At 61.3% G+C, this 56198-nt stretch carries 54 protein-coding genes (2 of these 54 only partly in view); 30 read left to right on the top strand and 24 right to left on the bottom strand.

Annotation, left to right across the window (positions count from 1 at the left end):
- Window positions 1–134, bottom strand: partial view of a MaoC family dehydratase gene (locus EIY72_RS22690; RefSeq protein ID WP_093229845.1) — the beginning only. The gene continues 322 nt to the left of window position 1, outside the view; the window shows 134 of its 456 coding nt (coding positions 1–134); the start codon lies at window positions 132–134; its stop codon lies off the left edge, out of view.
- A gap of 194 nt (window positions 135–328) precedes the next feature.
- Between EIY72_RS22690 and EIY72_RS22695 the strand changes: the two genes are divergently transcribed.
- The 3 genes from EIY72_RS22695 to EIY72_RS22705 are packed head-to-tail and all read left to right on the top strand — an operon-like array spanning window position 329 to window position 2006.
- A complete protein-coding gene (locus tag EIY72_RS22695) occupies window positions 329–691 on the top strand; it encodes a CidA/LrgA family protein (RefSeq protein ID WP_093229848.1) in 363 nt (120 codons plus the stop codon).
- On the top strand, window positions 688–1404 hold the full coding sequence (locus tag EIY72_RS22700) for an LrgB family protein (RefSeq protein WP_093229851.1): 717 nt from the start codon (window positions 688–690) through the stop codon (window positions 1402–1404). Before EIY72_RS22695 ends, EIY72_RS22700 begins: the two co-directional genes overlap by 4 nt.
- 11 nt (window positions 1405–1415) lie before the next feature.
- Entirely contained in the window at window positions 1416–2006 is a 591-nt protein-coding gene (locus EIY72_RS22705) for an LON peptidase substrate-binding domain-containing protein (protein ID WP_093229854.1), read from the top strand.
- 21 nt (window positions 2007–2027) lie between these two features.
- Here EIY72_RS22705 and EIY72_RS22710 read toward each other — a convergent pair whose 3' ends face one another.
- On the bottom strand, window positions 2028–3344 hold the full coding sequence (locus EIY72_RS22710) for a bifunctional DedA family/phosphatase PAP2 family protein (RefSeq protein ID WP_093229857.1): 1317 nt from the start codon (window positions 3342–3344) through the stop codon (window positions 2028–2030).
- A 168-nt stretch (window positions 3345–3512) separates the two neighbouring features.
- Window positions 3513–4211 carry a DNA-3-methyladenine glycosylase gene (locus EIY72_RS22715; RefSeq protein ID WP_093229859.1) on the bottom strand — a complete coding sequence of 233 codons (699 nt, stop codon included), beginning with the start codon at window positions 4209–4211 and terminating at the stop codon, window positions 3513–3515.
- A gap of 190 nt (window positions 4212–4401) precedes the next feature.
- On the opposite strand from EIY72_RS22715, the gene EIY72_RS22720 reads away from it, so the two are divergent.
- The 13 genes from EIY72_RS22720 to EIY72_RS22780 all read left to right on the top strand — a co-directional run bounded on the left by EIY72_RS22720 (window position 4402) and on the right by EIY72_RS22780 (window position 16997).
- Window positions 4402–5673: a glutamate-5-semialdehyde dehydrogenase gene (locus tag EIY72_RS22720; protein WP_093229862.1), complete on the top strand. Its 1272-nt coding sequence runs from the start codon at window positions 4402–4404 to the stop codon at window positions 5671–5673.
- Complete coding sequence (gene nadD, locus EIY72_RS22725) at window positions 5642–6364, top strand: nicotinate-nucleotide adenylyltransferase (protein ID WP_093229865.1); 723 nt, start codon at window positions 5642–5644, stop codon at window positions 6362–6364. Before EIY72_RS22720 ends, nadD begins: the two co-directional genes overlap by 32 nt.
- 72 nt (window positions 6365–6436) lie before the next feature.
- Window positions 6437–6931 carry a ribosome silencing factor gene (rsfS, locus tag EIY72_RS22730; RefSeq protein ID WP_007975896.1) on the top strand — a complete coding sequence of 165 codons (495 nt, stop codon included), beginning with the start codon at window positions 6437–6439 and terminating at the stop codon, window positions 6929–6931.
- A gap of 9 nt (window positions 6932–6940) precedes the next feature.
- Window positions 6941–7408 (top strand): 23S rRNA (pseudouridine(1915)-N(3))-methyltransferase RlmH, encoded by a 468-nt coding sequence (rlmH, locus tag EIY72_RS22735; RefSeq protein WP_003185785.1) that lies wholly within the window; start codon window positions 6941–6943, stop codon window positions 7406–7408.
- Between the two features lie 10 nt (window positions 7409–7418).
- Window positions 7419–9314, top strand: a complete 1896-nt coding sequence (mrdA, locus tag EIY72_RS22740) for a penicillin-binding protein 2 (protein WP_093229868.1) — start codon at window positions 7419–7421, stop codon at window positions 9312–9314.
- A 31-nt stretch (window positions 9315–9345) separates the two neighbouring features.
- Complete coding sequence (gene rodA / locus EIY72_RS22745; protein ID WP_093230810.1) at window positions 9346–10449, top strand: rod shape-determining protein RodA; 1104 nt, start codon at window positions 9346–9348, stop codon at window positions 10447–10449.
- A 17-nt stretch (window positions 10450–10466) separates the two neighbouring features.
- Window positions 10467–11477 carry a lytic murein transglycosylase B gene (gene mltB / locus EIY72_RS22750; RefSeq protein ID WP_093229870.1) on the top strand — a complete coding sequence of 337 codons (1011 nt, stop codon included), beginning with the start codon at window positions 10467–10469 and terminating at the stop codon, window positions 11475–11477.
- A complete protein-coding gene (locus EIY72_RS22755; RefSeq protein ID WP_093229873.1) occupies window positions 11477–12487 on the top strand; it encodes a septal ring lytic transglycosylase RlpA family protein in 1011 nt (336 codons plus the stop codon). The genes mltB and EIY72_RS22755 overlap by 1 nt, the downstream gene beginning before the upstream one ends.
- A gap of 197 nt (window positions 12488–12684) precedes the next feature.
- Window positions 12685–13842 carry a D-alanyl-D-alanine carboxypeptidase family protein gene (locus EIY72_RS22760; protein WP_093229876.1) on the top strand — a complete coding sequence of 386 codons (1158 nt, stop codon included), beginning with the start codon at window positions 12685–12687 and terminating at the stop codon, window positions 13840–13842.
- Between the two features lie 86 nt (window positions 13843–13928).
- Complete coding sequence (locus EIY72_RS22765) at window positions 13929–14204, top strand: DUF493 domain-containing protein (RefSeq protein WP_093229879.1); 276 nt, start codon at window positions 13929–13931, stop codon at window positions 14202–14204.
- On the top strand, window positions 14204–14851 hold the full coding sequence (lipB, locus tag EIY72_RS22770; protein WP_093229882.1) for a lipoyl(octanoyl) transferase LipB: 648 nt from the start codon (window positions 14204–14206) through the stop codon (window positions 14849–14851). Before EIY72_RS22765 ends, lipB begins: the two co-directional genes overlap by 1 nt.
- Before the next feature lies 1 nt (window position 14852).
- Window positions 14853–15875 carry a lipoyl synthase gene (gene lipA, locus EIY72_RS22775; protein WP_093229885.1) on the top strand — a complete coding sequence of 341 codons (1023 nt, stop codon included), beginning with the start codon at window positions 14853–14855 and terminating at the stop codon, window positions 15873–15875.
- Window positions 15876–16046: 171 nt separating this feature from the next.
- Entirely contained in the window at window positions 16047–16997 is a 951-nt protein-coding gene (locus EIY72_RS22780) for a S66 peptidase family protein (protein ID WP_093229888.1), read from the top strand.
- 130 nt (window positions 16998–17127) lie between these two features.
- On the opposite strand, the gene EIY72_RS22785 is transcribed toward EIY72_RS22780, so the two are convergent.
- The 5 genes from EIY72_RS22785 to leuS form a co-directional block, all read right to left on the bottom strand.
- Window positions 17128–18450, bottom strand: a complete 1323-nt coding sequence (locus EIY72_RS22785) for a lytic murein transglycosylase (protein WP_093229891.1) — start codon at window positions 18448–18450, stop codon at window positions 17128–17130.
- A 61-nt stretch (window positions 18451–18511) separates the two neighbouring features.
- Window positions 18512–18676 (bottom strand): alternative ribosome rescue factor ArfA, encoded by a 165-nt coding sequence (arfA, locus tag EIY72_RS22790; protein WP_093229894.1) that lies wholly within the window; start codon window positions 18674–18676, stop codon window positions 18512–18514.
- A 103-nt stretch (window positions 18677–18779) separates the two neighbouring features.
- Window positions 18780–19817 (bottom strand): DNA polymerase III subunit delta, encoded by a 1038-nt coding sequence (gene holA, locus EIY72_RS22795; protein WP_093229897.1) that lies wholly within the window; start codon window positions 19815–19817, stop codon window positions 18780–18782.
- Window positions 19818–19856: 39 nt separating this feature from the next.
- Window positions 19857–20462, bottom strand: coding sequence for an LPS-assembly lipoprotein LptE (locus tag EIY72_RS22800; protein ID WP_093229900.1), 606 nt, complete (start codon window positions 20460–20462; stop codon window positions 19857–19859).
- 87 nt (window positions 20463–20549) lie between these two features.
- On the bottom strand, window positions 20550–23156 hold the full coding sequence (gene leuS, locus EIY72_RS22805; protein ID WP_093229903.1) for a leucine--tRNA ligase: 2607 nt from the start codon (window positions 23154–23156) through the stop codon (window positions 20550–20552).
- A gap of 281 nt (window positions 23157–23437) precedes the next feature.
- Here leuS and EIY72_RS22810 point away from each other — a divergent pair, with 281 nt between their 5' ends.
- Window positions 23438–23758, top strand: a complete 321-nt coding sequence (locus EIY72_RS22810; RefSeq protein WP_093229906.1) for a hypothetical protein — start codon at window positions 23438–23440, stop codon at window positions 23756–23758.
- A gap of 104 nt (window positions 23759–23862) precedes the next feature.
- A complete protein-coding gene (locus EIY72_RS22815; protein WP_093229909.1) occupies window positions 23863–24624 on the top strand; it encodes a YdcF family protein in 762 nt (253 codons plus the stop codon).
- Between the two features lie 124 nt (window positions 24625–24748).
- On the opposite strand, the gene lnt is transcribed toward EIY72_RS22815, so the two are convergent.
- The 5 genes from lnt to miaB all read right to left on the bottom strand — a co-directional run bounded on the left by lnt (window position 24749) and on the right by miaB (window position 30156).
- Window positions 24749–26272, bottom strand: coding sequence for an apolipoprotein N-acyltransferase (lnt, locus tag EIY72_RS22820; RefSeq protein ID WP_093229912.1), 1524 nt, complete (start codon window positions 26270–26272; stop codon window positions 24749–24751).
- Between the two features lie 8 nt (window positions 26273–26280).
- A complete protein-coding gene (locus EIY72_RS22825) occupies window positions 26281–27120 on the bottom strand; it encodes an HlyC/CorC family transporter (protein WP_093229915.1) in 840 nt (279 codons plus the stop codon).
- Between the two features lie 5 nt (window positions 27121–27125).
- Entirely contained in the window at window positions 27126–27620 is a 495-nt protein-coding gene (gene ybeY, locus EIY72_RS22830; protein WP_093229918.1) for an rRNA maturation RNase YbeY, read from the bottom strand.
- Entirely contained in the window at window positions 27613–28620 is a 1008-nt protein-coding gene (locus tag EIY72_RS22835) for a PhoH family protein (protein ID WP_093229921.1), read from the bottom strand. The genes ybeY and EIY72_RS22835 overlap by 8 nt, the downstream gene beginning before the upstream one ends.
- Before the next feature lie 207 nt (window positions 28621–28827).
- Window positions 28828–30156 carry a tRNA (N6-isopentenyl adenosine(37)-C2)-methylthiotransferase MiaB gene (miaB, locus tag EIY72_RS22840; protein WP_108589990.1) on the bottom strand — a complete coding sequence of 443 codons (1329 nt, stop codon included), beginning with the start codon at window positions 30154–30156 and terminating at the stop codon, window positions 28828–28830.
- A gap of 133 nt (window positions 30157–30289) precedes the next feature.
- Between miaB and EIY72_RS22845 the strand changes: the two genes are divergently transcribed.
- A complete protein-coding gene (locus tag EIY72_RS22845; RefSeq protein WP_003185742.1) occupies window positions 30290–30619 on the top strand; it encodes a DUF1820 family protein in 330 nt (109 codons plus the stop codon).
- 136 nt (window positions 30620–30755) lie between these two features.
- On the opposite strand, the gene EIY72_RS22850 is transcribed toward EIY72_RS22845, so the two are convergent.
- From EIY72_RS22850 to EIY72_RS22865, 4 genes are all read right to left on the bottom strand, one after another.
- On the bottom strand, window positions 30756–31310 hold the full coding sequence (locus EIY72_RS22850; protein WP_093229927.1) for a tetratricopeptide repeat protein: 555 nt from the start codon (window positions 31308–31310) through the stop codon (window positions 30756–30758).
- A 225-nt stretch (window positions 31311–31535) separates the two neighbouring features.
- Window positions 31536–32819, bottom strand: a complete 1284-nt coding sequence (gene hemL, locus EIY72_RS22855; RefSeq protein WP_093229930.1) for a glutamate-1-semialdehyde 2,1-aminomutase — start codon at window positions 32817–32819, stop codon at window positions 31536–31538.
- Window positions 32820–32851: 32 nt separating this feature from the next.
- On the bottom strand, window positions 32852–33475 hold the full coding sequence (gene thiE / locus EIY72_RS22860) for a thiamine phosphate synthase (protein WP_093229933.1): 624 nt from the start codon (window positions 33473–33475) through the stop codon (window positions 32852–32854).
- Between the two features lie 32 nt (window positions 33476–33507).
- Window positions 33508–34305 carry a hydroxymethylpyrimidine/phosphomethylpyrimidine kinase gene (locus EIY72_RS22865; protein ID WP_046815827.1) on the bottom strand — a complete coding sequence of 266 codons (798 nt, stop codon included), beginning with the start codon at window positions 34303–34305 and terminating at the stop codon, window positions 33508–33510.
- Between the two features lie 314 nt (window positions 34306–34619).
- Between EIY72_RS22865 and EIY72_RS22870 the strand changes: the two genes are divergently transcribed.
- The 4 genes from EIY72_RS22870 (at window position 34620) to EIY72_RS22885 (ending at window position 41043) form a co-directional block, all read left to right on the top strand.
- Window positions 34620–37004, top strand: a complete 2385-nt coding sequence (locus EIY72_RS22870) for a hybrid sensor histidine kinase/response regulator (protein ID WP_093229936.1) — start codon at window positions 34620–34622, stop codon at window positions 37002–37004.
- Between the two features lie 74 nt (window positions 37005–37078).
- A complete protein-coding gene (locus tag EIY72_RS22875; protein WP_093229938.1) occupies window positions 37079–38728 on the top strand; it encodes an acyl-CoA dehydrogenase family protein in 1650 nt (549 codons plus the stop codon).
- A gap of 109 nt (window positions 38729–38837) precedes the next feature.
- Window positions 38838–40337 carry an AMP nucleosidase gene (gene amn / locus EIY72_RS22880; RefSeq protein ID WP_197678813.1) on the top strand — a complete coding sequence of 500 codons (1500 nt, stop codon included), beginning with the start codon at window positions 38838–38840 and terminating at the stop codon, window positions 40335–40337.
- A gap of 70 nt (window positions 40338–40407) precedes the next feature.
- Entirely contained in the window at window positions 40408–41043 is a 636-nt protein-coding gene (locus EIY72_RS22885) for a pseudouridine synthase (protein WP_093229940.1), read from the top strand.
- On the opposite strand, the gene EIY72_RS22890 is transcribed toward EIY72_RS22885, so the two are convergent.
- Together EIY72_RS22890 and EIY72_RS22895 are read right to left on the bottom strand one after the other, a co-directional pair.
- Window positions 41038–41247: a DUF2788 domain-containing protein gene (locus tag EIY72_RS22890; protein WP_093229943.1), complete on the bottom strand. Its 210-nt coding sequence runs from the start codon at window positions 41245–41247 to the stop codon at window positions 41038–41040. The two genes, EIY72_RS22885 and EIY72_RS22890, sit on opposite strands and share 6 nt — an antisense overlap.
- A gap of 183 nt (window positions 41248–41430) precedes the next feature.
- Entirely contained in the window at window positions 41431–41910 is a 480-nt protein-coding gene (locus tag EIY72_RS22895; RefSeq protein ID WP_056855781.1) for an Lrp/AsnC family transcriptional regulator, read from the bottom strand.
- A 436-nt stretch (window positions 41911–42346) separates the two neighbouring features.
- Here EIY72_RS22895 and EIY72_RS22900 point away from each other — a divergent pair, with 436 nt between their 5' ends.
- Complete coding sequence (locus tag EIY72_RS22900; protein ID WP_093229946.1) at window positions 42347–43441, top strand: DUF6515 family protein; 1095 nt, start codon at window positions 42347–42349, stop codon at window positions 43439–43441.
- On the opposite strand, the gene EIY72_RS22905 is transcribed toward EIY72_RS22900, so the two are convergent.
- The gene (locus tag EIY72_RS22905; RefSeq protein WP_093229949.1) at window positions 43435–44331 is read right to left on the bottom strand and encodes a cation diffusion facilitator family transporter; all 897 of its coding nucleotides are present in this window, start codon (window positions 44329–44331) and stop codon (window positions 43435–43437) included. The genes EIY72_RS22900 and EIY72_RS22905 overlap by 7 nt on opposite strands.
- Before the next feature lie 39 nt (window positions 44332–44370).
- Window positions 44371–44790 (bottom strand): polyribonucleotide nucleotidyltransferase, encoded by a 420-nt coding sequence (locus tag EIY72_RS22910; protein ID WP_093229952.1) that lies wholly within the window; start codon window positions 44788–44790, stop codon window positions 44371–44373.
- 100 nt (window positions 44791–44890) lie between these two features.
- Here EIY72_RS22910 and hrpB point away from each other — a divergent pair, with 100 nt between their 5' ends.
- On the top strand, window positions 44891–47407 hold the full coding sequence (gene hrpB, locus EIY72_RS22915) for an ATP-dependent helicase HrpB (protein ID WP_093229955.1): 2517 nt from the start codon (window positions 44891–44893) through the stop codon (window positions 47405–47407).
- 213 nt (window positions 47408–47620) lie between these two features.
- Here the strand turns inward: hrpB and EIY72_RS22925 are convergent, their stop codons facing one another.
- Window positions 47621–48541: a LysR family transcriptional regulator gene (locus tag EIY72_RS22925; protein ID WP_093229958.1), complete on the bottom strand. Its 921-nt coding sequence runs from the start codon at window positions 48539–48541 to the stop codon at window positions 47621–47623.
- A gap of 228 nt (window positions 48542–48769) precedes the next feature.
- On the opposite strand from EIY72_RS22925, the gene EIY72_RS22930 reads away from it, so the two are divergent.
- The 5 genes from EIY72_RS22930 to EIY72_RS22950 all read left to right on the top strand — a co-directional run bounded on the left by EIY72_RS22930 (window position 48770) and on the right by EIY72_RS22950 (window position 54678).
- Entirely contained in the window at window positions 48770–50260 is a 1491-nt protein-coding gene (locus EIY72_RS22930) for an aldehyde dehydrogenase (protein ID WP_093229960.1), read from the top strand.
- Window positions 50261–50281: 21 nt separating this feature from the next.
- Window positions 50282–51652 carry an aspartate aminotransferase family protein gene (locus EIY72_RS22935; RefSeq protein WP_093229963.1) on the top strand — a complete coding sequence of 457 codons (1371 nt, stop codon included), beginning with the start codon at window positions 50282–50284 and terminating at the stop codon, window positions 51650–51652.
- Between the two features lie 406 nt (window positions 51653–52058).
- The gene (locus EIY72_RS22940) at window positions 52059–53045 is read left to right on the top strand and encodes an ABC transporter substrate-binding protein (RefSeq protein WP_093229966.1); all 987 of its coding nucleotides are present in this window, start codon (window positions 52059–52061) and stop codon (window positions 53043–53045) included.
- Between the two features lie 8 nt (window positions 53046–53053).
- Window positions 53054–53857: an ABC transporter permease gene (locus EIY72_RS22945; protein ID WP_093229969.1), complete on the top strand. Its 804-nt coding sequence runs from the start codon at window positions 53054–53056 to the stop codon at window positions 53855–53857.
- A complete protein-coding gene (locus EIY72_RS22950) occupies window positions 53845–54678 on the top strand; it encodes an ABC transporter ATP-binding protein (RefSeq protein WP_093229972.1) in 834 nt (277 codons plus the stop codon). The genes EIY72_RS22945 and EIY72_RS22950 overlap by 13 nt, the downstream gene beginning before the upstream one ends.
- 136 nt (window positions 54679–54814) lie before the next feature.
- On the opposite strand, the gene EIY72_RS22955 is transcribed toward EIY72_RS22950, so the two are convergent.
- Window positions 54815–55894 carry an endonuclease/exonuclease/phosphatase family protein gene (locus EIY72_RS22955; protein ID WP_093229975.1) on the bottom strand — a complete coding sequence of 360 codons (1080 nt, stop codon included), beginning with the start codon at window positions 55892–55894 and terminating at the stop codon, window positions 54815–54817.
- Window positions 55895–55969: 75 nt separating this feature from the next.
- Window positions 55970–56198, bottom strand: partial view of a YciC family protein gene (locus EIY72_RS22960; RefSeq protein ID WP_093229977.1) — the final stretch only. The gene runs 446 nt beyond the window's last position; the window shows 229 of its 675 coding nt (coding positions 447–675); the start codon falls outside the window, past its right edge; the stop codon is at window positions 55970–55972.

The raw sequence follows: 56198 nt of genomic DNA on the forward strand, positions 1-56198 counted from the left end.
ACATGGATGAACTGAAAATCCCCGGTGGCTTCAGCGAACAGGTTGATGCGGTCCTGATCGATGGTGAGCCATTCGGAACGTCCAAGTTCCTTGCCGACATAATCATTGAGCTCTGCAACTGGAACAAAGGGCATTGAGACTCTCCTTGGGTTCATCGGTTTTATAGTTTTAGGTTGGGGGGATGCGACCTCCCGGCTTACCACTTTAGATCACCATGGCAAAACGGCGCGGTCAACTGACCATGCTTTTGGCGAATGCCGATCCATAGCCCAAGCATGCTTATAATGCCCGGGCCAATGCGGGTGACGGATTTTGCAAGGGGACAAGAATGTTGTTACGGGGCCTGACATGGCTGGTGCTGTTCCAATTGCTCGGCACGGCGCTCAATCATTTGTTTTTGCCGGTGCTGCCGGGCCCTATCGTTGGCCTACTGTTGTTGCTGATTTATCTGATTTGCCGTGGCCAGGTCGGTGAACCCCTGAGTCAGGCTGCCGGCAGCCTGTTGCGTTACCTGCCATTGTTGCTGGTGCCGCCGGCCGTGGGTGTGATGGTGTATGCCAAGGACATCGCCGCGGATTTCTGGGCCATCGTCGGTGCGCTGGTGTTGTCGCTGCTGCTGTCGATGGCGTTTGCCGGGGTGCTGATGCAGCGCATGGTCAAGCGTCACGTTCAGCCGGAGGACGGCCAATGATGTTCGACTGGCAGGGTGCCTGGACTTCAGTCATTCACCATCCCTTGTTCGGGATCGGCATTACGTTAGGCGCTTATCAACTGGTGCTGGCGGCCTTCGAGAAAACCCGCTGGATCTTTTTGCAGCCGGTGCTGGTCTCCATGCTGCTGGTGATCGGGGTGCTGGTGGGCTGTGGCCTGACTTACGCCGAGTACCGCAAGAGCACCGAGATCCTCAGTATCCTGCTCGGCCCGGCCACTGTCGCGCTGGCGGTGCCGCTGTACCTCAACCTGCGGCGGATTCGGCAGTTGTTCTGGCCGATATTTACTACGCTGGTGATAGGCGGTGTAGTGGCCACGGGCATGGGCGTATTGCTGGGCTGGTCGTTCGGTGCCGAACACATGATCCTGATGACCATGGCACCCAAGTCGGTAACCTCGCCGATCGCGATGCTGGTGGCTGAGCAGATCGGTGGCGTGGCGGCCCTGGCGGCGGTGTTTGTACTGATCACCGGGGTCATCGGCGCGATTTTCGGGCCAGCGCTGTTGACCCGGCTCGGCGTACACAGTCCCGAAGCCCGAGGCATGGCCCTGGGCATGACTGCGCACGCGGTGGGCACCTCGGTGGCCTTGCAGGAAAGTGAAGAGTGCGGTGCCTTCGCGGCGCTGGCGATGAGTCTGATGGGCGTGGCCACGGCAGTGTTTCTGCCGTTGGCGGTGTCGATGGTGGTGTGAAGGAAATGTCTATGAGCCTGCCGCTTTTTCCGCTGAATACGGTGCTGTTTCCTGGCTGCATCCTCGACTTGCAGATCTTCGAAGCGCGCTACCTGGACATGATCGGTCGCTGCATGAAACAGGGCGGTGGCTTCGGCGTGGTGTGCATTCTCGACGGCGAAGAAGTCGGTATCGCTCCGGCCGGTTATGCGCTGGTCGGCTGTGAAGCGCTGATCACCGATTTCAAGCAACAGGACAATGGCCTGCTGGGGATTCGGGTGCAGGGCGGACGGCGCTTTCACGTGCTACGCACCGAAGTCCAGCGCGATCAGTTGACCCTCGCCGAAGTCGAGTGGCTCGAGGACGAACCCGAGCAACCCTTGCAGGACGAGGACGCCGATCTGGTGGCCCTGCTCAAGGCGTTGGCGGAACATCCGATGGTCGAAGCCCTGAACATGGGCACCGAAGCCACCGGGCAACAGTCGCTGGCCAATCAACTGGCGTACCTGTTGCCGTTCGCCGAGCTGGACAAGATCGACCTGCTGCAACTCGACGACCCGCAGCAACGCCTGGATGCGATTCAGGCGCTGCTGGATGAGTTGCAGGGTGAGTTGTTTGCCTGAGGTTTCGGGAAAGCCTTCCGCTTAATAGGCGTAGCGCATCATCGTGTGCGGTAAATGACGCATCACGAAAAAGCTGAACAGCGCCACCAGCGCCGGCAATATCAGCCACCAGACCTTGGGTGGCAGAGCTTGCAGCGGCTCCTTGCGTTGTACCAGCCAGAGACTCGCCGCACAGATGCACGCCGCCAACATGGTGCCGGCGAGGATGTCGGTCGGCCAGTGCGCGCCGAGGTACACGCGAGATAGCGCGATAGCCAAGGCCGGTATGCTGCCGAGCAGCAGCCAGGTCAGACGCATCCTTGGCGGTTGCCCGCGACCGGCCAGTACCGCGAGGGTCAGGAACAAGGCGAGCGCGCCAGACGCATGGCCGCTGGGCATGCTGTAGCTGGTCAGCGGATCGCTCAGGACTTCCGGGCGTACCCGGGCAAAAAAGTGTTTGGTGGTGGTATTGGCCAGTGCCGTGAACAGTAACGTGCCGATGGCGAAGATCGCCTGGCGCCATTGCCGGGTAATCAGCAGCAACCCCACTAGCAGCGCACTGAACAGCAACATGTTGCGGAACTCGCCAATCAGCGTGAAAACCACTGCCACTTCGTCGAGCATCGGACTGCGGTGTTCCTGCACCAGGGTCATCACACCCTGGTCGAGGGCGCTCAGGTAGGGATAGCCGATAAACAGTCCCAGCAGAATCAACAAACTCATGCCGGTAATGAACAGGGTGGCCCTGCGGTGCTGGCGCATGCTGCTGGTGGCGCTGAGCCCCACCATCACCGCGATGCTGCCGGCGACGATACCGGCCTGAAGCCAGAAGCCTTCGGGTAATGGCAAGCGAATCGCCGCGCCGGTGGCCCAACCGGGCAGCAGATAGGCCACCGACCAGCCCGCCGCCGCCAGCAGGCTGACGGCGAAAAAACGCGGGAAGGGCATGTCACACATGCCCGCGACCATCGGCAGCATGGGGCGCAGTGGCCCGATAAAACGGCCGACCAGCAAGCTGGCAATGCCGTAGCGCGCAAAATAGGTTTCGGCCCCGGCGATCCATTCAGGGTGATGACGCAGGCCGGGCAGGCGCCGGATATTCTGGTGGAAGTGGCGGCCGAGAAAATACGAAACAACGTCACCCAACACGCCCGCCAGAAAGCCCAGCAGCAAGGTTTCGCTCAGCGACAGCGCGCCGCTGCCTGCCAGCACGGCGACGGCGAACAGCAATACTGTACCGGGAACAATCAGCCCGGCAATCGCCAGGCACTCGACAAACGCAATGATGAACACTGCCGCTGCCAGCCATTGCGGGTTGACCGCCAGCCAGCCGGTCACGCTATCGAGCCATGGGCCCATACATACCACTCCATTGAATGTTCAAACTGATTCCGGGAAAAAACGCATTTCAGGCGCTACTGATCATTGTAGGGGCGAGTCTGCGCGCGAAAGCGCTGTGTCAGGCGCATCTGTTTCGCCTGGGCTGGCCCTTCGCGAGCACGCTCGCTCCTGCAGGTTTGGCTGTGTTCAGGCGAGCAGCAGGTAGTCGCGACCTTCGACCTGCCCCCGGCGCAACGGGTTCCGGGTGCAGTACGCTGCGTAGGCCGCGTCGACGAAGCGGTACATCAGGTGCTCATCGCGCCCGTGGGGAATGCCTAGCCGGGTGGTCTGGATGATTTGTGCCGGCACCAGTCCCACGTCTTCCACCAGCATCATCTCGGGGTCGAAGCGCTTTGCGTCCCAGACCGGGACTTTCAGGCCCATGGCCTTGCAGAGCAGTGTCTGCCCGGCGCAGAGCTTTTGCGACGGGCGCGGACGACCCTCGGCATCGGGGTTGTTCAGGAGCATCTGCGCCAGGCTGGCCGGGCCGCTGACTTCATCGACCCACGGATAGGCGGACTTTATGAGCACGGCATTGCCGGGGCCCTGAGCGCTGAAGTTGAGGGAATCGCCACCTCGGGCGTAGTACATATAGATGTGGCCGCCATCCAGAAACAAAGCCTTACGCTTTTCTGTGTAGCCGAGGGAGGCGTGGCTGCCCTTTTCTGCGCAGTAATAGGCCTCGGTTTCGATGATCCGGGCGCTGAGCCACAGGTCGCCGACCCGGTGACGGATGACCTTGCCCAGGAGCTCCCGGGCAAGAATCTGCGCATCGCGATCGAAAAAATCGTCTGCAAGTGCAGTGGGCAGGCGCGTTGCCGGCGTGCCAACAGTCAGGTTGGACATGGTGAGCGGCGTTAATCGAGGCTGAATGAGGCCTGATGATAACAATTCGCAGCTTAATTCCAGCTGAACGTCGGCAAATCGTTGTCCATTTCGACCATCCGCCCGTCACCGCTGTTAGTCGGTGGGCGCGACAGCTATAATCTGCCGCTTTACTCTTTACCAAGACCTTGAGCAAAGACCACGGCAGACCATGACTGAGCCCGTTCTTGACTATATGACCCGCCTGGGTCGCGCCGCCCGTGAAGCTTCTCGCGTCATCGGCCGTGCCAGCACTGCGCAGAAAAACCGTGCCCTGCAGGCTGCCGCCAATGCGCTGGACGCTGCGCGCGCCGAGCTGACGGCCGCAAACGAGCAGGATCTGGCGGCGGGCCGTGCCAATGGTCTGGAGCCTGCGCTGCTCGAGCGTCTGGCGCTGACGCCTGCGCGTATCGACGGCATGATCGTCGGTCTGCGTCAGGTGGCGGCATTGCCGGACCCGGTCGGAGCGATCCGTGACATGAGTTTCCGCCCGTCGGGTATTCAGGTCGGCAAGATGCGCGTGCCTTTGGGCGTGATCGGGATCATCTACGAGTCGCGGCCAAATGTGACCATCGATGCCGCCAGCCTGTGCCTGAAGTCGGGCAACGCAACTATCCTGCGTGGCGGTTCCGAGGCGATTCATTCCAATCGCGCCATCGCCGCCTGCATTCAGCGCGGTCTGGCCGAGGCCGGCTTGCCGGCGGCCGTGGTGCAAGTGGTCGAAACCACGGATCGGGCGGCAGTCGGTGCACTGATCAGCATGCCCGAGTATGTCGACGTCATCGTGCCCCGTGGCGGCCGTGGCCTGATCGAGCGGGTCAGTCGTGATGCCCGCGTTCCGGTGATCAAGCATCTGGACGGCATCTGCCACGTTTATGTCAGCGAGCACGCCGATCTGGCCAAGGCCCAGCGTATCGCTTTCAATGCCAAGACCTATCGTTATGGCATCTGCGGTGCCATGGAGACGTTGCTGATCGAGCAAAGTGTTGCCAAGGATTTCCTGCCGGCGATGGCCGCCCAGTTCCGCGAGAAAGGCGTCGAGCTGCGTGGCTGCGAGCGCACCCGGGCGATCATCGATGCCGTGCCGGCCACCGAAGAAGACTGGAGCACCGAGTACCTGGCGCCGATTCTGTCGATCCGCGTGGTCGACGGGCTGGACCAGGCCATCGAGCACATCAACCATTACGGCTCTCACCACACTGATTCGATCGTCAGCGAACACCAGGGCGACACCCGGCGTTTCGTGGCTGAGGTCGACTCATCGTCGGTGATGATCAACACGCCGACCTGCTTTGCCGATGGCTTCGAATACGGATTGGGTGCCGAGATTGGCATTTCTACTGATAAGCTGCACGCCCGTGGCCCGGTAGGGCTCGAAGGGCTGACCTGCGAGAAGTACATCGTGGTCGGTGATGGCCAGTTGCGCGGACAGGAGCCGGCCTGACTTGGGCGACCACGACCCGTCAGCCCCGGTCACTGCCAGCGAGCCGGCGCCCCGGCGCATTGGCGTACTGGGTGGAACCTTCGACCCGGTGCACATCGGCCATTTGCGCGGTGCACTGGAAGTCGCCGAAACCCTGGCGCTCGATGAGCTGCGTCTGACACCCAGTGCCAGACCGCCTCACCGGGATACGCCACAGGTGTCGGCGCAAGACCGTCTGGCGATGGTCGAGTGCGCGGTGGCCGGTGTGGCACCGTTGGTGGTGGACGCCCGTGAATTGCAGCGGGACAAACCGTCCTACACCATCGATACCCTGGAACTGATGCGCGCCGAACTGGCCGCGTCCGACCAGGTTTTTCTGCTTTTGGGCTGGGACGCTTTTTGCGGCCTGCCCACTTGGCACCGCTGGGAAGAGTTGCTCCAGCATTGCCATATCCTGGTGTTGCAACGCCCGGATGCCGACAGCGAACCGCCGGATGCCTTGCGCAACCTGCTGGCAGCGCGCTCGGTGAGCGACCCGCTGGCCCTCAAGGGGCCGAGCGGACAGATTGCATTCGTCTGGCAGACACCGCTCGCGGTATCTGCCACCCAGATCCGTCAACTGCTGGCCAGCGGTAAGTCGGTACGTTTCCTGGTGCCCGACGCGGTCCTGGCCTACATCGATGCGCACGGTCTGTACCGTGCGTCGAACTGAATAGGAGTGCTTCAAGGCACGTGGCAACAACGTGTACCGAAGCCCCGAACATACGAGCAAAACGAGTTTTATATGACGAGCAACAACGAAAGCAAAGTAAAACGCAAAGGCACATTCAAGAGTGCGCCGCTGCCGGAAAAGGTCCTCGCCGCCGAGCCGCCTAAAGGTGACGAGCTGGTCAAGATCGCCGTAGCCGCCCTGGAAGACGTCAAGGCCCAGGACGTGCTGGTCATCGATGTTCGCGACAAGCAGAGCATCACTGACTACATGATCATCGCCACCGGTACTTCCAACCGCCAGATCGGCGCGATGCTGGACAAGGTCCGTGAAGCCGTCAAAGCCCTGGGCATCAAGCCGTTGGGTGAAGAAGGCAAGGGCGACAGCGACTGGGTACTGCTGGACATGGACGACGTCATCGTTCACATGATGACCTCCAACGCCCGTCAGTTCTACGACCTGGAGCGCCTGTGGAAAGGTGCCGAGCAGAGCCGTGCCGCTGACGGCAAACACCACAGCCCTGAAGTTGGTCACGAGCATTTCAACAAGCTCAACAAAGACCAGGAATAAGGAACGGCTGTGCGACTGCGACTGATCGCCGTCGGTTCACGCATGCCCAAGTGGGTGGAAGAAGGCTGGCATGAATATGCCAAGCGTCTTCCGTCCGAGCTGGCGCTGGAACTGGTGGAAATTCCGCTCAATACCCGCGGCAAGAATGCCGACGTGGCCCGTTTCATCCGCCAGGAAGGCGAAGCGATGCTGGCCAAGGTCGGGCCGAACGAGCGGATTGTCACACTCGAAGTGCACGGTAAGCCCTGGAGCACCGAGCAGCTGGCGGTCGAACTTGATCGCTGGCGCCTGGACTCGCGCACGGTCAACTTCATGGTCGGCGGCCCGGAAGGGCTGGCTCCGGAAGTCTGTGCCCGCGCTGATCAGCGCTGGTCGTTGTCGCCGCTGACATTGCCGCACCCACTGGTGCGGATTCTGATCGGCGAACAGCTGTACCGTGCCTGGACCGTGCTGTCCGGTCACCCTTACCACAAGTAGTTCGGCCCTCATGTCTCAACCGATCCGCATCAAGGACCACGAAAAAGACGCCCGTCTGGTGCGTGGCCGCGTCGTGTTCGGGGCAATTGCCGTCATGGTGCTGATTGGCGTGCTGATCGCGCGGCTGTATTTCCTTCAGGTGATCCAGTACGAGTACCACTCGACCCTGTCGGAAAACAACCGCGTCCATGTGCAGCCGATTCCGCCGCCCCGTGGGTTGATTTACGACCGTAACGGTGTGGTGATTGCCGACAACCGGCCCAGCTTCAGCCTGAGCATGACCCGCGAGCGTTCTGGCGATTGGCAGCAAATACTCGATGTGATCGTGCAGGTGCTCGAGCTGACGCCCGAGGATCGGGTGATTTTCGAGAAGCGCATGCGCCAGGGGCGGCGGCCGTTCGAGCCGGTGCCGATCATGTTCGAGTTGACCGAAGAACAGATCGCGCGGATCGCCGTGAACCAGTTCCGCCTGCCCGGGGTGGAAGTGGTCGCGCAGTTGGTGCGTCACTACCCGCAGGGCGCGCATTTTGCGCACTCGGTGGGTTACATGGGGCGGATCAACGAGAAAGAGCTCAAGACGCTGGATCCGGTGAGTTACAGCGGCACCCATCAAATTGGCAAAACCGGTATCGAGCGCTTCTACGAGCCGGAATTGCACGGTCAGGTCGGCTACGAAGAAGTCGAGACCAACGCTCGTGGCCGCGTCTTGCGCGTGCTCAAGCGTACCGATCCGGTTCCCGGCAAGGACATTGTCCTGAGCCTGGACATCAAATTGCAGGAAGCCGCCGAACTCGCACTCGGTGGTCGTCGTGGTGCCGTGGTTGCACTGGACCCCAATACCGGTGAGGTTTTGGCGATGGTCAGCCAACCGAGCTTCGACCCGAACCTGTTCGTCACCGGCATCAGCTTCAAGGCCTATTCCGAACTGCGCGATTCGATCGACCGGCCGTTGTTCAACCGGGTTCTGCGTGGCCTGTATCCGCCGGGTTCGACCATCAAGCCGGCCGTGGCCATTGCCGGTCTGGATTCCGGCGTGGTGACCGCGTCGACCCGGGTGTTCGACCCCGGCTACTACATGCTGCCCAACTACGATCACAAGTACCGTAACTGGAACCGCACCGGTGACGGTTACGTGGACCTCGATACGGCGATCATGCGTTCCAACGACACCTACTTCTATGACCTGGCACACAAGCTGGGCATTGATCGGTTGTCGTCTTACCTGAGCAAGTTCGGTATCGGTCAGAAAGTCTCCCTGGACATGTTCGAAGAGTCGCCGGGGCTGATGCCGTCCCGCGAGTGGAAGCGCGCGACCCGTCGTCAGGCGTGGTTCCCGGGCGAAACGCTGATTCTGGGGATCGGTCAGGGCTACATGCAGTCGACTCCGTTGCAACTGGCCCAGGCCACGGCCCTGGTGGCCAACAAGGGTGTCTGGAACCGTCCGCACCTGGCCAAGACCATCGAAGGCCAGAAGCCGGTGGACCACAACCCGATGCCGGACATCGTCCTGCGCGATCCGTCGGACTGGACCAAGGTCAACCACGGCATGCAGCAGGTGATGCACGGTGCCCGGGGTACGGCGCGCAAGGCTTCCATCGGCGCGCAATACCGGATTGCCGGCAAGAGCGGTACGGCCCAAGTGGTCGCAATCAAGCAAGGCGAGAAGTACGACCGTTCCAAGGTTCAGGAGCGCCATCGTGACCACGCCTTGTTCGTCGGCTTTGCACCGGCAGACAACCCGAAAATCGTAGTGGCGGTGATGGTCGAGAACGGCGAGTCCGGCTCCGGCGTCGCCGCGCCCGTCGTGCGTCAAGTCATGGATGCCTGGCTTCTGGACCCCGAAGGTCGCCTGAAGCCTGAATACGCAAGCCCCATCAGTGCAGAGGCTACCGCCCGTGATGAATAACTTTGATCGCATGCTCTCCAGCGAGGATGTGATGCGTCGTCGTGCGACGCTGCTGCAACGCCTGCACATCGACGGCCCGTTGCTGATCCTGTTGCTGACCCTCGCGGCCGGCAGCCTGTTCGTCCTCTATTCCGCCAGCGGCAAGAGCTGGGACTTGCTGGCCAAACAGGCCACTTCGTTCGGTATCGGCCTGGTGTCGATGATCGTCATTGCCCAGTTCGAGCCGCGGTTCATGGCCCGCTGGGTACCGCTGGGCTACGTGATAGGCGTGGTCCTGCTGGTGGTGGTGGACATCATGGGCCACAACGCCATGGGTGCGACCCGCTGGATCAACATTCCCGGGGTGATCCGCTTCCAGCCTTCGGAGTTCATGAAGATCCTGATGCCGGCGACCATTGCCTGGTACTTGTCCAAGCGCACGCTGCCGCCGCAGCTCAAGCATGTCGGCGTCAGCCTGATGCTGATTGGCGTGCCGTTCATCCTCATCGTGCGCCAGCCGGATCTTGGCACCTCGCTGCTGATTCTGGCCGGCGGCGCGTTCGTGCTGTTCATGGGTGGCTTGCGCTGGCGCTGGATTCTCAGCGTGCTGGCCGCTGCGATCCCGGTGGCGATTGCCATGTGGTTCTTCATCATGCACGACTACCAGAAGCAGCGAATCCTGACCTTCCTCGATCCGGAGAGCGATCCGCTCGGTACCGGCTGGAACATCATCCAGTCCAAGGCGGCCATCGGTTCCGGCGGTGTTTTCGGCAAGGGTTGGCTGCTCGGTACCCAGTCGCACCTGGACTTCCTGCCGGAAAGCCACACCGACTTCATCATTGCGGTGATGGGCGAAGAGTTCGGCCTGGTGGGCATTTGCGCGCTGTTGCTGATTTACCTGTTGTTGATTGGTCGTGGCCTGGTGATCACCGCCCAGGCCCAAACGTTGTTCGGCAAATTGCTCGCCGGCAGCCTGACCATGACGTTTTTTGTTTATGTTTTCGTCAACATCGGTATGGTCAGTGGCCTGTTGCCGGTGGTGGGGGTGCCGTTGCCATTCATTAGCTACGGAGGAACTTCGCTGGTGACGCTGCTGTCAGCGTTTGGGGTTTTGATGTCGATCCATACCCATCGTAAGTGGATCGCACAGGTTTGAATAAGGTGAAGAGTTCAATGCAAGTAATGCGTGGCTGGGCGACTCGATACGCGCCATGGGTCGGCCTGGTAAGCATCCTTGGCACAGTGCAGGAAGCATTGGCCGGCGATTACGAAGGTTCACCCCAGGTGGCCGAATTCGTCGGTGAAATGACCCGCGATTATGGCTTCGCCGGTGAACAGTTGATGGGGGTGTTCCGCGAAGCCGAACGCAAACAGGCGATTCTGGACGCCATCTCCAGGCCCGCCGAGCGGGTCAAGCAGTGGAACGAATATCGACCGATGTTCATCACCGACGCGCGCATCGCTCGCGGTGTCGACTTCTGGCGCCAACATGAGGCGGTGCTGGCCCGTGCCGAACAGGAATACGGTGTACCGGCCCAGGTGATTGTCTCGATCATCGGCGTGGAAACCTTTTTCGGACGTAATACCGGCAATTACCGGGTAATCGATGCTTTATCGACCTTGGGTTTCGACTATCCTCCCCGTGCCGAATTTTTCCGCAAGGAACTGCGTGAGTTCCTGCTGCTGGCCCGTGAAGAACAGATCGACCCGTTGACGCTCAAGGGCTCCTACGCTGGCGCGATGGGTTTGCCGCAGTTCATGCCGAGCAGTTTTCGCGCGTATGCGGTGGATTTTGACGGTGACGGTCATATCAACATCTGGACCAACCCGGACGATGCAATCGGCAGCGTCGCCAGTTATTTCAAGCGCCATGGCTGGGTCGCCGGCGAACCGGTGGTCAGTCGCGCCGACGTCCGCGGCGATCAGGTCGACAGCGGTTTGACCACCGGCATCGAACCGACGAAAACCGTTGGGGAGTTGCGAGCCTTGGGGTGGTCAAGTCATGATGCGCTGCGCGATGATATGCCGGTGACCGCTTTCCGCCTGGAAGGCGACAATGGCCCCGAGTACTGGATGGGCCTGAAGAATTTTTACGCGATCACGCGTTATAACCGCAGCGTGATGTACGCCATGGCCGTACATCAGTTGTCTGAACAGCTGGTCCAAGCACGGGGCGTCAAGTAATGCGGGCATTGCCTAAGAGTAAACCCCTGAAGCTGATGGCATTCGCCGCGCTGGCGGTGCTGGTCGCCAGTTGTTCGACCAGCCGTTCGCCATCGCAGAAAAGCTCATCGACCGCCGTGCGTTCGCAGCCGGGCCTGGACATCAACCGGGCCCACAAGGATGGCGCGCCGTGGTGGGACGTCGATGTCTCGCGTATCCCTGACGCCACGCCGACCCTGCACACGGGCCCCTACAAGGCCAACCCGTACACCGTGCTGGGCAAGACCTACTTCCCGCTGCAAGAGTCCAAGACTTATGTGGCTTCGGGTACCGCGTCCTGGTATGGCACCAAGTTTCACGGGCAGAACACTGCCAACGGCGAGGTCTATGACCTGTACGGCATGAGTGCCGCACACAAGACGCTACCACTGCCAAGTTACGTTCGGGTGACCAACCTGGACAACAACAAGAGCGTGATCCTGCGGGTCAACGATCGCGGGCCGTTCTACTCGGACCGGATCATCGACCTGTCCTACGCTGCCGCCAAGAAGCTCGGTTACGCCGAAATCGGCACCGCGCGGGTCAAGGTCGAGGGTATCGATCCGCAGGCTTATTGGGCGGCCAAAGGCCGTCCGGCGCCTTTGATGCTCAACGAGCCGCAAGTCGCGCAGAATAGCGCCCCGGTGATCACGGCTTCGGCCGGCACCGTTGAACAATGGACGCCACCGCCGCAGCAACACGCGGCTGCGGTCGTGCCTGTGCAGCTTGATGCAAAAAAAAACGCTTCTGTACCAGCCTCTGGCCAGTATCTGCAGGTGGGCGCGTTCGCCAACCCGGACGCTGCAGAGCTCCTGAGATCGAAGCTCAGCGGGATGGTGAGCGCTCCGGTGTTCATCAGCTCGATCGTGCGCAACCAGCAGACTCTGCATCGGGTTCGACTGGGGCCGATCGGATCGCCGGGTGAAATCCAGCAAGTGCAGAACAGTGTGCGCATGGCCAACCTCGGTTCGCCGAGCGTTGTCACCGAGTAAGGCACTGCGCAGTACGTAGAACTTGATTGATGGTTCGCTTGCAGTTGGGGGGCGAACCAGGTTGTTGACTCGTTGAAGAACAAAAACCCGGCAAAGGGTGACTGGAGTGAGCAACTGAACACGCGATAACCCGTTAGAAGGTTATTTGATTAGTTTTGTCCGCAAGGACAGTTTCCATTAGCGATTTCGAGAGACGGATGAACATCACCACCTTTGCCAAACGCCTGTTCCTGTTAGTCCCGCTGCTTCTCTCACCTGCCGCGTTCGCGGCCGAGATGATGCCTTCGCCACCGCAACTGGCCGCCAAGGCCTACGTGCTCATGGATGCCAGCAGCGGCAACGTGCTGGTCGAGAACAACGGTGACCAGCGTCTGCCGCCAGCGAGCCTGACCAAGCTGATGACCGCGTACATCGCGACCCTGGAAATCCGTCGTGGCCAGATCGGCGAGAACGACCCAGTGACCGTCAGCGAAAACGCCTGGCGTACCGGCGGTTCGCGGATGTTCATCAAGGTCGGTTCGCAGGTGACTGTCAGCGACCTGCTGCACGGCATCATCATCCAGTCGGGTAACGACGCTTCCGTTGCGCTGTCCGAGCACATCGCCGGCAGCGAAGACGCGTTCGCCGACCTGATGAACAAGACTGTCGCCGATCTGGGCATGACCAACTCGCACTTCATGAACCCGACCGGTCTGCCGAACCCTGAGCACTATTCGTCGGCTCATGACATGGCGGTCCTGGCTCGCGCGATCATCCACGAAGACCCGGCTCACTACGCGATCTACTCGCAGAAAGAGTTCTTCTGGAACGGTATCAAGCAACCTAACCGCAACCTGCTGCTGTGGCGTGACAAGACCGTTGACGGTCTGAAAACCGGTCACACCGACGAAGCCGGTTACTGCATGGTGTCTTCGGCCGTTCGTGACGGCATGCGCCTGATCGCCGTGGTGTTCGGCACCAACAGCGAAGTGGCTCGTGCTGCCGAAACCCAGAAGCTGCTGACTTACGGTTTCCGCTTCTTCGAAACCCAGACCTTCTACCAGAAGGGCACTGAACTGGCCCAGGCGCCTGTCTGGAAAGGTGCGACCAACCAGGTCAAAGCCGGCCTGGCTGAAGACCTGACCATGACCCTGCCGAAAGGTCAGCTGAAGAAGCTGGCTGCCAGCATGACCATGAACCCGCAACTGGTTGCGCCAATCGCCAAAGGCGACGTGATCGGCAAGGTCGAAGTGAAGCTGGACGACAAAGTGGTGCACAGCGCTGATCTGATCGCTCTGGACGCCGTCGAGGAAGGTGGTATCTTCCGCCGCATGTGGGATAGCATCCGTCTATTCTTCTACGGCTTGTTCAACTGATTGAGTGTTGACCTGCATGGCCCCGTTCCAGTCCGGATCGGGGCCGTGTGCGTTACCACGGCTTACGCATACGAGGCCGTTACGCCATGACCGATACCGAAGTAAAGGCGCCAAAGATCGAATTCCCCCAGACTGATTATCCGGTTAAGGTGATCTGCGATACGGGCGCAGGCAACAAAGACAAGATCATCGAAATCGTCAAGAAGTACGCGACGATCAACGATACACGTGTCGATGAACGTCAAAGCAGCAACGGCAAGTACACCACCATTCAGTTGCACATCGTCGCGACCGACCAGGACCAGCTGTACAACATCAACAGCTTTCTGCGCGCTACCGGTTTTGTGCACATGGTGCTGTGATGTCCGGCACGCTGGGCTTTCGTGAGCTCGGCCAGATGGCTTACGAGCCGGTCTGGCATGCCATGCAACGCTTCACCAACGAACGGGGCAGCACTGCGCCGGACGAGATCTGGCTGGTGGAACATCCTCCGGTGTTCACCCAGGGCCAGGCCGGCAAGGCCGAACACCTGCTGCTTCCCGGGGATATCCCGGTGGTGCAGGTCGACCGTGGTGGTCAGGTGACTTACCACGGCCCTGGTCAACTGGTGGCTTATCTGCTGCTGGATGTGCGCAAGCTGGGGTTTGGCGTGCGCGACCTGGTGACCCGGATGGAGCAATGCCTGATCGAGCTGCTCGCCAGTTATGGCGTCACGGCAGCGGCCAAGCCCGATGCACCGGGTGTCTACGTCGACGGGGCAAAAATTGCTTCGCTGGGCCTGCGGATCCGCCACGGTTGTTCCTTTCACGGCCTGGCCCTGAACGTGGACATGAACCTGGAGCCGTTTCGACGGATTAATCCCTGCGGCTACGCCGGGCTGGCAATGACCCAGCTGAGCGATCACGCAGGATCGATTGAATTTGCCGAGGTAAGTGCCCGGCTGCGCGCGCAGCTCGTCAAACACCTCGACTATGCTGAGCAGACGACCCTAACGGGCGGAATCGACTGATATGACTACTGATGCAGTGCAAACCATGATCCCGACGCTTGATGTCACCGAGCGTCCGGCCCCGCGTGCCAAGGTTGAAGCCGGCGTCAAGCTGCGCGGCGCCGAGAAGGTTGCACGCATCCCGGTGAAGATCATTCCGACCACCGAACTGCCCAAGAAGCCTGACTGGATTCGTGTGCGCATTCCGGTTTCCCCGGAAGTCGACCGCATCAAGGCCCTGCTGCGCAAGCACAAGCTGCACAGCGTCTGCGAAGAAGCCTCCTGCCCGAACCTGGGCGAATGCTTCTCCGGTGGCACCGCGACTTTCATGATCATGGGTGACATCTGCACCCGTCGTTGCCCGTTCTGCGACGTTGGCCACGGCCGTCCGAAGCCACTGGACGTCAACGAGCCGGAAAGCCTGGCCATCGCCATCGCCGACCTGAAACTCAAATACGTGGTGATCACCTCGGTGGACCGCGACGACCTGCGTGACGGTGGTGCCCAGCACTTTGCCGACTGCATCCGCGAAATCCGCAAGCTGTCGCCGAACGTGCAGCTCGAGACCCTGGTCCCGGACTACCGTGGCCGTATGGACATCGCCCTGGAAATCACCGCTGCCGAGCCGCCGGATGTGTTCAACCACAACCTGGAAACCGTACCGCGCCTGTACAAGGCCGCGCGTCCGGGTTCGGACTATCAGTGGTCGCTGACCCTGCTGCAGCGCTTCAAGCAGATGATGCCGCACATTCCGACCAAATCCGGCTTGATGCTGGGCCTGGGCGAAACCGACGAAGAAGTCATCGAAGTCATGAAGCGCATGCGCGAACACGACATCGACATGCTGACCCTCGGCCAATACCTGCAGCCGTCCCGCAGCCACTTGCCGGTCCAGCGTTTCGTGCACCCGGACACCTTCGCCTGGTTCGCCGAGGAAGGTTACAAGATGGGCTTCAAGAACGTCGCTTCCGGCCCGTTGGTGCGTTCTTCGTACCACGCGGACGAGCAGGCGAAGCTGGTCAAGGCCGAACTGCTCGGCGCCTGATCGGTTGTGAACACAAGCGCCCGCCAGGTTGCAAAACCTTGCGGGCGTTTTTATGCCTGGCCTACGGCAACGGCCGATCTTTCCTTCAACCTGCGAGGCAACTGACCCACTTCAGTTTGTCCTCATTCCTGACTACTGTGTGCTGAAGCATTTACACAGGGAGATTCACGGATGACCGTTCGACCGACCCACACCCTTTGTCCTCACACCCCGGTTCCGGCGCTGCCGTCGGAAGGTTTGATCGGGGTTATCGCGCCCGCGGGGCCTGCGCCCCTGGACACCGACAAAGCCGTGCAATGGATGCGCGCCCGGGGTTATGCATTGAAAGTGTTTCCCGGGGTGTATGAAAAGGATGGTTACCTGGCTGGCAGCGATGAGGTGCGCCTTGGCGACCTGCACGCGGCGTTCGCCGACAAGGAGGTCGACGCGATTATCTGCCTGCGCGGCGGTTACGGCACGCCAAGGCTGCTGGATCGCATCGATTTCCAGTTGCTGCGCGACAATGCCAAGCCGTTCATCGGCTACAGCGACATCACCGCCGTGCATCTGGCCATCAGCCGCTATGCAGGCTTCGTCACCTTTCATGGGCCATTGCTCAATGCCGACATTCTTGGCGACAGGCAGCCGCCAACCGAAGCGTCCTTTTTCAATATGCTGAGGGGGCAGGTGAGGGCGGGTACAGCACTGCCCCATCCGGTGGCCTATCCACTGACCACGATCGAGCCTGGCATTGCCCATGGGCGCTTGCTGGGGGGCAATCTGTCGATGATTGCCGCGACCATGGGTACGCCTTACGAGATCGAGGCCGAGGGCGGCATTCTGTTTATCGAAGACATCAACGAACCGCTGTATCGGATTGATCGCCTGCTGACGCATCTACGCCTGGCAGGCACGCTGAACAAGCTGCGCGGTGTCTTGGTGGGTGATGTGGCAGGGGTTGAGAAGACAGCGCTGGAGCGCTTGCTCAAGCAGACGTTCGCACCGTTGCGGATTCCGGTGCTGTCCGGCTGGCGCAGTGGTCACTGCGATCCGAACCTGACGCTGCCGCTGGGGGCACTGGTCAGGCTGGATGCGGGGAACAAGGAGTTGTTGCTGGAGCAGGATGTGGTGGTCAGGCGTTAGATCTTCATCGCTTGAGAGTCCGTCATCGCGAGCTGGCCCGCTTCCACACTGGATGTGTGTACGACACACAGTCAGCGTGGAAGCGGGCCAGCTCCGAGGGACGATCCGACGGCATTAGCCCTGCATCGGCTTAACGGCTACGCAATCCTTCCAGCAGCTTGTGCGTCGGATAGCCATCCGCCGGCCAGCCAAACGACTGCTGGGCACTGCGAATCGCCTTGCGGGTGTTGGCGCCGATGATGCCATCGGGGTTGCCGGCATCGTAGTTCTGCGCACTCAACAGGTTCTGCAGCTCAATACGCTCACTGCGACTCAGCGGCAGGTCATCTTTCGGCCAGGTACCACTGATCAGGCCGGCACCGTCGAAACGTTCCGACAGCAGGGCCACTGCCAGTGCATAGGACGAAGAGTTGTTGTACTTGAGGATCGCACGGAAGTTGTCGAGCACCAGGAAGGCCGGGCCACGATAACCGGCTGGCAGCAACAATGCCGCCGACAACTGGTCGGCCCCGGCCGGCACCTGGCGGTTGTTCGGCAAGGTGATCCCCAGCTGTCGCCATTCGGCGACAGTCTTGCGAATCGTGCCATCGGCCAACACGTAGTTGAAGTTGCCCGGTAGCTGGACCTCGAACCCCCATGGCTGGCCTTTCTGCCAGCCCGAGCTTTGCAGGTAGTGCGCGGTCGAGGCCAGGGCATCGGTGGCGCTGCCCCAGATGTCGCGGCGTCCGTCGCCGTCGAAATCCACCGCGTGAGTATTGTAGGTGGTCGGAATGAACTGGGTCTGGCCCATGGCTCCGGCCCAGGAGCCGAGCATTTTTTCCGGTTCGATATCGCCTTGCTGCAGGATCTGCAGGGCAGCAATCAACTGCGCATGGGCGAACGCCGGGCGACGTCCTTCATACGCCAGGGTGGCCAGTGAGTTGATCACCGACTTGTTGCCCTGGAACTGGCCGAAATTGCTTTCCATGCCCCACACCGCGACCAGCGCCTGGCGATCAACGCCATAACGCTGCTCGATGCTTTGCAGGATGCCGTCGTACTGACTGATCAGCGACTGACCCTTGCGTACCCGCAGTGGTGACAGCGCACCATCGAGGTATTCCCACACCGGGCGCGAGAATTCAGGTTGGCTGCGATCGGCACGGATCACGCTGGGATCGAAACTGACATTGGCGAACGCGCGATCGAACACGTCGGCACGGATACCAGCGGCCAGTGCGTCCTTGCGAAAACCGGCCTGCCATTCAGTGAACGTCTGAGTGGGCTGGATATCGAGGGACTCGCCGTCTGGAACGACAGGCGGGATGACGGCCGGTGCGGTGGCCAGAGGAGGCGTCTGAAGCGGCTGGGCGTCTGCGGCGGTAGGTTTCTCCGCGCAAGCGACAAGCAAAATGAGGCTGGAGGCAGCGATCAATTGGCGCAGGTGCCAACGACGGGGAAGACAAAAGGGCATGCACGGGTCCAGGAAATTCAAATCAGATGCAGACCTTAACATGTAGAAGGGGTGTTTCGCTTTACGCGACCAGAAAGTAAGAAGCCTCCCAGTTGTCAGACTGGAAGGCTTCGCGGCGGTAGCTGCCTTTGCCCTTGCCGGGACGCTCCTGGCGGCTGCGGAACAATGGCTGGGCGATGATGGATTTGGCCTTGTTGGGGCCGCGTTTGGACGGCTTTTTGCTCATGATGATCTCTCGCAGGTGGGGAGTTTTTGCGAGGCAGATCATCGGCCGAAGTTGTGCGCCTGTCCATAGGACGAATGGGCGAAAGTGTTGCCGGACGCCGGACTTATTCAGCGGGCAACGTCAATCGCTGGCCGGCCATCAACAATGACAGGCGACTCAGACTCATCCACGGTGAACCGGCAGCCTGGCCTTTGATCTGTGCGTCGATGCGTTGTGCTTCGAGCAACAGTTGCGCCCAGCGTTGCGCCGAGTAGCGCTGCAGGGCTTTGCTCATCAGCGGTTTGCGTTTGTCCCAGACGGGTGGCTTGGCCTGGCTGAAGGCTTTGTCCAGCGGCGTGCCCTGGCTGTATTGCAGGGAAATATTGGCCAGCAGTCGCAGCTCCCGGGCCAGTGCCCAGAGGATGACCGGTGGTTCGACACCTTCGCCACGCAGACCTTCGAGCATGCGCAGGGCATGGGCCGCTTCGCCGTTGAGGATCGCATCGGTCAAACCGAAAACGTCAAAGCGCGCACTGTCAGCCACCGCGGCCTGCACGGTTTCAACGGTAATCTGGCCACCTTCGGCCATCAGCTTGAGCTTTTCGATTTCCTGGGCGGCGGCGAGCAGGTTGCCTTCGACGCGAGCTGCAATCAGTTCAACCGCGTCCTGGCTGGCGGACAGTCCGGCCTGGGACAGGCGCTGACGGATCCAGCTCGGCAACTGGCTGGCATCCACCGGCCAGATCTGCACGAACTGGGTCTGGGCCCCTTCGACCAGCGCCTTGCCCCACTTGGTTTTCTGCGCGCTGCCATCGAGCTTCGGCAGGCTGATCAGCAATACCGTGTCTTCGGCGGGGCGAGAACAGTACTCAATCAATGCGGCGGCGCCCTTATCCCCAGGTTTACCGGAGGGCAGGCGCAGCTCAAGAAGGCGTTTTTCGGCGAACAGTGACATGCTGGCGCCGGCTTGCAACAAGGTCCCCCAGTCGAAACTGGCATCGGCGGCAAAGACCTGGCGCTCATCGAAACCCTGTTGGCGGGCGGCGGCGCGAACAGCGTCGGCGGCCTCCTGGCACAGCAGCGGGTCGTCACCACTGATGATGTAGACCGGCGCAAGCGTACCTTGCAGGTGTTTGGCGAGTTGGGCGGGGGCGAGTTTCATAAGAGAGGGCAAACGGGGCGCCTGGGCGCCCCATCAGTCTTACTGCTGCTGCAGTTCGACAGGCGACTGACGCGGAGTGTTCGCTTCAGCCTTCTGCGCCGCTTCCAGTGCCGCAGCGTCAGCCTTGGCTTTGGCTTCGGCGGTCTGCTGCAACTGATCCAGCTGGGCCGGAGTCAGTTGTTGCAGGCGCAGGACCATGCGCTGGATCAGCTCACGACGGGTTTCCACGCGAGCAGTGGCGGCTTCCTGGTCAGAACCCACCAGGTTGTTGCCGTCGTGAATGAAGATTTTCTGCACTTCAAGCTTGTCGCTCATCAGTGGCAGGTCGCCACGACCGCGGATGTCGTAGTTCAGTACGGTGGTCACCTGGTACTCGCCAGTACGACCGGCACCGGCGTAGCTGAGGATGCGTTGGTTCTCTTGCTCATCGGTCAGCACCAGTTTGTAAGGTGCACCGCTGTAGACCTTGACGCCGCTGCCTTCGAGCACCTGGCGCATTTGCGTCACGGTTTCGCCGTAAGCGTTACGGGCGCTCAGGTCGAGCTCCTTGATCGCCAGTTCGGTGGTACCGGTACCGCGCAGCTGGAAACCGCAGGCACTCAGCAGAACAGCGAGGCCCATCACCAGCAGATTGCGTTTGATCATCTTGTTGCTCCCCTTGAAACCATGTGGGCCGATCGAACGGCCCGAAAGGTTTTACATGGCGCCGGGCTCACCCGGCGCCCGATCCAATTAGCTGGCGACGATATTGACCAGTTTCCCGGGCACTACGATCACTTTGCGAATGGTCAGACCGTCAACAAAACGCAGGACGTTTTCGTTGGCGCGGGCGGCCGCTTCGACTTCTTCGCGGCTGGCGGTGGCTGGCATGTCGATGTGTCCACGCAGCTTGCCGTTGACCTGAATCACCAGTTGCAGGCTGTCCTGTACCAGTGCGCTTTCATCCACTGCAGGCCAGCCGGCGTCGATCACCGGATCAACGTGGCCCAATTGCTTCCACAGCTCGTGGCTGATGTGCGGAGTGATAGGCGCCAGCAGCAAGGTCACGGCTTCCAGACCTTCCTGAACCAGTGCGCGATCCTGTTCGCTGGCTTGCGCGGCTTTTTCCAGCACGTTCATCAGCGTCATCACCTGGGCGATGGCCGTGTTGAATTTGTGGTTCTGGCCGACGTCGTGGCTGGCTTGCTTGATCGCCAGGTGAATCGAGCGACGCACGGCTTTCTGTTCGTCGTTCAGGCCGGCAATGTCGAGTTGGCCCGGCAGGCCCTGGGTGACGTGAGCCTGGGCCAGGCGCCAGACGCGCTTGAGGAAACGGTGCGAACCTTCGACGCCGGAGTCGGACCATTCCGCGCTCATGTCGGGTGGCGAGGCGAACATCATGAACAGGCGGCAGGTGTCGGCGCCGAACTGATCGATCATCGACTGTGGGTCGACGCCGTTGTTCTTCGACTTGGCCATCTTCTCGGTGCCACCGATTTCCACCGGCAGGCCGTCGGATTTCAACTTGGCGCTGATGACCTTGGCTTTGCTGTCGCGCTCGAGCTCGACGTCCGCCGGGTTGAACCAGGTGTAGGCACCGTTGGCTTCGCGACGGTAGTAGGTCTCGGCGATCACCATGCCCTGGGTCAGCAGGTTCTTGAACGGTTCGTCGGAGCTCACCAGGCCTTCGTCACGCATCAGCTTGTGGAAGAAGCGCGCGTAGAGCAGGTGAAGGATGGCGTGCTCGATGCCGCCGATGTACTGATCCACCGGCAACCAGTGATCGGCCGCGGATTTTTCCACCAGACCGCCTTCGAAGTGCGGCGAGGCGTAGCGGGCGTAGTACCACGAGGACTCGACGAAGGTGTCCATGGTGTCGGTTTCGCGCTTGGCCGGCTGACCGCATTTCGGGCAGATGCACTCGTAGAACTCGGGCATGCGCGCCAGAGGCGAACCGGCGCCATCGGGCACCACGTCTTCCGGCAGAACCACTGGCAATTGATCTTCCGGAACCGGTACATCACCGCAGGTTTTGCAGTGGATGATCGGGATCGGGCAGCCCCAGTAGCGCTGGCGGCTGATGCCCCAGTCGCGCAGGCGGAACTGGGTGCGCGAAGCGCCAAGGTTTTTCTTGATCAGCGCGACTTCCATCGCATCGAAGGCGCCGGCGAAGTCCAGGCCATCGAACTCACCGGAGTTGATCAGCGTGCCGTGCTCGCCATAGGCGTCTTGCCATGGCGCCGGGTTGGTCTCGCCGGAGCTGGTGCGCACCACCGATTTGATCGGCAGGTTGTACTTGTGGGCGAACTCGAAATCGCGCTCGTCGTGAGCAGGGACCGCCATCACCGCGCCGTCGCCGTAGTGCATCAGCACGTAGTTGGCGACCCACACCGGCAGTTTTTCACCGGTCAGCGGGTGCTCGACGAACAGACCGGTTGGCAGGCCTTTTTTCTCCTGGGTGGCGACATCGGCTTCGGCGACGCTGCCGCCCTTGCATTCGGCGATGAACGCCTGCAGCTCAGGATTGTTCTTGGCAGCGAGGGCCGCCAGGTGGTGTTCGGCGGCCACGGCGACATAAGTCGCGCCCATCAGGGTGTCCGGACGGGTGGTGAAGACTTTCAGGGTGCCCGCTTCGCCGATGGAGTCGACGTTGTACGGGAACTGCACTTCCATGCCACGGGACTTGCCGATCCAGTTGCGCTGCATGGTCTTGACCTGTTCAGGCCAGCCCGGCAGGTTGTCGAGGCTCTCCAGCAGCTCATCCGCGTAGGCGGTGATCTTGAAGTAGTACATCGGGATTTCGCGCTTTTCGATCAGCGCGCCGGAACGCCAGCCGCGACCGTCGATCACTTGTTCGTTGGCCAGAACGGTCTGGTCAACCGGGTCCCAGTTCACGGTGCCGCTTTTCTTGTAGATCACACCTTTTTCGAACAGGCGAGTGAACAGCCATTGTTCCCAGCGGTAGTAATCAGGCTTGCAGGTGGTCACTTCACGCGACCAGTCCACCGCCAGGCCCAGGCTGCGCAGCTGGGACTTCATGTAGGCGATGTTTTCGTAGGTCCACTTGGCGGGCGCTACGTTGTTCTTCATCGCGGCGTTTTCCGCCGGCATGCCGAAGGCGTCCCAACCCATGGGTTGCAGAACGTTCTTGCCTTGCATGCGCTGGTAGCGGGAGATCACGTCGCCGATGGTGTAGTTGCGCACGTGCCCCATGTGTAGCTTGCCGCTTGGGTATGGGAACATCGACAGGCAGTAGTAAGTCTCCTTGCCTGGCTGTTCACTGACTTCAAAGGACTTTTGCTCGTCCCAGAACGACTGGGCGGCGGCTTCGATTTCACGGGGCTGATATTGTTCGTGCATGGCTACTTTTGAACTGAATAGGGGTGGCCTAATCCTCTTCAATGCAACGCTGGACGCTGATCACGCCGTGTTGGCGATTTCGATGCCCAGCCGAGCTGGAAGTGGAGTTACAGGAAGCGCCGTAGCATACATGACCGCACTCTATCGAGGGAAACCCTGATTGCGCCCGCGCGTCTTGTGAAAAACGCTGGAAGGGCCGTTGGTCGCGGCGTTCAGCCGGTTTGTCGATGGAAGCTAAGCTCTAACTGGGGAGTAGGTCTTATCTTCCAATGAGGTGAGGGATGGTTGAGTCACGGCAAAAAGCAACAAAACCGGAGCTGTACGAAAGGCTGATCGATCGTTTGGGCATGGCCTTGGAAGCGGCAAAAACCGCTGGCCGGTTACGCGACGAACGTCCTCTGGAACTGGAACTGCGTGGCCTGAGCCCCGCAGAGTTTGCGTTGGTCAAGGCGTATCTGGATCGCAGTGAACGCGAGACCCATGGATGCCTGTCAGAAGCGGTAAAACAACTGGAGGCACCCCGTTCGGCCAAGATCATCTGGCTCAAGGACAAGGTCCCCGGCAGAGACGCGGTAAAGGTCCGGTCTTTGCAGTTCAAGTAGGGCGCAGAGCCGTGCTCCATGGTTTTTTGAAGCATAGTCCTTTCGTATTTATTGTCGCATCGCGCCAACCCACATAGGCTTCGGGCATCTTCTGGAGATGCTCGATGCCTTTTCGTTACTTCTTAAAACAATTGCTGCTGCCTCCCGGCATTCTATTGCTGCTGCTTTTGTGTGCCTGGTGGTTGCGCCGTTCAAGGCCGAGACTGGCCGGTGTGTGTTTTGCCCTGGGGTTGGGTGGGCTCTGGCTGACCAGTCTGCCAATTGTGGTGCAGTGGAGTGCCAGGCTACTGGAGAGTGAACCGGCGTTGCCACGGCAGGAATGGGCCACCCTGAGCCAGCGCGCCGATGCCATCGTGGTACTGGGCTCGGGTCGAGAGCGAGGCGATTCGGCCTGGGGCACGGACCAGCCGACCGGGATCGGCCTGCAGCGCGAACGCTATGCGGCACGCCTGGCCAAAGCCTCAGGCCTGCCGGTACTGACCAGCGGTGGACTGCATTACGGTACGCCGCCCAGTGAAGCGCAGTTGATGGCTGACTCCCTGCGCGATGACTTTGGCGTGACCGTACGCTGGCAGGAAGGCGAGAGCCGTACCACCTGGGAGAATGCTCAATTCACCGCAAAGATGTTGTTGCCCCAAGGCATCAAACGGGTGGTCGTGGTCACTCAGGCCGCGCACATGCCGCGCTCGGTCTGGAGTTTTCGTCAGGCCGGATTTGAAGTGGTGCCCGCGCCGGTAGGGTTTCTCGGCGGCGACAACGCCAGGCCGCTGGGCGGCTGGATGCCGGAGTTCAAGTCGATCTGGGAGAGTGGGCAGTTGATGAATGAAGCAGTGGGTCAGATCGGCTATTCGCTTTTCTATCGCTGAACATCTATTCCTGTGGCGAGGGAGCTTGCTCCCGCTGGCCTGCGAAGCAGGCCCATAGCGTTTGCGACTGCTGCGCAGCCGAACGGCAGCAAGCGCCCTCGCCACAAGTGTCCGATATCGACTGTCAGACCGTCTTGGCCATGCGGCTGGCAATCAGTGCCCAACCGAACAACAGCACACAGAGTACGATCAGCGGCCACGAACGCCATTGCAGATACGGCGTCAGGTTGTGCATCGGCACCACCTCGCCATACAGAATGCCGCGCTCGAACTGCGGGATCTGTGCAGTGATCTGACCGAACGGGTTGATCAGGCCGGAAACACCGTTGTTGGTGGCACGGATCATCCAGCGGCCGGCTTCCAGTGCGCGCATCTGCGCCATCTGCAAGTGTTGCAGCGGCCCGATGGAAGTGCCGAACCAGGTGTCGTTGCTGATGGTCAGCAACAGGTCGCTGCGAGCGGAAAGGCCTGCGGCGAAATCCGGATACACCACTTCGTAGCAGATGAACGGCGCAATCTGGTAGCCCTTGGCTTGCAGCAATGGCTGGTCGGCCGGGCCGCGGGCGAAGTCCGACATCGGCAGATCGAAGAAGGCGATCAGCCCGCGCAGTACGTCCTGCAACGGCACGTATTCACCGAAGGGCACCAGTTTCTGCTTCAGGTAGGTGCCGTCGCCTTCACCGACTACCGTGATGCCGTTGAAGAAGCGCTTTTCGTGGCGGACTTCCTGGCGAATCGGTACGCCGGTAATCAACGCGGATTTACGCTCGGCAGCGAAGTTACCCATCATGTTCAGGTAGCCCTCGGCGGACTCCTTGAGCACGGGGACTGCCGTTTCCGGCCAGATCAGCAAGTCGACCGGTTTGGAGGTGAAACTCATGTCGCGGTACAACGCCAGCTGCGCATTGAGCTGTGCCGGGTCCCATTTCATGCTTTGTTCGACGTTGCCCTGGATCGCAGCGACGCTCAAGGGCGCGCCTGAAGGGCTGGTCCAGGCGTGATGCTTGAGCGCCATGCCGGCAACCCACGGGCCAACCAGCAGCACTGCACCGGCGGCGATGAAACCTTTGCGTCCGCCGCGAATCAGGCGCAAGCCGTTGTAGATCAGCGCTGCCGTCAGAGCCAGGGTGAAGGAAATCAGCCACATGCCGCCTACAGGCGCCAGTCCGGTCAACGGACCGTCGAGTTGGCTGTAGCCGGAATAGAGCCACGGGAAACCGGTGAGAAACCAGCCGCGAAACGCTTCCTGGCCAACCCACAGCGCTGCAAACGCTAGAGCATCGGCCAGCGGCGCTTCATTGCGCCGCAGCCAACGCGCCCAGACCCAGGCGGGCAGGGCAAAAAACCAGGCAATCGCCGCCGTGAACAGCAGCATCAGGAAGCCGGCCAGCAGCACCGACGCACCGCCGAAGTGGTGAATGCTGTAGTAGATCCAGCTGGTGCCGGCGCCGAACAGGCCGAAGCCGAAACACCAGCCGCGACCCAGGGCCTGACGGGGGCTCAGCTCGCGCAAGCCGGCATAGAACAGGCCGACGGCAAGCAACGCCAATGGCCAGATATCGAACGGCGCCAGGGCCAGGGTGGTGATTGCACCGGCCGCCACGGCCAGCAGGTTACCGGGCCAGCCGGGGCGGTTTATCCAGCGCATTTCAATCCTTAGCGAGCAATGGGCGTCAGGCGCAACAAGTGAATACGCCGGCTGTCGGCGTTGAGGATGCGGAAGCGGTACGGGCCGATTTCCGTGATTTCATTGCGTTTTGGCAGGTGGCCGAACGCACTCATCACCAGGCCGCCGACAGTATCGAATTCGTCGTCGGAAAACTCGCTGTCGAAGAACTCGTTGAAGTTTTCGATGGGTGTCAGGGCCTTGATCAGGAAGTCACCGCTGGGCAGCGGCTTGATGTAGCTGTCTTCCTCGACGTCATGCTCGTCTTCGATGTCGCCAACGATCTGCTCCAGCACGTCTTCGATGGTCACAAGGCCAGCCACGCCGCCGTACTCGTCGATGACGATGGCCATGTGGTTGTGGTTGGCGCGGAACTCCCGCAGCAACACGTTCAGGCGCTTGGACTCCGGAACGAAGGTGGCCGGGCGCAGCAGGTCCTTGATGTTGAAGCTGTCGCCGTTCTCCTTGAGGATCAACGGCAGCAAGTCCTTGGCCAGTAACACGCCCATCACGTCATCGTGGCTTTCGCCGATCACCGGGTAGCGGGAGTGGGCCGAGTCGAGCACGGCAGGCAGGAACTCGCGAGGTGTCTGGGTCGCCTTGATGCTGACCATCTGCGAGCGCGGGACCATGATGTCGCGTACTTGCAGGTCAGCCACCTGGATGGCGCCTTCGACGATGGCCAGCGCTTCGCTGTCCAACAGTTTGTTCTGGTGTGCGTCGCGCAGCAGCTCCAGCAGCTCCTGGCGGTTCTTCGGCTCGTGGGCAAAAGCCTGGGTGAGCTTACCCAGCCATGACTTCTGCCCGTTGCTCGATCGATCTTCGCTCATAGCGATTACTCTGAATCCTTTGTTGTTTTGGTAAGGGGGACATCTGCTTCGTCGTCCGCGTACGGATCGGGAAAGCCCAGTTCAGCAAGCAACGTTCGTTCCAGTGCTTCCATCTCTTCGGCTTCGTCGTCATCAATATGGTCGTAACCCAGTAGATGCAAGCAGCCGTGAATCACCAGGTGGGCCCAATGAGCGTTCAGTGCCTTGCCTTGTTCGGCGGCTTCGCGTTCGACCACGGCCACGCAGATCACCAGATCGCCCAGCAGCGGAATGTCGAGAAACTCGTCAGGCACGTCCGCCGGGAATGACAAGACGTTAGTTGCGTAATCCTTTTGCCGCCAGGTGTGGTTCAGCTCACGGCCTTCGGCTTCGTCGACCAGGCGAATGGTCATCTCGGAGTCGGCGGTACGCTGGCGCAGGGCCAGTTCGCACCATTGGCGGAACTCGGCTTCGCTGGGGGCGGACGCCTGGGTCGCGATTTGCAGGTCAAGCTCAAGCATCGCGGCGGCTATCCTTGGCGGCTGCATCATCGGCCGCTTTGGTTTCGAAGCGCTCGTAGGCTTCGACAATCCTCTGCACCAGTGGATGGCGCACGACGTCCTTGGGCTGGAAGTGGGTGAAGCTGATGCCCGGTACGTCCTTGAGCACTTCAATCACGTGATGCAAACCGGACTTGGTACCACGCGGCAGGTCGACCTGGGTGATGTCGCCGGTGATGACCGCCGTTGAGCCGAAGCCGATCCGGGTGAGGAACATTTTCATCTGTTCGACCGTGGTGTTCTGGCTTTCGTCGAGGATGATGAAGCTGTTATTCAGCGTCCGGCCACGCATGTAGGCCAGTGGTGCGACTTCGATGACCTGACGCTCGATCAGCTTGGCCACGTATTCGAAGCCGAGCATTTCGTAGAGTGCGTCATAGAGCGGGCGCAGGTACGGGTCGATCTTCTGCGACAGGTCGCCGGGCAGGAAGCCGAGCTTTTCACCCGCTTCGACTGCCGGACGAACCAGCAGGATGCGGCGGATCTGCTCGCGCTCCAGGGCATCGACGGCGCAGGCAACGGCCAGGTAAGTCTTGCCGGTACCGGCCGGACCGATGCCGAAGTTGATGTCGTTACCGAGGATTTCCTTGACGTAGCGCAGCTGATTCAAGCCGCGCGGGCGAATCATGCCTTTCTTGGTGCGCAGGGCGACGGAGGCTTCAGCAGGGGAGTGGTTGTCCAGCGCTTCGACGGCCGATTCCTGCAGGAACAGGTGAACCATGTCCGGCGACAGCTCGGTACCTTTGGTTTCCCGGTACAGGCGGCGCAGGAGGTTTTCCGCGGAGGTGGTGTGTTTGGGCTCGCCGATCAGTTCGAACTGGTTTCCGCGGTTGCGGATCTCGATGGTCAGGCGCTGTTCGATCAAGCGCAGGTGCTCGTCGAATTGCCCGCACAGATTGGCGAAGCGGCGAGCTTCAAAAGGCTCGAGGATGAAACGATGTGGTTCTATGGGTGCGTTCAAGGTCGTATTTAGCCGCCCTGGGGCAATTAAGGTGAAATCAAGGATAACGCCAGTGGCGTGGGTGCGAAAGCTCTTAAATAATCCCCAGTCAAACACTGTCTCCTGTGGCAGCGAGCTTGCTCGCGATGGCGGCGTGACAGTCAACACATGTATGGAATGTCAGATTGCTATCGCGAGTTGGCTCGCTCCCACAGGGTTATTCAGTGATTACTGGATCAATGAACCGCGCAGCGAGTGCGGTTGCGCCGCATCGATGTGCACGTCGGCGAACTGGCCGATCAGGGTTGGATTGTCGCAACGGAAGTTGACGATACGGTTATTCTCGGTCCGGCCTTGCAGTTCGCCCGGGTCTTTTTTCGAGTAATCGGTCACCAGGATGCGCTGGACCGAACCGACCATTTGTCGGCTGATTTCGAAACCCTGCTGATTCAAGCGATGCTGCAAGGCGTTCAAACGTTCTTTTTTCAGTTCTTCCGGCGTGTCGTCGGCCAGATCGGCGGCCGGCGTGCCCGGGCGTTGGCTGTAGACGAACGAGTAGGAGAAGTCGAAGCCGACATCGGCAATCAGCTTCATGGTTTGTTCGAAGTCTTTCTCGGTTTCGCCCGGGAAGCCGACGATGAAGTCCGAACTGATGCAGATGCCTGGCACGGCAGCACGCAGTTTACGCAGCTTGGATTTGTACTCCAGCGCCGTGTGATTGCGCTTCATCGCCGCGAGGATGCGGTCCGAACCCGATTGCACCGGCAAATGCAGGTGTTTGACCAGCTCCGGCACTTCGGCATGGGCCTGGATCAGACTGTCGGAAAACTCCAGTGGGTGCGAAGTGGTGTAGCGGATGCGGTCGATGCCGTCGACGGCGGCCACGACACGAATCAGCTCCGCCAGATCCGCCAGGCGCCCGTCATGGGTCGTGCCGCGATAGCCATTGACGTTCTGCCCCAGCAAGGTCACTTCCCGCACGCCGTTTTCGGCCAGGTGGATGATCTCGGCGATCACGTCATCGAACGGCCGGCTGACTTCTTCGCCGCGGGTGTAGGGCACCACACAGAAGGTGCAGTACTTGCTGCAGCCTTCCATCACTGACACGTAGGCGCTTGGGCCATCGATACGTGGCTCGGGCAAATGGTCGAACTTTTCGATCTCGGGGAACGAGACGTCGACCTGCGGCAACTTGCTGCTGCGGGCGGCGTCGATCATTTCCGGCAAACGGTGCAGGGTCTGCGGGCCGAAGACCACGTCCACGTACGGGGCGCGATCACGGATGGCTGCGCCTTCCTGGCTGGCCACGCAACCGCCAACGGCAATCACCATGTCCGGGTTGGCCAGTTTCAGTTCGCGCCAGCGACCGAGCTGGGAATACACGCGATCCTGTGCGCGCTCGCGGATCGAGCAGGTGTTGAGCAGGATCACGTCAGCGTCTTCGGCACGGGCGGTCACTTCCAGGGCCTGGTGTTCGCCCAGCAGATCGACCATGCGCGAGCTGTCGTACTCGTTCATCTGGCAACCGTGGGTTTCGATGTAAAGCTTCTTGGCCATGGAAAGATTCATCACCTGATTCAAAGAACCGCGCATTATAGGGAACATGTCCCGCGCTTCCTACCGCTGTGCGTCCGGTGGCTATGGTATAGTTCGCGCCCTCATTTTTACCCCGATGTGTCACTCGCCCACCATGACCAAACGTGAAGCTCCAATCTACAAGGTGATTTTCCTCAACCAGGGCCAGGTGTTCGAAATGTACGCCAAGCAGATCTATCAAAGTGATCTGTGGGGCTTTCTGGAAGTGGAAGAGTTCGTCTTTGGCGAGCGCACGCAAGTGGTCGTCGACCCGAGCGAAGAAAAGCTCAAGGCACAGTTCGAAGGCGTGGTGCGCAGCTTTGTGCCGATGCACTCGATCGTGCGCATCGATGAGGTCGAGCGTCTGGGCACCCCGAAAATCAGCGAAGCCCGCGGCGCGGTCGGCAATGTGATGCCGTTCCCGATGCCGATGCCTGAGAAGTAAGCCGCAAGAACGAGTGGCCCCCATCGTCGGAACGCCGCCCGGAGCAAGCTCGCTCCCACATGGGACTTGTGCGAGGCGCGGGTCACCCGTGGGAGCGAGCTTGCTCGCGATGGGGCCAGTCAGAGCAAAGCGGGAATCAGGGAAGCGGCGAGAACGGCGTGCGCCCATCGGCGCTCTGCAATTCCATCAAATATTTACGGAATATTTGCCCCAGCACCTGGGTGGCCACTTCCAGTTCTTCGCGCGGCATTTTTTCGGTGACTTCATCGGCGGTGTCCAGCGCATCTTCGGCGCCGTTGACCGCGGCCATTTTCAGCAGGATGTAAGCCTGGACGTTGTTGGCCGGTACGCCTTCGCCGTGGAAGAACATGGTACCGAGCTTGAATTGCGCCTGGGCATGGCCTTGCAGCGAGGCCTTTTCGAAATAGCTCAGGGCTTGATTGAGGTCGCGTGGCGCGCTTTTGCCTTCGTAGTAGAACTCACCCAACTCGTATTGTGCCTGCGGGTCCCCTTCGTCCGACGCTTTCTGGCAGGCGGCGAGCGACTGTGCCAGGTCTTGCGACTGGGTATTGAGGGTGCAGCGACCCATCGCTGGGATCAACAACGAGTTGCCGCCTGCTTGTGCGAGCGCGAGCAGGGGCTGAAGGAGCAACAGGCAGCCCAGTGAAAGGGCGCGGCCGGTGCGGTTCATGAGAATCGACTTACCTCTGAAGGGCGCGCGGACCCATCGAGGGATCCAATAAGCGCGCATTATGAAATAAGCAGGGCCAACCTTACAAAGTCTTTACTCGTTTTTCTGCTGCATGGGAAACATATCGCCCACTTTGCTGGGGATTATTGGCAGATGAGCAGGAAAAATCGCGGGAATGTAGGTAAAAGCTGACGTCGGCAATGGCCAACGTCAGCGGATGTCGCATTACTTCAAGGCAGCGAAGGCGCGCTCGGCAGCGTCCAGGGTCAGCTTCAGCTCTGTTTCGCCGTGGGCGATCGAGGTGAAACCGGCTTCGAAGGCGCTCGGTGCCAGGTACACGCCGCCTTCCAGCATCAAGTGGAAGAAGCGGCCGAACAGGGCGGCATCGCTGGCCATGACGTCATCAAAGGTAACAATGTCGTCGGCGCCGCTGAAGTACAGACCGAACATGCCGCCCGCCTGGGTGGTCACGAAGGGAATGCCCGCCGCATCGGCGCGCTGTTGCAAACCATCGAGCAGGCGCGTGGTGTAGTCGGTCAGCTCGGCGTGGAAACCCGGACGGCTGATCAGGCGCAGAGTGGTCAGGCCGGCCGCCATCGCCAACGGGTTACCCGACAGGGTGCCCGCTTGGTAAACCGGGCCCAGCGGTGCGATGCGCGACATGATTTCACGCTTGCCGCCGAAGCAGCCGACCGGCATGCCGCCACCGATGATCTTGCCGAAGGTGGTCAGGTCCGGCGTGACGCCGTAGTGCGCCTGGGCGCCGCCGAGGGCAACGCGGAAACCGGTCATTACTTCGTCGAAAATCAACACCACGCCGTGCTTGTCGCACAGCGTGCGCAAGCCTTCGAGGAAGCCCGGTGCCGGCGGTACGCAGTTCATGTTGCCGGCCACGGGCTCGACGATGATGCAGGCCACGTCCTGGCCGACTTCAGCGAGCATTTTTTCGACCGCATCAATGTCGTTGAATGGCAGGGTCAGGGTGTGTTTGGCGAATGCCGCCGGCACGCCGGCCGAGCTTGGTACGCCCTGGGTCAGGGCGCCGGAGCCGGCCTTGACCAGCAAGCTGTCGGAGTGACCGTGGTAGCAGCCTTCGAACTTGATGATGCTGTCACGACCGGTGAAACCACGGGCCAGGCGGATTGCGCTCATGGTCGCTTCGGTGCCGGAGCTGACCATGCGTACCATTTCCATCGACGGCACCAGGGAGCAGACCAGGTCGGCCATCTGGGTTTCAATCTCGGTCGGCGCGCCGTAGGACAGGCCGTGTTCCAGCTGCTTACGCACGGCGTCGAGCACGTCCGGGTGGCTGTGGCCGAGGATCATCGGGCCCCAGGAGCCGACGTAGTCCACATAACGCTTGTTGTCTTCGTCGGTGACGTAGGCACCTTCGGCGTGTTTGAAGAACAGCGGCGTGCCGCCGACGCTCTTGAACGCACGAACGGGCGAGTTCACGCCACCGGGAATGTGTTTCTGGGCATTGGCAAACAGCGTTTCGGAACGAGACATGATCGGGCTCTCAAATCGGATTTTTTTAAGACTTAAACAGAAAACAGTTCGTTGAAGGCGCGGGCGCGACGGGTGACTTCCGCGGTGCTCTGTGCGCCGAACAGGCCATGCACCACGGCCAGCAGGTCGACACCATGGGCAATCAAGGGTGCGGCGTTGTCCAGGGTAATGCCGCCGATCGCACAGATCGGCAGGTGCAAGGTGCGGCGGGCCTGGTCGAGCAGATCAAGGCTGCAGGTTGGCGCGCCGGGCTTGGTGTTCGAATTGAAGAAACGTCCGAAGGCGACATAGCTGGCGCCTTCTTTGGTGGCTTGTTCGGCCAGTTCGAGCTGCGCGTGGCAGGTCGAGCCGATAATGGCCTTGGGGCCGAGCAGGGCACGAGTCGGCGACAGGGGGCCGTCAGTCTGCCCCAGGTGCACGCCGACATTCAGGCGTGCAGCCAACTCGGCATCGTCGTTGATGATCAGTTGTGTCTTGTAGCGTGCACACAGCTCGCGCAGGGCCTCGGCCTCACGCAGGCGGCGGGCATCGTCGCCGCTCTTGTCACGGTATTGCAGCAGGGTGACGCCGCCCTCGAGCGCCGCCTCCACGTATTCAAGCAATTTACCGTCCAGCAAATGGCTGTCGGTAATGGCGTACAGGCCACGTAGTTTCATCAAGCAAGCCTCACCGCACGACGATTGAAAAATTACGAACAGAAATCCAGCGGCAGGCGGCGCGGGACGAACTGACCTTTACCCAGCTGCTCGGCATCGCGCAGGGTGCGCCACGTGTAGTTAAGCGCGGTCTGTACGGCGCTGGCGAGGTTTTCGCCCTGGGCCAGACGACCGGCCAGTGCGCTGGCCAGGGTGCAACCCGAACCGTGGTAACTGCCGGGCAGACGCTGGCAGGTGTAGGTTTCGCGCAGACCGTCACGGCTGTACAGGCGATTGTGGATTTCGGTTTCGTCGCCATGGCCGCCGGTGATCAGCAGGTGTTTGACGAATGGCAGGAGTTTTTCGGCGCACTGGTCCGCGGTGCCTTCGGGCAGTTCGGCAAGGATGCGGGCTTCGGGAAGGTTAGGGGTCGCAATGATCGATAGGGGCAGCAGGCGTTCGCGCATGGCGTAGCCGACTTCGTCCTTGCCCAGTCGGCCACCGCCGCCGGCGCGCAGCACCGGGTCGCAGACCACTGGCAGGTGCGGGTGCGCCGAAAGCAGTTCGACAACCGTGTCGACCATTTCCAGCGAACCGAGCATGCCCAGTTTGACGGCAGCGACTTCGGAGTCATTGAGCACGGCATTGGCCTGAGCCAGTACCCACTCACGATCGAGGACGCGGAAGTCCGTGACGTTGACAGTGTCTTGCACGGTCAGGGCGGTGACGGCCGGAGCCGCATGGCAACCCTGAGCGAGCAGGGCTTCGATATCTGCCTGCAGGCCGGCGCCACCACTTGGGTCGTGGCCGGAGAGACAGAGGACAACGGGGCGAGAGCTGTAGATATTCATGGTGCGCGAGCTTACCACCAAACATCGATTTCGGGTGTCGACCGATCAGTCAGGAAGGGCGTCAGGGGGTGATGAAAGGCAGGGCGCACGCGGGTATTTTCCAAGCGGCCGAGAGCCGACGGCTCTAGATCAATGCGCTCCGCTGAAACGCCCGTTCTAGAGCCTTTACTTGAAAGATTTCAATGGTGTTCAATGGCCATCAACGGCTATGCTAGAGTGGATCCAAACCAATAACAGGTGATACCGGTTTTACGTCTGCTCAAAAGGAATGGGGGGCTTCCTGACGGAACCGGACAGGCCACGCTGGGGCTTCAATGCGCTATTTGCTGATGTTGCTGTTGTGTTTGCCCCTCTTGGCAAGCGCTGTCGAGTTCGACGAGTCCACTCAAAGCCTGCCCTTGGGCCGAACCCTGCAAGTGTTCGAAGACACCGGTGGCCAGGCGACCATCGCGGATGTGCGCGCGCAGGCGGCAGCCGGCAACTTCAAGGCCCACAACAAGGACACCCTCAACGCTGGCTACTCCCGTTCGGTGTTCTGGCTGAAAATCGACCTGCACTACCGTCCGAAGGATCCAGCGGCACAACGCACCTGGCTGCTGGAACTGGCCTATCCACCGCTCGATCACCTTGACCTCTATCTGCCCGATGCCAATGGCAACTACCAGTTGATTCGGCAGACCGGCGACGCCTTGCCGTTCGCCAGCCGTGAGATCCGCCAGAACAACTACCTGTTCGACCTGCCCTTCAAACCCGATCAGGCGCAAACCCTGTACCTGCGCCTGGCCAGCGAGGGCTCGATCCAGGCGCCGGTGACCTTGTGGTCAAGCACCGCTTACCTCGAAGAGCAGCCCATACGCCTTTATGTGCTGGGGCTGATCTACGGCGTTTTGCTGGGGATGCTGGTCTACAATCTGTTCATCTACCTCAGCGTACGTGACACCAGTTACCTCTATTACATCTTCTATATCGCCTCGTTCGGTCTGTATCAGCTGTCGGTAAACGGTGCGGCCGTGCAATATTTCTGGCCGGACAACCCCTGGTGGGCCAACGCCGCGACGCCGTTTTTCATCGGCTGCGCCGGTTTGTTCGGCAGTCAGTTCGCCCGCAGCTTCCTGCAGATGTCCAGCCACAGCCGCTGGCTTGACCGCCTGTTGCTGGCGTTGGTGGCGTTCGGTGCGCTGGTGGTCGGGCTGTCATTGATGACCAGTTACGCCCTGGCCTTGCGCCTGGCTACCGCACTGGCGCTGACCTTCACCGTGGTGATCTTTGCCGCCGGCATTTTTGCCTGGCTGCGCGGCTTGCGCGTGGCGCGCTATTTCATCATTGCCTGGTCGGCGTTCCTGCTCGGTGGCATCGTCAACACGCTGATGGTGCTGGGGTACCTGCCGAACGTGTTCCTGACCATGTACTCCAGCCAGATCGGCTCAGCCATTGAAGTGGCGCTGCTGTCCCTGGCTTTGGCCGACCGCATCAACGCCATGCGCGAGCAGCAGGCGCAGACCCTGTTCGATGCCAGCCAGAAGCTGGAAGTGCTCAACCAGCAATTGGCGCGCAGTAACCGGCTCAAGGATGAATTCCTGGCCACGCTGACCCACGAGCTGCGTACGCCGATGAACGGTGTGATCGGTTCGCTGGAGTTGATGCAGACCGTCGAGATGGACCCGGAGCTGGAGCAGTATCAACAAACCGCCGCCGGCTCGGCACGGGACATGATGCGCATGGTCAACGGCATTCTGACCCTCACCGAATTGCAGGCCGGCAAACTCAAGGCCTCGGCCGATACGTTCAGCCTGCGGGCCATGGTCGATGCCTTGCGTGCACAGTTCGAGAGCAATGCGCTGGGCAAGTCGCTGGATTTCAAGGTCGACGTCGCCCCGGGTGTGCCGGACCGCCTGCACGGCGACAAGACCAAGATCGCGCAATGCCTGGAATGTCTGCTGGATAACGCGATCAAGTTCACCCGCATTGGCGGCCTGGCCTTGCGGGTGACCGGCAAGGCGATCGAACCGGATCGATTGGCGCTGACCTTTACCGTGATCGACACCGGCATCGGTTTCACTGATCTGGGCGAAGCCACCATGTACCAGCGCTTCTTCCAGCTCGACGGCTCCATGACCCGCGAATTCGGTGGCCTGGGCGTTGGGCTGGCGATCTGCCGACAACTGGTCGAACTGTTGGGCGGGCGCCTGACTCACCGTTCCGAGCCCGGGCGCGGCAGCCGCTTCCAGCTGGATGTGGAAGTGGAGCTGGCGGTGATGGATCGCCCGGCCATGCCGCTGATGACTCGAGACTTTCCTCGCCTGCGACTGCCTCAGGACTGCACGGTACTGGTGGTGGACGACAACAGCATCAGCCAGCTGGTGATGCGCGGCATGTTGCTCAAACTGGGTTTTCGCGTGCGCACGGCCGATGGCGGCGCTGATGCGCTGGATCTTTTGCAGCGCGAAAGCTTCGATGCGGTGCTGGTGGATTGCCAGTTGCCGAGCAAGGATGGCGTTTCGGTGTGCTGCCAGATTCGCGCCTTGCCCGGCTGTGCCGACTTGCCGTTGTTCGTGATTGCCCTTGGCACCGAGCGGGAGCGCTGCCCGACTGGGGCCTTGATCGATCACTTGAGCAAGCCGGTGAAATTCGAAGACTTGCAAGCCGCGCTATATCGCCGGGTGCTCTGCTCGGAACAGGGCGAAAGCGCCGCCAATTAGGCGTATATGACACTTTGAACGGTCCGGGGGCGGTGCTTAACTGATAGCCCTTGGCCGAGCAAAGGAGCCCCGTCATGAACCTGCATCAGTTCGCCGAAACCCACGAAGTCACCAATCAGCCACCGTCCCTGGACGGCGTGAACCTGTATCGCATTGACTTGCCCTTGCAGGAATGGTCGCGGCGGTTCGGCGCCGGTTGGGCCGAATCGCGCATCGACGCTTATGGTGCTCTGGCCGGCGGACCGTTGATGGAAGCGGGCTTCCTGGCCAATCAGAACAAACCGGTGTTCAGCAGCCATGACCGCTTTGGCCATCGCATTGATCTGGTGGAGTTTCATCCGGCCTACCACGAACTGATGCGCACGGCGGTCGAGCATGGCTTGACCTCGCTGCCCTGGGCCCATCCACAGGACGGCGCTCACGTAGCGCGGGCCTCCATGACGTACCTGCACAGCCAGGCTGAAGCAGGCAGTGGCTGCCCGCTGACCATGACGTTCGCCAGCGTGCCGGCGTTGCGTCTGCAACCGGACCTGGCCAAACAATGGCTGCCGAAGATCCTCGCCACCGAATACGACCCGCGCAATGTCGGCATGGTCCACAAGGCCGGGGTGACCATCGGCATGGCCATGACAGAGAAACAGGGCGGCACCGATGTGCGGGCCAATACCACCAAGGCCTATCCGGTCGGCGCCAGTGGCCCGGGACAGGCGTATGAACTGGTCGGCCACAAATGGTTCTGCTCGGCGCCGATGTGCGATGCCTTCCTGACACTGGCGCAGACCGACAAGGGCCTGACCTGCTTCCTGCTGCCGCGTCATCGCCCGGATGACACGCGTAACCAGTTCTACATCCAGCGCCTGAAGAACAAGCTCGGCAACATCTCCAACGCATCCAGCGAAGTGGAATTCCGTGGTGCGCTGGCGTGGATGGTCGGCGAAGAAGGGCGCGGCGTGCCGACCATCATCGAGATGGTTGCCATGACCCGCTTCGATTGCATGGTCGGCTCCAGTTCGCTGATGCGTCAGGCGTTGACCCAGGCCAGCCATCACTGTGCCCATCGTGCGGTCGGCGGCAAATTGCTCAGCGAGCAGCCGTTGATGCAGAACGTACTGGCCGACCTGGCCCTGGAAAGCGAGGCGGCCCTGGCCTTGAGCCTGCGCATGGGCAAGGCACTGGATCACCTGGATGACAGCCAGGAGGCGAAATTCGCCCGCTTGGTGACAGCTGTGGGCAAGTACTGGATCTGCAAACGGGCGCCGGCGATGATCAACGAAGCCGCGGAGTGCATGGGCGGTGCGGGTTATGTCGAGGAGAGCATCCTGCCGCGCCTTTATCGCGAAGCGCCGGTGAATTCGACCTGGGAAGGTTCCGGCAACGTGCAGTGCCTCGACGTGTTGCGAGCGCTGTCGAAGGAGCCGGGTGTGCTTGATACGCTGTTCAGCGAATTGGGTGATGGGCATGGCGACAAGCGCCTGGCCGCGCACATCAATCAGTTGCAGGCGGCGTTCAAGGACACCAGTGACATTCAGTACCGCGCCCGGCAATTGACCGAGGATATTGCCTTGGGCTTGCAGGCCAAGCTGTTGCTGGAAGCGGGCAATTCAGCGGTCAGTGACGGGTTTATCGCCAGTCGTCTGAATGGCGGCGGGCGGGTTTATGGCGCTTTGCCGCGTGGGCTGGAAGTCGAAACCATTGTCGCCCGCTCGACCCCGCAAGGGTTCTGAGCTGCGCATGAACTGTGGGAGCGAGCAAGCTCGCTCCCACATTGGATCCCTGATGGACTTGGCATTTGTGTACTCGCGGCTGTTCCCGTGACGCGACGTTGCAGGCAAGATGAAGGTCTGCAAGTCAGAACACAGGATGCTGATCGTGACCGAAGCTTTTATTGTCGTTCAAACCGCCGAGCAAGCCGTGGATCGGCTGGCACTCTTGCACAATCGTGCAACCACCGCACTGAGTCAGGCGCTCAAACGCTATCTCAAGGATCGCGTCGAACCTGATGCCGAAGAACGTGCCCTGTTTCGCTACCCTGAACTGCGTCTGACCTACCATTGCCAGGGCGAAGTGCCACAAACCACCCGTGCCTACGCCAAGGTCCAGTTGCCCGGTACCTACAGCGTCACCGTCACCCATCCGGCGGCCTTCCGTAAATACCTGCTGGAACAGCTGGTGCCGTTGATGCACGACTTCACCGTGACGGTAGAAGTCGGTGTCAGTGAGCAGAACATTCCTTATCCCTATGTGGTCGAGCAGGGTGATGAACTGGGTGGCTCCGGCGTGACCGCCGCTGTGCTGGCGCGAGTCTTCCCGAGTACCGACCTGTCGGCGGCGACCGATGGCATTGCCGACGGCCTGTACGATTGGGAAAACACCGACCCGCTGCCACTGGCGTTGTTCGATGCCGCACGGGTGGATTTTTCCCTGCGCCGCCTGGTGCACTACACCGGCAGCGACTGGCGCCATGTGCAGCCGTGGATCCTGCTGACCAACTACCACCGCTACGTCGACCAGTTCATCGTCCATGGCCTGGAGCAACTGCGCAAAGACCCGCGTTTCGTGCGCATGGTCCTGCCGGGCAACGTGATCATTGAAAAGAGCATGGACCACGGTGAAGCCTCGGCGATTGCCGCTGGCGTGGTCTGGCACCGTTACCAGATGCCGGCTTATCACCTGATTGCCAGCGATGGCCATGGGGTGACGCTGGTCAACATTGGTGTCGGTCCGTCCAACGCCAAGAACATCACCGATCACCTGGCGGTGCTGCGTCCACATTGCTGGCTGATGATCGGCCACTGCGGCGGCTTGCGTCAGTCGCAGACCATCGGCGACTACGTGCTGGCCCACGCCTACATGCGCCGTGACGGCATCCTCGACCGGGTGGTGCCGCCGAACATCCCGATTCCTGCCCTGGCCGAAGTGCAGCTCGCCTTGCAACAGGCGGCGGCGAACATCACCGGTGAGAAGGGCGACGAGCTGAAAAAACGCCTGCGCACCGGCACCGTGCTGACCTACGACGACCGTAACTGGGAGCTGCGTTGGGCCCAGGAGCGTCCGTTGATCAACCTGTCCCGTGCGGTCGCGGTGGACATGGAAAGCGGCACCATTGCCGCCCAGGGTTATCGCTTGCGGGTACCGTACGGCACCTTGCTCTGCGTCTCGGACAAACCGTTGCACAGCGAAATCAAGCTGCCGGGTTCGGCCAACGCTTTCTATGAGCGCGCGGTCAGCCAGCACTTGAAGATCGGCATCGAGGCGGTGGACCTGTTGCGCACCGAGCTTAACTCGCTGCACTCGCGCAAACTGCGCAGCTTCGACGAGCCGCCATTCCGCTGATTTGTCGATGGTCATTTGACGGTCGGGCTACTAGCATTAGCAGCCCTGACCGTTAGATGTTGTTCTGCCCATGTCCCGTCCCCCACGCCCACCTTCGCGCCGCCCCGGTGTGAAACCTCCGACTTCAGCTCCCCGCCGCGTCGCCAAGGCACCGCCGGCCGAGCCGAAATTGATCCTGTTCAACAAACCCTTCGACGTGCTGACGCAATTCAGCGACGGCGAGGGGCGGGCGACGCTTAAGGACTACATCGACATTCCGGGGATCTACCCGGCGGGAAGGCTGGATCGTGACAGCGAAGGCTTGCTGCTGCTGACTAACGACGGCCAGCTTCAGGCGCGGATCGCTGACCCGAAACACAAACTGGCGAAAACCTATTGGGTGCAGGTCGAGGGTGAACCGACTGCCGAGCAGTTGCAGCGTCTGCGCGATGGCGTCGAGCTGAATGACGGCATGACCTTGCCGGCCGAGGCGCGACAACTGGACGAGCCTGAACTGTGGCCGCGCAACCCGCCCGTGCGGTTTCGCAAAAGCGTGCCGACCCATTGGCTGGAGCTGGTGATTCGTGAAGGGCGCAACCGTCAGGTTCGGCGCATGACTGCGGCGGTCGGTTTGCCGACGCTGCGCCTGGTGCGGGTCAGGATCGGTGACTGGACGATCGAAGGGCTCGATCAGGGCCAGTGGAAGGAAGTGCCGGCGCGCTTATAACGAGCCGGATTCGATCAGGCCGATTACCACGCTCTTGATCACAAATGCCGCAACGCCCAGTCCCAGCACGAAGAACAGGATGAACGAGCCAAAGCGCCCGGCCTTGGACTTCTTCGCCAGATCCCAGACGATGAAACCCATGAAAATGATCAGGATGGAGACCAGGCCGGTCATCATCCACTCTTCGAAAACTGCAGGATCCATTGGACATCTCCAGCGTGGGCGCGGCTAAAAGGCGCTGGAGTATAAGGCATGCAGGGCGCGTGCAGTGCCGCCCTGCGGCGGTGTGTCGCAGCTACTCGTCGCCTGTTCCGGCCCCATCGCGAGCAAGCTCGCTCCCACAAGGGATCTTTAGTGCATGGTGGGTCCCTGCTCGCGAAGGCGATTTCAGCTACGCAGATGCGTCAGCGGCAGCTCGGTGCTGTTCAACACCTGATTCAGCACAAAACTCGAACGCACGCTGGTCACGCCTTCGATCCGGGTCAGATGCCCCAGCAGCAGTTTCTGGTAGTGATCCATGTCCGGCACCACGACCTTGAGCTGGTAGTCGGCGTCCATCCCGGTCACCAGGCTGCACTCGAGCACCTGCGGCAAGGTGCGGATGGCCTGTTCGAAGTTCTCGAAGCGCTCCGGCGTGTGTCGATCCATGCCGATCAACACATAGGCGGTCAGGCTCAGGCCGAGCATCTTGCGGTCGAGCAGGGCGACCTGGCGGGAAATGTAGCCGTCGTCTTCCAGTTGCTTGACCCGGCGCGAGCAGGGCGACGGCGACAGGCCGATGCGCTCGGCCAGTTCCTGGTTGGAGATGCGCGCATCGCGCTGCAATTCGGCCAAAATGCTCAGGTCGTAGCGGTCGAGTTTGCTCATCAATCAGTCCTTGTTTGTAACTATTGCGGCAGATTATCTATCCAGGGTTAAAAATTGCGCAAGTGATGTTTAATCCAGCAATCTTCGCAATCGGCTGTCGCCGCTTCAGGCCTATTCTTATCACCAGAATCACTGCTCGGACAAACAGTCCATTGCGGCCCGCCCAATCAGGCCCGCCGCGGTCGCCACCCCCACAGGGGATGTGCCGGCCCCCGAGCTACACACTGTCCACAAGACGGCGTGAGGTGAGCCGACGTCAAAAGCGTCGAGCCAGGACGAAGTTCTCCAAGGGGAGGCCGACGGGTCTCCCCTTTTTCTTGCCTGCGATTTGCCCACAGCCCTCAATAAATAAGTTTCGCGACTGATAACCTGTTGCAGAACCGGCCTGCGCTTTCCCAGTCTTACGTACAGGCCCCTATCGGTAATGAGGAAAAGCATGAAGTCGCGCGTCTGGCGTTTGGCCGGAGTTGGTTTGCTGTGTGTCAGTGTCACTGCGCAATCGCTCGCCGATGAGCCGCAGAATCGTGGCCCCGAGGGCGGACACGAAGGTGGGCACGAGGGGCATCAGGGCAACAATCAGGGGCATGGCAACAATTATCAGCAGCATCCACAGGGTGGTCCGCAGCAGAACCAGCCGCGCCCGCAGAATAACGAGGTCATTCGCGGCGACAACAGCCGGCAGTTCGAGCATAACGGCCAGAACCAGAACCAGAACCAGAATCATGGCAACGGCCAGTGGCAGAACCGCCCGCAGCCGGAACTCAACAGCCCGGTCCGTTCGCCGCCTCCGTCACCGCAATTGCCGGCCAATGACCTGCCGATCCAGGGCAGGCCCGACACCGTGCGTCAGACCCAGCCACCACAGCGCGGTTATTATCAGGACCAGACCCATCGCTACGATAACAATCAGCACTGGAATGGTTACGGCGGTGCGCCGAACTACAACAAACCCTGGCCGGGTCGCCCGGAAGGGCATGGCAATGGCTGGGGCCCAGGCCCGCAGTATCGGCCTGGACAGGTGATCGATCGCTTCCCGGACCGTAACTTCCGCGTGCCGTACCGTGGCATGGATTACTACTATTCCGGCGGCTACTGGTATCGGCCGATAGGCCCGCGTTATGAAGTGGTTGTTCCGCCACGAGGGATTCGCGTCAGCTACCTGCCTGACTATGCGCAGGAAGTCTGGATCGGCGGGGCGATGCTGTTTCTGGCGGCCGGGTCGTACTACGCCTACCAGGAAAGCACCCAGGATTACGTCGTGGTCGAGCCGCCGGTGGGCAGCCCGCAGCCGGCACCGCAACAACCGCCACAAGCGGCCAACAACAGCTATGACGTAGAAGCCTATCCAGCCAACGGCCAGTCGCAGGAGCAGATCAGTCAGGACGGCTACCAGTGCTACCAGTACGCCGTGCAGCAGAGTGGTTTTGACCCGCGAACCGCGACCTACCAACCTGACCCATCGGTGGTGCAAGCCTACCGCCAGGCTCAGGGCAGTTGCCTGAGCAGTCGCGGTTATCAGGTCAACTACTGAGCTCGAGCAGCCTTCACCACTTCCTGCGGGTCGGCGTGCACCAGCACCTCGGCTCGCGGGTAGGCGGCATGGATGGCCGCCGCGGCCTGATCGCTGATGCCATGGGCCACTGACAACGTCAGCTCTCCGGGCAATTCCAGGTGTAACTGCACGAACCACTGACTGCCGGAAATCCGCGTGCGCAAGTCATGGGCACCCAACACACCGGGTACGCCGCAGGCCAGTTCCAGCATGTGCTGGCTGACCTCCGGCGGCAGCTCTTCATCCATCAACACCGCAAAACTTTCCCGGGCGATGGTGATAGCGCTCCAGAGAATGTAGGCGGCGATCCCCAGGCCGAACCAAGGGTCGACCTGATTCCAGCCGAATCCGGCCAGGACCAGTGCCACCAGAATGCTGCCGTTGAGCAGCATGTCCGAGCGGTAATGCAGCGAGTCGGCGCGCACCGCGTTGGAGCCGGTAGCTTTCACAACCCGGTGTTGCAGGGTCAGCAGGGCCGCCGTCAGGGCAAGGGAAAACAGGATCACACCGATGCTGATCCACGGCGCGCCCACCGGTTCCGGATGCTTCAAGCGGTCCCAGGCCTGCAACGCAATCAACACCGCACTGCCGCCGATGAACAACGCCTGCGCCATGCCGGACAGCGATTCAGCCTTGCCATGCCCATAACGATGGTCGTCATCGGCAGGGCGCAGGGCGTAATGCACGGCCAGCAGGTTGAGCAATGACGTGACCCCGTCGAGTGCCGAGTCGGTCAGCCCGGCGAGCATGCTCACCGAGCCGCTCAGCCACCAGGCGATGGCTTTGGCAACGATCAGCGTACAGGCCACGGCCACCGAGGCACGGGTTGCAAGCCGCAGCAGGCGGGCGTGTTCGGAGCTGGATTTCATGTAGGCGGCTATTCCTTCGTTTGCGCTGAAACCGCGGGGTTACGCGGCCGGTTGCAGGCCGAACATCGCCAGTTGCTGGGCGCTGCCCTTGCTCTGGATCAGGCGCGGATCATCCAGCGGGAAGCTGCGGCCGAGCTCATGTTCCAGAATAGTCTGCAGCTTGCGGTTATCGATTTTGCCATCGACACCGACGGCGTCTTTCAGTTTTTCCGGGTCGACCTGAGCGGTCTTGCCAGGCTCGAAGTAGATCGCGCCAGTGGTGAAGTCCACGGCAAAGGCGATCAGGCCGGGAATGATGTAGAACAGCAGGCCGACGGCGTCGAGCACGGCGATGGCCGGGTCGATCTTGCCGTCGATCTGGCCGCGGCGATCAGGGTAGAAGATCGAACCGCAGGCAGTCACTTGAGTCAGCAGGGTGGCGACCAGAACACCGCCAATCAGGCGAAAGGGAACACGCATATTGAATCTCCTGAATAGAACGCCAAGAACGTTACCGGTTTGAGTCCAGAGTACGTCAAACAGTTCGCCGTTATACTCGGCCCTCTGTTTTGGAGCCAGCATGATTTCTCTGCCGATTGATGAAGTTTTACCCGCCCTGCGTGAAGCCCTCGCGACACGCCACGAAGCTGTGCTTGAAGCCCCGCCCGGCGCCGGTAAAACCACCCGTGTGCCTTTGGCCTTGCTCAACGAGCCGTGGCTGGCCGGGCAAACCATCCTCATGCTCGAGCCGCGGCGGCTGGCGGCGCGTGCAGCGGCAGAACGCCTGGCCAGTGAGCTGGGTGAAAAGGTCGGCGAGACCGTCGGCTATCGCATTCGCCTCGACAGCAAGGTCGGCCCTAACACGCGAATCGAGGTGGTCACCGAAGGCATCCTCACCCGACGCTTGCAGGATGACCCGGCACTGGAAGGCGTGGGCCTGCTGATTTTCGACGAATTCCACGAGCGCAGCCTCGACGCCGATCTGGCCCTGGCCTTGAGTCTGAACGGTCGTGAACTGTTCCGGGACGATCAGCCACTGAAAATTCTCTTGATGTCCGCCACCCTCGAAGGCGAGCGCCTGGCCGGGTTGCTTGACGACGCGCCGATCCTGCGCAGCGAAGGGCGCATGTACCCGGTGACGACGCGCTGGGGGCGGCCGTTTCAGGCTGGTGAGTTCATCGAGCCGCGCGTGGTGCAGACCCTTCTTGAAGCCGTGAACGATGAAACCGGCAGCGTGCTGGTGTTCCTCCCGGGGCAAGCGGAAATCCGCCGCGTGCATCAGCAACTGGCCGACGCACTGGGCGACAACCCGCAGATTCTGCTGTGCCCGTTGCACGGTGAACTGGACCTGGCCGCACAACGCGCCGCTATCGATCCAGCGCCGCCGGGCAAGCGCAAAGTGGTGCTGGCCACCAACATCGCCGAAACCAGTTTGACCATCGACGGTGTGCGGGTGGTGATCGATGCCGGGCTGGCGCGGGTGCCGCGTTTCGATCCGGGCAGCGGCATGACCCGCCTCGACACCCAGCGCATTTCCAAAGCCAGCGCTACGCAACGGGCGGGACGGGCAGGGCGCCTGGAGCCCGGCGTGTGTTATCGCCTGTGGTCGCAGGATCAACATGAGCAACTGGCAGCCTATGGCAGCGCGGAGATTCTCTCGGCGGATCTGGCAGGGCTGGCGTTGCAGCTCGGACGCTGGGGCGTGACGCCAGGGCAATTGGTCTGGCTCGACGTGCCGCCGGTTGCCGCGTATGCGCAGGCGCAGGATCTGCTCGAACGACTCGGGGCGTTGGAAGGCGAGGCGTTGACCCGTCACGGCCAGGCCATGGCTGAGTTGCCAGCGCATCCACGCATCGCTCATCTGTTGTTGCGTGGTCAGGCCCTTGGTCTGGCGGACATGGCCTGCGACGTCGCCGCATTGCTTGGCGAGCGCGACATCCTGCGCGGCGCCGGGGCGGACCTGCACAGCCGATTGGTCCTGCTGTCCGGTGAGGAACGCGCCACCCGTGGGGCACAGGGCGGGGTACAACGAGCGCGGCAGCTGGCGCGGCAGTATCGTGGATATCTGCGCGGCAAGGCGTCGGAGCCGGTCAGCGATCCGGATCATCCGCGCTGGCTCGGTGCATTGCTGGCGCTGGCCTATCCCGACCGCGTGGCCCAGCAGCGCCGCGCCGGCGGCGCCGAATATCGACTGGCCAATGGCCGAGCCGCCTTGTTTGCCGAAGCCGACAGCCTGATGAAGCAAACATGGCTGGTGATCGCTGATCTGGGCAGCCGTCAGGGCCAGCGCGAGGAGCGGATTTATCTGGCGGCGGATTTCGATCCGGCGCTGTTCGATTCGGTGCTGGCCGAGCAGGTGCGTAACGTCGATCAACTCGATTGGGACGAGCGTGAGGGTGTGTTGCGCGCCGAGCGTCAGCGCAAGGTCGGTGAACTGATCCTCAGCCGTGAGCCGCTGACGGGGCTCGACGAAAGCGCGCGCAATCAGGCGCTGGTCAATCTGGTGCGGCGCAAGGGTTTGGAGCTGTTGCCGTGGACGCCGGAGCTGCGTCAGTGGCAGGCGCGGGTGGCGTTGTTGCGTCAGCTGGATCTGGCGAACAAGGTCGACAGCGAATGGCCGGACGTCAGCGATACGGCATTGCTCAAGGGCCTGGAGCATTGGTTGATGCCCTATCTGGGCAAGGTTTCGCGGCTCAGTCACTTTGCCAATCTGGACCTGTCGAGCATCGTCCGTAACCTGCTGCCCTGGCCGTTGCCGCAGCGGCTCGACGAGCTGGCGCCGCAGCATCTGAGCGTGCCGTCGGGCTCCTCGATTCGTCTGGACTACAGCGAGCAACCGCCGATTCTGGCGGTGCGTTTGCAGGAGCTGTTCGGCCTGGCGGAAACCCCACGCATCGCCGGCGGACGGCAAGTGGTGAAACTGCATCTGCTGTCGCCGGCACGGCGGCCGGTGCAGGTCACCCAGGACCTGGCGAACTTCTGGCGCAGCACCTACGCCGAGGTGAAGAAGGATCTAAAGGGGCGTTATCCCAAGCACTACTGGCCGGATGACCCGCTGGTGGCCGAAGCCACGGCACGGGTCAAACCGCGCAAGTAACCGCAAAGGCATCACCCAACCTGTGGCGAGGGAGCTTGCTCCCGTTGGACTGCGAAGCAGGCCTGTTTTTTTAGGGCCGCTGCGCGCCCCAACGGGAGCAAGCTCCCTCGCCACAGAAGTTTCTGTGATCGTTCGGCCTTGGCGGTCAGTTGCCCGGGCTGGAGCCTCGCAGCCACCAGTCTTGATCCGGTGACACCTCCCTCTTCACTGTAGTTATTGTGATCGTTCGGCCTTGGCTGTCAGTTGTTCGCGGCAATAGTCGGCGAACAACTGCGCCGGTTTGGTCAGTTGCCCACGCTTGAGCCAGGCCGCGACCAGTCCTGAACCGGTGACCTCTTCGGCGATGTCCACGCACACCACTTTCTGCCCGTCGTAGGTGCACTCCGAGTGCGGCTTGGTCACTAGGATCGAAAAGCCGAAACCCTGGCCGACCATGCCGCGCACCATTTCGATGGAGGGTGAGCTGAAGGCGATGCGGGGTGTCAGGCCCAGCTCGTCGAACAGACTGACGAAGTAGGTCCGGCTCGGCTGTACGTCGAGCAGGATCATCGGCTCCAGGCACAAATCCCGCAGCGACACTTGCGCCTGCTGGGCAAAACGATGGTCTGCCGGCAGCAGTGCGTAAGGCCGTTGCGCCGGCATCAGCGGTTCGGTTTCGATGGTGCCGTCGAGGTCGTGTTCGTACAGGATCGCCAGATCGAATGCGCCCGAGGTCAGGCCCTGCACCAGCTCCTGCTGCTCGCCGTCACGGATGCGGATTTCCACCCCCGGATAGAGCGCGGAAAACCCGGCAATCAGTTGCGGCAGGTACAAGGGTGCGACAGTTTCGAAGCAGCCGATATCGATCTGTCCGGACACCACGTCGTTATCCGCCAGGGCGTTCTGCTCGAACTCCTTGGCCATGCGCAACAATTCCTGGGCCTTGCGATAGAAACGTGCACCGCTGGGGGTCAATGACACGCCCTGGGCATGATGGCGGATCAGCAGTTGCACGCCGAAACTGTCTTCCAGGCCCTTGATGGCGGTGGAGATCGACGGCTGGGCAATGTACAGCTTGCGCGAGGCCTCGGCCACGCTGCCGCACTCGACGGTGGTGATGAAGTATTTCAGTTGACGCAGATTGTAGGCAGCCACAGCAAACCTCGGGGGAGAACAGACAGGCCATCCAGGCAATTTGCGCACCACCTGTGTCCGCTTGGGTGGCGATTTTTATTCTGTTGGCACAATAACCACATGCCGCGCCAGTGGGGAGCATAGCTAAGTAGTTTTTTGTTGGCCTGCGAACACATTTTTACTGGTTTTCCACCGCTTGGGCCTGAGCGACTATCCAATACACAAGTATGTCCACCGGAGCATCTGAACGTGTTCGAGCTTGAGTATTGGCAACGCAAGGCCGCGACACTGCGGTTTCCCGATCAGGCCGTGATCGACGGCAAGCACCGTGCGGCGCAATCGGGGCAGACCTTCGCCGCGATCAACCCCGCCACCGGGCAATGCCTGGCCAACGTGGCCGCCTGCGGCGAAGACGACGTGAATGCGGCGGTGCGCAATGCACGGCAGGTGTTCGAGGCCGGCATCTGGTCGGCTCGCTCGCCGACCGAGCGCAAGCAGGTGCTGTTGCGCCTGGCCGAACTGATTCTGGAAAACCGCGAAGAACTGGCCCTGCTCGACTCGCTGAACATGGGCAAACCGGTCGCCGACGCCTACAACATCGACGTGCCCGGCGCGGCAGGCGTGTTCCGCTGGTACGCCGAAAGCCTCGACAAACTGTACGATCAGGTCGCGCCCAGTGCGCAGAACGTGCTGGCCACCATCACCCGTGAAGCCCTCGGTGTGGTTGCAGCGGTGGTGCCATGGAATTTCCCGCTGGACATGGCCGCGTGGAAACTCGCCCCGGCGCTGGCCTCGGGCAACTCGGTGATTCTCAAGCCGGCCGAACAGTCGCCGTTTTCCGCATTGCGCCTGGCTGAGCTGGCGCTGGAAGCGGGCATTCCGGCCGGTGTACTCAACGTGCTGCCGGGGCTCGGCGAACAAACCGGCAAGGCCCTCGGCCTGCACCCGGACGTCGATTGCCTGGTGTTCACCGGCTCGACCGAAGTCGGCAAATATTTCATGCAGTACTCGGCGCAGTCGAACCTGAAACAGGTATGGCTGGAGTGCGGCGGCAAGAGCGCCAACCTGGTGTTCGCCGATTGCCAGGACCTGGACCTGGCCGCTCAGAAAGCCGCGTTCGGCATCTTCTTCAATCAGGGCGAAGTGTGCTCGGCCAACTCGCGGTTGCTGGTGCAGCGCTCGATTCATGACGAGTTCGTCGAGCGCCTCAAGGCGCAGGCCGAACGTTGGTTGCCGGGCGATCCACTGGACCCGTCGAGCGCTGCCGGGGCCATTGTCGACAGTCGCCAGACCGCACGCATCATGAAGTTCATCCAGCAGGCCGAAGCCCAGGGCGCGACCCGGGTTTGCGGAGGCCGGCAGGCGATCTTCAACGGCTCGGACAATTTCATTCAGCCGACCATTTTCACCGGCGTCACGCCGGACATGTCGCTGTTTCGCGACGAAGTGTTCGGCCCGGTACTGGCTGTCACGGCGTTCGACGACGAAGCGCACGCCTTGCAAATGGCCAACGACAGCGTCTACGGTCTGGCGGCTTCGCTGTGGACCGACGACCTCAATCGCGCCCACCGCGTGGCGCGACAATTGCGAGCGGGCACGGTGTCGGTCAACAGCGTCGATGCGCTCGACGTGACCGTACCTTTTGGCGGCGGCAAGCAGTCCGGTTTCGGCCGTGACCTGTCCCTGCACTCATTCGATAAATACACCCAGTTGAAGACCACCTGGTTTCAATTGCGCTGATAACAAAACGGAGATCCGGCGATGACCACACCACGTGAAACCCGCGACTACCAGGCCGCCGACGCTGCGCACCACATCCATGCGTTCGTCGATCAGAAAGCCCTCAACGACGAGGGGCCACGGGTCATGGTCCGTGGCGAGCGCCTGCACCTGTGGGACAACGATGGCCGACGTTACCTCGACGGCATGTCCGGATTGTGGTGCACCAACCTCGGTTACGGGCGCAAGGACCTGGCGGCCGCGGCCAGTCAGCAACTGGAGCAGTTGCCTTACTACAACATGTTTTTCCACACCACTCACCCGCAGGTGATCGAGCTGTCCGAGCTGCTGTTCAGCCTGCTGCCGGGTCACTACAGCCACGCGATCTACACCAACTCCGGTTCCGAAGCCAACGAGGTGCTGATCCGCACGGTGCGCCGCTACTGGCAGGTGCTCGGCAAGCCCGAGAAGAAAATCATGATCGGCCGCTGGAACGGCTACCACGGCTCGACCCTGGCGGCGACTGCGCTGGGTGGCATGAAATTCATGCACGAAATGGGCGGCATGATCCCCGACATCGAGCACATCGACGAGCCGTACTTCTTCGCCCACGAAGGCAACCTTACACCGGCTGAATTCGGCCTGCGCGCGGCGCAGCAACTGGAAGCGAAGATTCTCGAACTGGGCGCGGACAAGGTCGCCGGCTTTATCGCCGAACCCTTCCAGGGCGCCGGCGGCATGATCTTCCCGCCGGAAAGCTACTGGCCGGAAATCCAGCGCATTTGCCGCAAGTACGACGTGCTGCTGTGCGCCGATGAAGTGATCGGTGGCTTCGGCCGTACCGGCGAATGGTTCGCCCACGAGTACTTCGGTTTCGAACCGGACACCCTGTCCATCGCCAAGGGCCTGACCTCGGGTTACATCCCCATGGGCGGTTTGATCCTGTCGAAGAAAATGGCTTCGGTGCTGGTCGAGCAGGGCGGCGTGTTTGCCCACGGCCTGACCTATTCCGGGCACCCGGTGGCGGCGGCGGTGGCGATCGCCAACCTCAAGGCGCTGCGTGACGAAGGTGTGGTGACGCGGGTCAAGGATGACATCGGTCCTTACCTGCAACAGTGCCTGCGTGAAGTGTTCGGCAAGCACCCGCTGGTGGGTGATATACAGGGCACCGGCATGGTCGCGGCACTGCAACTGGCCGAAGACAAGGCCAGCCGCAAGCGCTTTGCCAACGAGAACGACATCGCCTGGCGCTGCCGTACCATCGGTTTCGAGGAGGGCGTGATCATTCGTTCCACCCTGGGGCGGATGATCATGGCACCGGCCTTGATCGCCAGCCGTGAAGAGATTGACGAGCTGATCAGCAAGACCCTGAAAGCGGTGGATCGTACGGCGCAGGAATACGGCCGGCTCTGATCTTGTAGCGCTCTTGCGGGGCCTTATCGTCGGAACGCCGCCCGGAGCAAGCCCGCTCCCACAGGTTATGTGTAATGCCCAACTATTGCGGCCTGCACAAACCCTGTGGGAGCGAGCTTGCTCGCGATTGCCATGGCTCAAACAACACACTTTCCACAACTTGCACCCCTCTCGGGCATCCCCGCCCACCACGCCCTTTCCCGGTGCGCGCTAAGCAGTTTTTTCATCACTCGCATCGACATATTTCCTCATTTTCCTAATCCCTCCCTTGGGCCAACATCGATCCTGCCAGCCACCCCGATGCTGCCCGCCGCAGAGTCCGTCAGAGACCACAGCTCGCAGCGGCTCCGGGCCACTGGCCGTACTGCCCATGACAAAACTAAATCAACAGCTTTGGGAGTGCTCCATGACCAAGTCCTTGCTTTCACGTGTTGTCCATCCACTGGCGATCAGCGCCATCGCCGCCACGGTCGCCACCAGCGCCCAGGCTGGCACCCTGTCCATCGGCCATACCACCTGGGTCGGCTACGGCACCCTGTACCTGGCCCAGGACCTCGGCTACTTCAAGGAAAAGGGCCTGACCGTCGAATTGCCGGTGGTCGAAGAAGCGTCGATGTACATGGCCGCACAGGCCTCGGGTCAATTGTCGGGTTCGGCATCGACCATCGACGAAGTGCTCAAGTACCGTCCGCAATTCTGCTTCAAGGCGGTGGCCGCGCTGGATGACAGCCACGGTGGCGACGGCGTGCTGGTCGGCAAGAACGTCAAGAGCCTGCAAGAGCTCAAAGGCCAGGCGGTGGCGGTGAACGAAGGTTCGACCTCGCAGTTCTGGCTCTCGTACCTGCTGAAAAAGAACGGCATGAAGATGAGCGACATCACCGTGCAGAACATGACGGCCGACGACGCCGCCACTGCCTTCATCGCCGGTCGTGTGCCCGCCGCCGTGACCTGGGAGCCGCACCTGTCGATGGTCCGCGACAAGAACCAGGGCAAGGTGCTGATCGACAGCAGCAGCACCCCGGGCGTGATCGTCGACGTGGTGGCGCTCAACTGCTCGGTCATCGAGAAGCAGCCGGAAGACGTCAAGGCGCTGGTCGCCGGCTTGTACAAGGCGGTGCAGTACACCAAGGATCATCCGGCCGAGGCCTACAAGATCATGGCCAAGGGCGTCGGTGGTTATCTTTCCGATCCGAAGGAGCTGGAAGCGGCGGCCCAGGGCGTGCGTTTCTACGATCAGGCGATGAGCGAAAAACTGTTGGGCGCACCGGGCAAGCCGGGTGACAGCGAACCGTTGATCAAACTGGCCAACGAGACCGCCAGCGAGCTGCAAGGCAAACCCTACAACGTCAGCAATGACGACCTGGTCGATAACCGCTTCGTAACCCCGCTCTAGGAGGCTGCATGTTCAAGCGCAATTCATGGCTGAGCCGCTGCGTCACGCCCAAGACCGGCTTGCCGGTTCCGGTGATCTGGAGCGCGAGCGGCCTGGCCTGGGTGCTGCTGGTCGGCCTGTGGGCCGGCTTGTCTTACGGTGGCGTGGTGCCGGGCATGTTCTTGCCGACGCCAGGCGCGGTGGTCGAAGCCGCCGTGCGCCTGAGTCGTGACGGCACCCTGGGCCAGCATGTGTGGGCCAGCGTCGAAGTGGTCATGGTCGGTTTCATTGTCTCGTCGCTGGTGGCCGTGCCGCTGGGCCTGCTAATGGGCAGCTTCCGTATCGTCCAGGCGTTCCTCGAGCCGATGGTCAACTTCATCCGCTACCTGCCGGTGACCTCGTTCGTGCCGCTGTTCATCCTGTGGATCGGCATCGGTCTGGAACAGCGGGTTTCGGTGATCATCTTCGGCGTGTTCTTCCAGCAACTGGTGATGATCGCGGACGTGTCCAAGGGCATCTCAAAGGACCTGATCAACGCGTCCTACACCCTGGGATCGAACCGTCGCGATGCCGTGCTGCACGTGATCGCCCCGGCCTCCCTGCCGGGTGTGCTCGACACCCTGCGCGTGACCATGGGCTGGGCCTGGACCTATCTGGTCGTGGCTGAACTGGTTGCCGCGTCCAGTGGCCTGGGTTACCTGAGCCTCAAGGCCATGCGTGGTTTCCAGGTGGATGTGATCTTCCTCGCCATCGCGATCATCGGCCTGCTCGGCCTGGTCACCGATCAACTGTTCCGTTTCCTTCGTCTGAGGATCACCGCATGGGCTCAGTAAGCGCCGCCAGTCATCGTTTTGCCGCCCCGCAGGCGGCCCCGGTGAACGCGCCACGGTTGCAGGTCGACAAGGTCAGCCTGCGTTACAAGAAGCCTGACGGCGGTACCTTCACCGCGCTGGAGCAGGTGTCATTCGAAGTGCCGGATCAGCAGTTCGCCGTGCTGGTCGGGCCTTCGGGCTGCGGCAAGTCGAGCCTGCTGTACCTCACCGCGGGGCTGGCCGAGCCGACCTCGGGCGAGATCTATGTCGGCGGCCAGCAAGTGGAGGGCCCGGGGGCAGATCGTGGCATGGTGTTCCAGAGCTATACGCTGTTCCCGTGGCTGACCGTGCGCCAGAACGTCGAGTTCGGTCTCAAGCGTCGCGGCATGCCGGCGGCGCAACGCAAGGACATCGTCGACTACTACGTCAACGAAGTGGGCTTGAGCGGTTTTGCCGACAATTACGCCAAGCAGTTGTCCGGCGGCATGATGCAGCGCGTGGCCATTGCCCGGGCGCTGGCCAACGATCCGCAGATCCTGCTGATGGACGAGCCGTTCGGTGCCCTCGACAGCCAGACACGCCTGCAAATGCAACAGCTGTTGTTGCGGGTGTGGGGCAACAGCAAGAAGACCGTATTGTTCGTCACCCACGACATCGACGAGGCGATCCTGCTCGGCGACCGGGTGTACGTGATGGGCGCAAGGCCGGGGCGGATCAAGCAGATCCTCGACGTGCCGATCGAACGCCCGCGCAGCCTCGACATGGTCATGGAGCGTTCATTCATCGAGATGAAGCGCGAGATCTTCGGGCTGCTGCATGATGATCTGGAAGAGGTGCACTGAGGCAGGTTTTGCACAACCCCTGTGGGAGCGAGCTTGCTCGCGATGGCGGAGTGTCAGTCAATATTGATCTGTCTGACCTACCGCTATCGCGAGCAAGCTCGCTCCCACAAGTATTGTGTCTGGCTGGAATGAGAGGTCAGGGAGACGCCGGCAACAGAAACCGCGCAATCACCGGCAGGTGATCGGAAATACGCAACGTATCGTCCTGCCTGACCATCGCTTCGACTCGTTTGATTTTCGGGCTGTAGAACAGATAGTCCACGGTGCGGTCCGGGCCGTTGAGACCGGGGTCGTTCGGGTAATGGGTCAGCCAGCGATCACGGTCGACGCCACTGGCCTCGTTGTTGGTCGGGATCATCGGGTACTTGTCCCACAACACATGCAGCGCACTGTCAGCCGTGTAAGGCGTGCGTTGTTCGACCGGCAGGCGCCGGTATTGGCCCAGCGGCAGCAGATTGAAATCGCCACCGATCAGCCAGGGCGTGCCACGGCTTTCGAATTTATCGAGGGTCTTGCCGATGGCCGTCACCTGATCTTGCAAGGCGTTGTCCGGCTGCGTGGCGCGGTCCAGGTGGGTGTTGAGCACCGCCAGCTGCCCGCCGTCACTTAGCGGCAAATAACTCACCAGCAAGGCATCCCGGGGTTTGAACTGACGGCTGACGATATTGGCGGGAGCGAGGGGCAGTTGCAGCCGTTCGGCGTGCTCGATCTCGTAGCGACTGAGGGTCGCCAGTTGCCGTCCGACACTGCCGAAGATATGCAGATCCGGCACGAAATCAGCTTTCCAGTCGTAGGCGCTGGTGCTGCACGGGTAGAGGTCCGAGACACGCTCCTGCAACAGCTTGAGCTGGTGCTGGTAGTCGCTGGCCTTGGCGCCATCGTCGAGCTCCTGCAACAACACGATGTCCGGTTGTTCGTCGCGAATCACCCGTGCCACTTCGTCGAGGCTGAAGGCCATGTCCGCAGGGGTGGGGGATTCGTCGGTGCCTTCGGCCAGGTCATTCCAGAACACGTAGCGCTTGCCGGCCAGGTACTGGACGTTCCAGGTCATGACCTTCAGCGCCTGCCCGGGAACCAGCGTCGGCACCTTGCCGTTGCAACTGACGGGAAGCACTTCCCTGGCATCGGGACGCCAGGTCAGGCTGTAGATCATCAGGCTGATCAGGCCGGCTGTCAGTAGCAGGCCCAGCAGGGTGTAGCGCAGGAGTCGGGTCATGGCTCGGCTTATAAGCGTTACAAAAGTGTTGCCGAGCATACCCGAGAGCCGTGACCGCGCCAAAGTGCCTGGCGGTCAGCGCAGTCTGTCGTTTTCCTCAGGCACCGGGCTGATCAGCATGAACAAGCGGAACAGCACCACACTGGTAAACAGCTGCAGGAAGCTGTGGGCGCTGTCGATCAATAACGAGATCACCGGGTTCTCCGGTTCCGGGTACACCGCCAGCGTGGCGCCCTTGAGCAGCCACAGCGGGCCCATCACGCACAGGATGCACACGAGGATGCGCAGGAAGTGGCCTTTAGTC

It is taken from the genome of Pseudomonas vancouverensis, from assembly GCF_004348895.1.
GTDB lineage: Bacteria > Pseudomonadota > Gammaproteobacteria > Pseudomonadales > Pseudomonadaceae > Aquipseudomonas > Aquipseudomonas vancouverensis.

Bases quoted from the DNA above. Each gene is read 5' to 3' on its own strand.
- EIY72_RS22695 (WP_093229848.1), top strand. From the start codon at position 329: ATGTTGTTACGGGGCCTGACATGGCTGGTGCTGTTCCAATTGCTCGGC.
- EIY72_RS22700 (WP_093229851.1), top strand. From the start codon at position 688: ATGATGTTCGACTGGCAGGGTGCCTGGACTTCAGTCATTCACCATCCC.
- EIY72_RS22705 (WP_093229854.1), top strand. From the start codon at position 1,416: ATGAGCCTGCCGCTTTTTCCGCTGAATACGGTGCTGTTTCCTGGCTGC.
- EIY72_RS22710 (WP_093229857.1), bottom strand. From the start codon at position 3,344: ATGGGCCCATGGCTCGATAGCGTGACCGGCTGGCTGGCGGTCAACCCG.
- EIY72_RS22715 (WP_093229859.1), bottom strand. From the start codon at position 4,211: ATGTCCAACCTGACTGTTGGCACGCCGGCAACGCGCCTGCCCACTGCA.
- EIY72_RS22720 (WP_093229862.1), top strand. From the start codon at position 4,402: ATGACTGAGCCCGTTCTTGACTATATGACCCGCCTGGGTCGCGCCGCC.
- nadD (WP_093229865.1), top strand. From the start codon at position 5,642: ATGGCCAGTTGCGCGGACAGGAGCCGGCCTGACTTGGGCGACCACGAC.
- rsfS (WP_007975896.1), top strand. From the start codon at position 6,437: ATGACGAGCAACAACGAAAGCAAAGTAAAACGCAAAGGCACATTCAAG.
- mrdA (WP_093229868.1), top strand. From the start codon at position 7,419: ATGTCTCAACCGATCCGCATCAAGGACCACGAAAAAGACGCCCGTCTG.
- rodA (WP_093230810.1), top strand. From the start codon at position 9,346: ATGCGTCGTCGTGCGACGCTGCTGCAACGCCTGCACATCGACGGCCCG.
- mltB (WP_093229870.1), top strand. From the start codon at position 10,467: ATGCAAGTAATGCGTGGCTGGGCGACTCGATACGCGCCATGGGTCGGC.
- EIY72_RS22755 (WP_093229873.1), top strand. From the start codon at position 11,477: ATGCGGGCATTGCCTAAGAGTAAACCCCTGAAGCTGATGGCATTCGCC.
- EIY72_RS22760 (WP_093229876.1), top strand. From the start codon at position 12,685: ATGAACATCACCACCTTTGCCAAACGCCTGTTCCTGTTAGTCCCGCTG.
- EIY72_RS22765 (WP_093229879.1), top strand. From the start codon at position 13,929: ATGACCGATACCGAAGTAAAGGCGCCAAAGATCGAATTCCCCCAGACT.
- lipB (WP_093229882.1), top strand. From the start codon at position 14,204: ATGTCCGGCACGCTGGGCTTTCGTGAGCTCGGCCAGATGGCTTACGAG.
- lipA (WP_093229885.1), top strand. From the start codon at position 14,853: ATGACTACTGATGCAGTGCAAACCATGATCCCGACGCTTGATGTCACC.
- EIY72_RS22780 (WP_093229888.1), top strand. From the start codon at position 16,047: ATGACCGTTCGACCGACCCACACCCTTTGTCCTCACACCCCGGTTCCG.
- EIY72_RS22785 (WP_093229891.1), bottom strand. From the start codon at position 18,450: ATGCCCTTTTGTCTTCCCCGTCGTTGGCACCTGCGCCAATTGATCGCT.
- arfA (WP_093229894.1), bottom strand. From the start codon at position 18,676: ATGAGCAAAAAGCCGTCCAAACGCGGCCCCAACAAGGCCAAATCCATC.
- holA (WP_093229897.1), bottom strand. From the start codon at position 19,817: ATGAAACTCGCCCCCGCCCAACTCGCCAAACACCTGCAAGGTACGCTT.
- EIY72_RS22800 (WP_093229900.1), bottom strand. From the start codon at position 20,462: ATGATCAAACGCAATCTGCTGGTGATGGGCCTCGCTGTTCTGCTGAGT.
- leuS (WP_093229903.1), bottom strand. From the start codon at position 23,156: ATGCACGAACAATATCAGCCCCGTGAAATCGAAGCCGCCGCCCAGTCG.
- EIY72_RS22810 (WP_093229906.1), top strand. From the start codon at position 23,438: ATGGTTGAGTCACGGCAAAAAGCAACAAAACCGGAGCTGTACGAAAGG.
- EIY72_RS22815 (WP_093229909.1), top strand. From the start codon at position 23,863: ATGCCTTTTCGTTACTTCTTAAAACAATTGCTGCTGCCTCCCGGCATT.
- lnt (WP_093229912.1), bottom strand. From the start codon at position 26,272: ATGCGCTGGATAAACCGCCCCGGCTGGCCCGGTAACCTGCTGGCCGTG.
- EIY72_RS22825 (WP_093229915.1), bottom strand. From the start codon at position 27,120: ATGAGCGAAGATCGATCGAGCAACGGGCAGAAGTCATGGCTGGGTAAG.
- ybeY (WP_093229918.1), bottom strand. From the start codon at position 27,620: ATGCTTGAGCTTGACCTGCAAATCGCGACCCAGGCGTCCGCCCCCAGC.
- miaB (WP_108589990.1), bottom strand. From the start codon at position 30,156: ATGGCCAAGAAGCTTTACATCGAAACCCACGGTTGCCAGATGAACGAG.
- EIY72_RS22845 (WP_003185742.1), top strand. From the start codon at position 30,290: ATGACCAAACGTGAAGCTCCAATCTACAAGGTGATTTTCCTCAACCAG.
- EIY72_RS22850 (WP_093229927.1), bottom strand. From the start codon at position 31,310: ATGAACCGCACCGGCCGCGCCCTTTCACTGGGCTGCCTGTTGCTCCTT.
- hemL (WP_093229930.1), bottom strand. From the start codon at position 32,819: ATGTCTCGTTCCGAAACGCTGTTTGCCAATGCCCAGAAACACATTCCC.
- thiE (WP_093229933.1), bottom strand. From the start codon at position 33,475: ATGAAACTACGTGGCCTGTACGCCATTACCGACAGCCATTTGCTGGAC.
- EIY72_RS22865 (WP_046815827.1), bottom strand. From the start codon at position 34,305: ATGAATATCTACAGCTCTCGCCCCGTTGTCCTCTGTCTCTCCGGCCAC.
- EIY72_RS22870 (WP_093229936.1), top strand. From the start codon at position 34,620: ATGCGCTATTTGCTGATGTTGCTGTTGTGTTTGCCCCTCTTGGCAAGC.
- EIY72_RS22875 (WP_093229938.1), top strand. From the start codon at position 37,079: ATGAACCTGCATCAGTTCGCCGAAACCCACGAAGTCACCAATCAGCCA.
- amn (WP_197678813.1), top strand. From the start codon at position 38,838: ATGAAGGTCTGCAAGTCAGAACACAGGATGCTGATCGTGACCGAAGCT.
- EIY72_RS22885 (WP_093229940.1), top strand. From the start codon at position 40,408: ATGTCCCGTCCCCCACGCCCACCTTCGCGCCGCCCCGGTGTGAAACCT.
- EIY72_RS22890 (WP_093229943.1), bottom strand. From the start codon at position 41,247: ATGGATCCTGCAGTTTTCGAAGAGTGGATGATGACCGGCCTGGTCTCC.
- EIY72_RS22895 (WP_056855781.1), bottom strand. From the start codon at position 41,910: ATGAGCAAACTCGACCGCTACGACCTGAGCATTTTGGCCGAATTGCAG.
- EIY72_RS22900 (WP_093229946.1), top strand. From the start codon at position 42,347: ATGAAGTCGCGCGTCTGGCGTTTGGCCGGAGTTGGTTTGCTGTGTGTC.
- EIY72_RS22905 (WP_093229949.1), bottom strand. From the start codon at position 44,331: ATGAAATCCAGCTCCGAACACGCCCGCCTGCTGCGGCTTGCAACCCGT.
- EIY72_RS22910 (WP_093229952.1), bottom strand. From the start codon at position 44,790: ATGCGTGTTCCCTTTCGCCTGATTGGCGGTGTTCTGGTCGCCACCCTG.
- hrpB (WP_093229955.1), top strand. From the start codon at position 44,891: ATGATTTCTCTGCCGATTGATGAAGTTTTACCCGCCCTGCGTGAAGCC.
- EIY72_RS22935 (WP_093229963.1), top strand. From the start codon at position 50,282: ATGACCACACCACGTGAAACCCGCGACTACCAGGCCGCCGACGCTGCG.
- EIY72_RS22940 (WP_093229966.1), top strand. From the start codon at position 52,059: ATGACCAAGTCCTTGCTTTCACGTGTTGTCCATCCACTGGCGATCAGC.
- EIY72_RS22945 (WP_093229969.1), top strand. From the start codon at position 53,054: ATGTTCAAGCGCAATTCATGGCTGAGCCGCTGCGTCACGCCCAAGACC.
- EIY72_RS22950 (WP_093229972.1), top strand. From the start codon at position 53,845: ATGGGCTCAGTAAGCGCCGCCAGTCATCGTTTTGCCGCCCCGCAGGCG.
- EIY72_RS22955 (WP_093229975.1), bottom strand. From the start codon at position 55,894: ATGACCCGACTCCTGCGCTACACCCTGCTGGGCCTGCTACTGACAGCC.